Source organism: Streptomyces sp. NPDC029674, from assembly GCF_044903205.1.
GTDB lineage: Bacteria > Actinomycetota > Actinomycetes > Streptomycetales > Streptomycetaceae > Streptomyces.
On sequence record NZ_JBJDPY010000006.1, the window covers coordinates 80,614 to 137,058 of the forward strand.

Here is a 56,445-nt window from a genome sequence, read left to right on the forward strand (position 1 = left end):
GCGTGTGGGCGCTGTTTCTGCCGGGCGCCGGCTACTAAATCACCCCGTCCCGCGCCCCCCACTACGGTCGGCGGGGGGGGCGGGGGGGGGGGGGGGGGGGGGGGCCCCCCCCCCCCCCCACGCCGAGGGCACGGAGCCGAAGGTACGGGGGGAACCCCCGGCTCGTGCGTCGGCCGATGACCAGTCGGCTCACTTCTTACTGCGTCGCCCCCTCGAAAAACGTCACACCTCGCGCTGCGGCGCTCCGGTCGGGTTGCCCCGGAGCGGGTCCGCCACCTGCGGCAAGCCCTGTGGGGCGAGGGTTACGGGAGGGTGGGGAGGGCGCTGCGGGAGGGGTTCGGGGAGCCGTGGGGGGCTGAGGGGGTGGATATGGGCGGGACCGGGGCGGGACCGGTGTCACCGCCGGAGCCGCCGTCCTCGTCACCGCCCGAGCCGTTCTCCCCGTCGCCGTTCTCTCCGCCGCCCTGGCCGCCGCCGCCCTGGCCGCCGCCGGCGCCGCCGTCACCGTCTCCCTGGTGGCCGCCGCCCGAGCCGCCGAGGACCCGGCCGCAGAACGCCTCCACGCGCGCGGGACCCTTGGCCGCCGCCTCCAGACGGCGCCGCTTCTCACCCTGGAGCTCGCCGCTGCGGTAGGCGCGGCAGGCGGTCACCACCGTGCGGTACCACTTCTTCGCCTCGTCGCCGTCGCCGCGAGGCGTCCTGTCGGGACCGTCACCGCTCGGCTGCTGGGGCGTGCCGGTGTGCGCGCCGCCCGCCTCGGCCTCCGGCGGCGAACTGCTCACCGGCTCCCGCGACGTCGGCCCGTCGTCGGGTGCCTCGCTCTCGTCCGGCACCATGTCGTCGTCCTCGGACGGCTCGCCCGCGTCGTCCGACGGAGCGGCCGACGGCTCCTCCGGCGTGGCGGCGGGCGACGCGGACACGGCGGGGCCGGGGTCGCTGTGCGTACCGAACGGCGAGGGCAGTACGCCCGTCCCCGCGGCCACGGCGACACCGCCCGCCATGCAGGCCGCGAGGGCCGCGGCGATCCCGAAGCGGACGGGGCGGCCCCAGCGGCTGGGGCCCGGACGGTTCCCGGCGCGTCCCAGACGTACGCTCTCGCCCGCGGCGGCCTCGTGGGCGGCCGTCGCGTACGGGGCGGTCCTGGAACCGCCGCCCTGCGCGGTCGCGGCGCGGGCGGCGTGCGCGGCCCGGAAGGCGGCCAACGCGGCGGCTTCGCCCGGAAGTTGACCCGAGACTTCGCCCTGGAGGTCACTGCCGACGATGCCGACCCCGGCACCGCTGCCGCTGCCACTACCGGCCTCCGCCACCGGTCCCGCCTCACCGGCGCGGTCCTGCGCGGCGAGCGCGGCGAGCGCCTGGGCCAGCCGGTCGGCCTCGGCGCGGGTGTGAGGGTCGAGGCCTTCGACGGGCTCGCCGCGCAGCAAACGCTCCGCCGCGTCGCGGTCCAGCCACTGGTGCTGCTCGTCGGCCATCACATGTCCTTCTGCGTCCGCGTACGCGATTGCGTCACACCGGCGGACGTCACCGCGCAGCCGCGCGGCTCTCTCTGGGGCGGTACGGCGTCGAGGGCGTCCTTGGGGTCGGCGCCCTCCGAACCGAGCAGCTCGGCGAGCCGCTTCAGGCCGCGGTGGGCCGCCGTACGGACGGCTCCGGGGCGCTTACCGAGGGTCTGCGCCGCGCTCTTCGCGTCAAGCCCGACGACGACGCGGAGCACGACGGCCTCCGCCTGGTCCTGCGGGAGCCGGGCTATCAGGGCGAGCGCCTCACCGGTGGCGAGGGACTCCATCGCCTCGTCCGCGGTGTCCGCGTCGCCCGGCTTCCCGGTCAGCTCCGACTCGTCGCCGCCGACCGCGGGGCGGCGGCCCCGCATGCGTATGTGATCGAGGGCGCGGTTGCGCGCGATGCGCGCCGCCCAGCCCCGGAACCGGTCCGCGTCACCGCTGAACCGGTCGAGGTCGCGCGCTATCTGCAGCCAGGCCTCGGAGGCGACGTCCTCCGCGTCCGGGTCGGCGACCAGCGTGCGTACGTATCCCAGCAGCCGTGGGTGCACGGCGCGGTACACAGTCCGGAAAGCGGTCTCGTCCCCGTCCTGCGCCGCAAGCACCGCGGCGGTCAGCTCCGCGTCGTCCCCCAGCACTCTCTCAATCCTGCCACTCGGAGATCTGCGCCCGGCCCCGGCGCGAAGCAGCACGCTACGGGCTCGGACGGGCCTACGTCCATGTTTGTACAACGTGCAACTACCAGGTGACAGAACGCGGTGTGACACAAACCGCACGCCCGGCGCTGAAGGAAGTACGGACCGCACGCGGTTCGTACCGTGTGCCGGCCGGGGCCTCTCCTGTGGGGGGTGGCGGCCCCGGCCGGTTTCGCGGTTTGCCGCTCTTGCTGTCAGCTGCCGTAAAGGGTGGGCAGATCGACCAGGAGAAGGTCGTCCCGCCGGCCGGCCAGTTCGATCAGGTCCGGGTAGAAGCCGTGCAGGGAGTACAGAGCCAGAGTGGTGGCAGCGGTGTCGTACCCCTGATCCGCCAGCAGGGCACGGATACGTTCCAGGCGCTCCAGGTCACCGGTCCCCCGGCGAGCCGCGGTCGCCTTGGCCTCGCCCAGCAGCGCGATCCTCGCGCGGGGGGCCTGCGGGCGCTCACCGGCAGCCAGGGCGATGACATCGACCTCGTGCTTCGTGCGGGCGGCCTGGTCGGCGACCTCGGTGGTACCGACCGGGCCAGGCAGTCCACCGGGCAACAGAGTGTGGGCGTAACGACGGGTGAAGTCGCGGGCCAAGTCCTCGAAGTGCGGTCCGAGAATCTTGGAGTTGAAGGTGGGAGCGGCCTGCTGCCACACCTGCTCGGCGAAACCCTGCTCCACGGCGGCGGCCTGCGGGAGGGTGATGAGCTGGTTGAAGCGGATGACGGGGTCGGCGAGGGTGATGACCGGGTGCCGGGTGCGGAGCATGTCCTGTTCTCGCCGGATGTAACCGGTGGATTCCAGCACTCCGAGAGGGTGGGCGACGGCGTTGCGCGGGCGCTCCAGGGCGGCACCGATTTTGCTGGGGGTAGTGGCGCCCCGGGCGATCGCGGTGAGGATGTCGTAGTACAGCGTGTGCTGGGTGATGCGCGGGTCCTCGCGCAGCAGGTATTCGGTCTCGGTACGTGAGTACACCGCCCGGCCCGGGTCGAGCAGCGTCCGGGTGAGCCAGGTGTCGAAGCCGTCGTCCGGATGCGGCCGGGCGGCCACCGGCCGGTAACCGGGAGCTCCGCCCAGGACCGCGTGCACCTTCAGCGCGGTCAGCGGGTCCGCGATCTGCCAGAAGGCCCGGCTGTTCCGGTAGTCGAAGGCGCCCAGCCGCAGATCGACGACGGCACGTCCCCGCAGTGGCTTGGTCCCCGAGAGCAGCTCGTGCATGACGCTCATCGCGGAGCCGCACAGGATCAGACGCGGGCCCGGCCCGTCGCCGGGCCGGGAACCCCGCTGGCGTTCGTCGTAGAGCTGTTGCAGCAGCCCCGGGATTTCGGGCGAGTGTTGGAGCAAGTACGGCAACTCGTCGATCACCAGGAGGGGGTGCGACGAACGGGCAGTCACGTCAAGGGCATTGGACAGGACGTCACGCCAGTCGGTCAGACGCAGACTCCCTGGCCGTAGGCCGGCGTGGGACGCGACCGCGTCACTGAAGCGCTGGATCGCGGGCAGCCGCCCCTCTTCCCGGACCGCTGTGACATACAGGCCGCCGACCTGCTCGGACAGGGCCTGCAGAAGGTACGACTTCCCATGGCGCCTCCGCCCCGACACGATGCCGAGCCGCATCGCCGGGTCCGGGTCGGTGAGGAACTCCGCCAGCAGATCCCACTCCCGGTCCCGGTCGACCACGTCGTCCGGCTTGGTCGGCAGGCTGTTCTTCACTTGCCCTCCTGCGAGCGGCGGCGTACTGGACTTCGACGGATCTCGTCTAAGTGTACTTCGACGAGACCCGTCGCACTGGAGTCGCCGGTTCTGCTAGCCGCCCCGGCCCGCCCCAGGCCCTCTCTTGACCTTGGCCCTGGCCTCGGCTGCGGGCTTCTCGCCGCCAGGCTTGGGCGCACCCTTCTGCCCGCCTGTCTTCCCGCGTGCTGTGTTCTTGCCCCCGGGGTCGGGGTGGGCGGGCTTTCTGGGCTTGTTGGGCTTGGCAGGCTTCGCGGGCTTCTCAGCCTTCGCATGTCCCTTGCCCTTGGACTCGCCCTTGCCGTTGCCGTTGGGCTTGCCCTTGGCGTTTCCCTCGGCCCTCGGGACTTCCGCGGAGCGGCCCTCGGTCGGTCCCGTCACCTCACCGCCCGGGACCGGCCCCGGAGCCGGACCGCCCCGGGAACCGGGCGACGGCGGCGCCGACGACGGAGCCGGGCCGGGGCGTTCGCGGGGGGCCGGGGCGTCCTGCACCGTGCCCGCCCCTGCCAGTGCCACTCCGCCGAGGAGCCCGCCCGCAAGGACCACGCCGCCCGCCGCCCGGAGTGAGACGCGGCCGCGGCGGGTCTCGCGGGGGCGCCAGTCGTCGCGGCGGCGGGTCCGAGCCCGGTGGTGCGCGCCGCCGTCGCGGGCCGCGCGGAAGGCCGCGACCGCCGCCCGTTGCGCGTCCGCGTCGACGTCGGCGTACGCGTCGGACCGCACGGCCGCGGCGAGCCACTCGTAAAGGGGGGACGGGGAGGGGTCGGGCGTGTCGCCGGGGGCGGGGACGTCGTCTGCGTTCATCTCGACTCCCCCAGCGCGCCGGGACCGTCATCCGTCACACCGTCGTCGAGCCCGAGCCGCTCACCGAGCTTTCTGAGTCCCCGGTACGCGGCCGTCCGTACCGCTCCCGGGCGTTTGCCGAGGACGCGGGCCGCCGTCGGGCCGTCCAGGCCGACGACCACCCGCAGCAGCACCGCCTCCGCCTGGTCGCGCGGGAGCGTGGCGACCAGGGCGAGCACCCGCTCGGTCGAGATCGCCTCCAGGGCGGACGCCGGTGTGCTGTGCGGGCCGGGCAGTTCGAGCATGTCCTGTTCTAGCGCGGTCGGGCGCGGCCGGGCCCGCTGGCGGCGCAGGTGGTCGAAGGCCCGGTGCCGGGCGATCGTCGCGGTCCAGCCGCGGAAGCCCGCCCCGTCCCCGCGGAACCGCCCGAGGTCCCTGGCGATCTCCAGCCACGCCTCGGCCGCGACGTCCTCGGCCGTCTCGCCGTCCGTGCCGACGAGGCCGCGCAGATATCCGACGAGCCCCGGCTGGACGAGGCGGTACGCGACCGCGAACGCGGCCTCGTCGCCCTCCTGGGCCGCAGCGACGGCCCTCCCCAGCTCCTCGTCGTGCGCCTGTGCTCGACGGGGTCCCCCACCCTGGCCCAACCCGCTCCCATCCGGCCGACTCGGGCACAGTTCACCGTGGCTGTGCCCCCACGGTCACCAGCGTCGCCGGGCGCGGAAGTGTCACAGCGCGTCGGCGGCCGGTCACCTGCCGGGGGGCCTCACACGGCTTCACACGGCCTCACACGGCCTCACACCTCGAAAAGGCCTCCGCCTCCGGGGCGGATCTCCGAGATGTCGATCGTCTGTGCCGCCGCGGGGGCCACCGCCGTGACCGGCTCGTCGTACGCGGACAGCCGCATCGACAGCTTCTGGCCGCTCTTCTCCGTCTCCACGCCGAGGACGTACGGCCGGCCTTCCGCGGCCACGTACACGGACGTCTCACTGCCGTCCTTGTGCTCAATCAGCGGGGTGACCGCCCGGCCGTAACGCCGGGTCTCCGGAAGCGCCTTGACGACGGTGTCCACGCCTGTTGTGCCGGGCATCTCGCGGGTGATCTTGTCGAGGTCGCAGCTGTTCACCGGCGACGGGGAGCCGCCGGTGACGCCCGTCGGAATCTTCAGGTACTTGCCGCGCGCCAGCGCCGTCCGCTCCTGGGTCCGCGCCGCGACCTCCGGCCCTCGGCTCGCCGCGAGTTCGCGGATCGCCCGCAGCGACTCGTCACTGAACCGTACGTAGGTCGCGCCGCCCCCGATCATGATGAGGTCGCCGCGCTGCGTCGGGCCCGCGTCGAACGTGCCCGTGCAGTTGTTGTCGCGGTCCATGTGCAGCGACACCTTCTGACGGCCCTTCGGGGTGGGCATGTCGACGCCTATGCGTACCGAGTCCGCGCCGCGCAGCAGCCCCAGGGCCTCGACGGTGAGCTCCTTGCCGCGCGCCTCGTCGGCGGGCACGACCTTCTCCAACGTGCCGCCTGAGTACGCCACTTCGCGCTCCGTTCCGCAGGACGTGAGGCCGCCCGCGGCCGCGCTCACCGCGACGCAGAGAGCGGCTCCGCGCAGCCACCTGCCGCCCGCCCCCGCCCGGTCTCCCGCACGGTCCGCCGCCCGGCCTGCCGCCGGAACTCCCGCATGATCCGCCACACGTGCCCCCACCCGCTGCCCCACCCCTTGCCCCACCCGTATCTCCACTTCACAACTGTCACATCCCCCAGCGCAGCCGCCCGCCCCGGTGTCACACCCACCGCGTGCGGGATATGTCACGCGACAAATCGCCCACCCCGCTACAACCCTTTGCCCTCTCGGCCAGTCGTACGGACTCGCTTGGTTCACCTGAAATTCCTTGAGGAGTGGGGTAATTGATCCCGCGCAAACCGCGTGAAAAGGCGCGTACCACGCATGCGTACCGGCCCCTGAGCCACAAGCGCAGGGCGTGGCTGACGATCGGCGCCGTCGTGCTCGGTGGCGCCGGTGCGGTGACGTACGCGACGGCCGGCCCGAGCAACGGGGAGGGGCCCGGCGCCGACCCGCGCGCCGAACGGCCCGCGAGCGTGCACGATCTCCCGCTCGAGGCCGGCGGCGCTACGAAGCGTGGGCTGCCTCGCACGTCGACCGAGCAGTTCTCGCTCCTCGGCGTCTCCTGGAGCGGTGGCACCGAGGAGTTGGAGGGCACGGCGCAGGTACGTACGCGCGGCATCGGTTCCGGCGCGTGGAGCGGCTGGCGGTCCCTGCGTCTGGAGCCGCGCTCTTCCGAGAAGGAGTCCGAGAAGGAGTCGAAGGGTGCCTCCGACCCGCTCTGGGTCGGTCCGTCGGACGGCGTGGAGGTCCGTGTCGTAGCGGCGGACGGTACGGCCGGTGCCGGGCTGCCCAAGGGACTTGAAGTCAACCTCGTGGACCCGGGCGTGACGTCCGGTGAGGCGCGGAACCCGTCGCTCGACGGCGGCCCCGGCACGTCCAACGCGTCGTCCGGCGCCACGGCGCGAGGCACCGCGATGGCCCCCGCGGCCTTCGCGGCCGACGGCGACACGCCCGCCCCCACCGGCACTCGCACCAAGCCGGCACCCCCGCCCTCCACCGTCACCCAGCCACCCGTCATCGGCCGGGCCGCCTGGGGCGCCGACGAGTCCGCCGTCGAGGAGCCGCCGGAGTACATCCAGAAGGTCAAGGCGGTCTTCGTCCACGCCGCGGGCGGCACGAACGACTACAGCTGCGCCCGGTCCGCGTCGCTGATCCGCGGTCTGATGACGTACCAGGTGGAGACCGAGGGCCGGAACGACCTCGGCCACAACTTCCTCGTGGACAAGTGCGGCCAGATCTTCGAGGGCCGCCGCGGCGGCGTCGACGTGCCCGTCCTCGGTGCGCACACCCGCGGCTTCGACGGTGAGTCGGCGGGCATCGCCGTCCTCGGCGACTTCGCGGGCGACCCGGCGACGGGCAGGCCGGCGGGCAAGCCGACCCGCGCCGCCCTGCGGTCGGTGGCGCGCGTGGCGGCCTGGAAGCTCGGCCAGTACGGGGGCGACCCGGCCGGCAAGGTCACGCTGACCGCGTCCGACGACACCGGCGCGTGGAAGAAGGGCGACCGGGCGTCGCTCGACACGGTCTCCGGCCACCGCGACGACTGCGCGACCGCGACCGCCTGCCCCGGCGAGAACCTGGACGCCGCGCTCGTCGAGGTACGCCGGTACGCGGCCGGCGCGGGCCGCAGCGCCGCCGTCCCGACGGGCGACTACAACCGCGACGGCATCACGGACCTGATCGCCGGCACCCCCAAGGCGTCGTCGGGCCGCGGCCGCGTGACGGTCGTGCCCGGCGGCCTGGACGGCCCGGTGGGCGCCTCGAAGATCTCGCTGACGCAGACCAGTCCGGGCGTTCCCGGCAACTCCGAGACGGGCGACGACTGGGGCGCGGCCACGGCGTGGGGCGACCTGAACGGCGACGGTCACGCGGACCTCGTCATCGGCGCCCCCGGCGAGGACGACACGTCGGGCAACAAGGACCGCGGCGCGGTCACGATGCTGTACGGGCCGGAGTTCACGTCCGGCACGGACATGCAGCTGTCGGCCGACTTCCACTACCCGGGCGCCCGGTTCGGCGCGGCGGTCGCGTCCGGCGACTTCAACGCCGACGGCAAGGCGGACGTCTTCGCGGCGGCCACCGGCACCGGCGGCTCGTGGGCCGCGCGGCTCGACGCCGACCACGCCTCGGGCGGCAGCCTCACCCCGGGCGACACCGCCATCGCCTACCCCGACGCCGCGTCCGGTGACTTCAACCGGGACGGTTACGCGGACGTGGCGCTGACCTACCGGGACCAGGCGGGCAAGGGCAAGGTCGCCTGGTTCAGGGGCGGCCGTTCGGGACTGAGCCGGGTCGGCGTCATCTCCGTGCCGGGCGGCCGCTCGGTCGCGGTGGCCGACGTCAACGGCAACGGCTACGACGACCTGGTCATCGGCCAGCCGTACACCTCGGAGTCGGGCGCCCACGCGGGCGGCCAGGTCACGGTGGTCCCCGGCACGTCGACGGGGTTCACGACGACCGGCATGAAGACGGTCCACCAGGCGACGTCCGGCGTCGTCGGCGCGGCCGAGGCGGGCGACGCGATGGGCTGGTCGGTCGCGGCGGGCGACTACAACGCCGACGGTTACGCGGACGTCCTGACCGGTGCCCCGGGCGAGGACATCACCCGTTCCGGCACCAACCGCAAGGACGCGGGCACCTCGCTCCTCCTGAAGGGCTCCTCGTCCGGCCTCACCGGCACGGGCGCGAAGGCCTTCTCGCAGGACGAGCCCGGCGTGCCGGGGTCCACGGAGTCGGGCGACCGGCTCGGCACCTCGGTGACGCTGGCCGACCTGTCCGGCTCCGGCCGGGCCGACCTGGCCATCGGCGCCGAGGGCGAGGACGCCGGCGACGGCACGATCCTCCAGCTGGACAGCACCGGTTCGGACGTCCCCGGTTCGAGCGGCGTCTATTACGGACGTACGTTGCTGGGGACCCCGGCGGGCGCCAAGCTGGGCCAGGCGCTGACGCCGTAGCGGTCCCGCACACGGCACGTGGCGCCGCTCCCCCCCTTCCCTCCGGGGGACGGCCGGGGAGCGGCGCCTCACGTCTCGCTGGGCACCCTGCACCCCGCGGGCTGGGGCTTGTCCTCGGGCCAGCCGATGCCGACGAACTCCAGCCTCTCGGTACGGGGGTTCAGCTGCACCACGGCCACCGGCTTGTCGTAGGCGTTCCCCGCGTTGGTCAGACAGATCCAGCCGCTGGTCCCGCGGACGCGGTTGACCGCTTCGATGCGCTGCCACATGTCGGAGACCCGCTTCAGCGGCGGCACCGTGGACTCGGTCTGGGCGTTGGCCAGCAGCACGGCCTTGGCGATGACGCTGACGCCGTCGTGCACCAGCATGGTGCGGGAGTCCTCCAGGTGGACGTCGCCGATGTCTCCGGCGCGCCCGCTGCGGATCAGTGTGCGCAGCGCGTTCAACTCCGCCCGTGGTTCGGTGAAGTAGGGCTTCCGGTCGGCCCCGCTCTTGCCCTTCAGCTGTCCGTCCCAGGCCGCGGGGTGTCCCGGAGCCGCGTACTGCACCGTGATGACGGGGTCCTTCCCGCCGCCGCGCAGCCTCTCCCAGTCGTCGTCCTTCATGTAGCGGTTGAGCGTGGCCGCTCCCGATCCGCTGACGATCGTGTACTTCTTCCCTTCGCAGTGGGCGTCCGCCAGCTTCAGGGCGAAGAGGCGCAGATGGACGGGGCGGCCCGCGAAGTAGACATAGCGGGCGGTGGACTGGCAGATGTTCTGGGCGATGAGCGTGAAGTCGTTGCCCGTGTCCCCCGGGTCCGTGATGGAGGGGGACTCGAACGGCTGCTCCTTGGGTCCTGGCGGCCCGTCCTCGTCGCGGCTGAACGCCTTGGCGAGCGAGTCGTTGTAGATGTCGTGCGGCCGCTCGTCCCTGACCAGCACGGTCTCCGCGTCCTTGAGCCGCCCGTGGAAGCTGGCCAGCGCGTCCGCCTGCTGGCGGTTGGTCGGGATGATGCGGGCGAGGCCCGGATAGGGGTCCTTGCCGGTGCTGTTCTCCGGGTTGGCGAGTTCGTCGGCGCTGACGCGGCTGGCGAGGACCGGGATGTGCAGCTCCCTGGTCAGGCGCGCGATGGCTTTCTCCGTGGCGTCCAGGCTCAGGTTGAAGCCGGTGACGGCACGCAGGTTGTGGTGCTTGTCGGCGGACATCTCCGCCAGCTGGTCGACGACGCGTTCCTGTTGGGCGTAGGCGTCTCCGGGGTTGGCGAGGACGAGGCGCAGCAGCGGGGTGTTCTCGTCGCGGTTCGCCCGGTACTGGGCCAGGTACGCCCCCTGGATCTCGCTGCGCAGCTGCACCCGCTCCGCCGCCAGGTCCGGCTGGAGCGGCAGCATGAGCGCGACGGTGACGTGCGGCTTGTCGCCGACGAACTTCTCGTTCTCCTCGGCGATGGCCCGCGCGACCTCGTCGATCTCCGGCGTCCCGAAGGCGTACCCGGTGCCGTTGACGCCGATGCACTCGCCGCCGTGCTTCTCCACGCCGGGCGCGCAGCTGTCGGGTTCGCCGATCGGCGGCACCAGCCAGTACAGGAGCACCGCGACGGCCCCGGCGCCGGCCAGCGTGAGACTCCTGCGCGTCCAGTTGGCCAGGAACGTGTTGTACAGCCAGTTTCCGAACTGTCTCACCGCTGCCCTCCCTTTCCGTCAGCCCGTCAGCCCGTCAGCCGAACCCGATGTGCTCCGTGCACACGCACCGCTGCAGCGGCTGTTTGTCCTCGGCCCGGTCCCCCCAGTCGCGGGCCATGCGGATGAGGAACGCGGCGCCGTCCGCCGCCCTGGCCACGTCGGCGCCCTCCGGCCCCTGGACGCGTACCGCCTCGTCGGCGATCTGCGCCAGCTCCTCGCTGAGCTCGCGCAGCGGCCCGCGCAGGACGCCGGGCACGGTCTCCTCCAGCGGCCGGGTCCGGTCCTCGGTGAGCCACACCGCGTGCAGCAGCCGGTCGACCCGGCGCCGCAGGGAGTCGCCGCGCACCTGCCTCTCGCCGAGGGCGCGGGCGTACCGGTCGTCGTCGGCGCCGATCAGCGCGGCGTCCGCGATGGCGAGCAGCTCCTCGCACCACTCGTCGGCGGGGCGGGTGCGGAAGGTGTCGGCCAGGTAGCGGGTGACGAGGTCGGCGCCGTCGGAGGCGAGGAGGTGGTGCATCCGGTGTGCGGCGGCGGTGCCGAACAGCGCGTCCGGGTGGCGGTCGCCGAGGTCGCGGTAGTGGCCCTGGAGGAGCGCGTGGTCGGCGTGCCAGGCGGCGCCGTCGGCGCGCAGCCGGTGCAGCCTGCGCGTCAGCAGGCGGCGCAGACCGAGGTCGCCGATGAAGTGCCGGGGGCAGCGGGGCCAGCCGGTGTCCTCCAGGAGTTCGGCGATGCGGTAGGCGTTGAGCTGTTCGGTCCGCCCCTCCTGCACCGCCCGCATCAGGGTCTGGGCGCACTCCACGTCGTGGGCGACGGACAGGTGGGTGAGCAGGTCGAGCCAGTGGCCGCGGTGTTCCGGCGGCAGTTCCTCGGGGTGCTGGCGTACGACGAGTTCGTCGATGAGTACGTCGGCCACCGGCCGGTCGGCGACGGGGCGGCCCTGCTCGTCCTCCGCGGCGGGCACCCGGGCGTCCAGGAGCGCCCAGTCGGTGCACTCCTCGGGCGTCGGGAAGACCGCCGCCGCGGTCGCCTCGCCGAGCCGGGTCACGAACAGCGGGCGGCCCCCGCTCAGCCGGTGCACACCGCTGTGGATACGGAGCCGGACAGCGTTGTCGGGCCGCTCGTGACCGCCGCGCAACCGGCTGAGCTCGTCCTTCTGCCGGTCGCGGGTGAGCACGGGCATGCGTACGAGGAGGACGCCGCGCCACAGCGGCGCGTGGTCGGGGACTCCGCCGGGCGGGCGGCTCCACTCGGGCAGCACGCCCGTGAAGGGCTGCCAGTCCACCATGCCGTCACGGCTGCTGCCGGCCCGGTGGAGGAAGCGGCCGCCGTCCTCGCGGCGGGCCGTCGCGAAGATCACCAGGCGGTCGTGGTGCCCGCGCTCCCGGTCCTCCAGGGCCGGTTTCACCAGCCGTCTGCCCAGCGAGCCGTCCGCGTGGTCGAGGAGCAGGGCGGGCCGCCCCACCCGCGACATGCGTCCGCGCACCCCCTGGTAGGCGGCGTCGATGTCCTGCCGCAGTGCCCGGAACAGGAAGCCCTCGGCGATCCGGCGCGCCTCGCCGCCCTGCTGGAAGTCCTCGCCGAGCGCCCGGAGGCCGGCCTGCGGGTGGCCGCCTGCGCCGGGGTACTCGCCGTAGCAGGCCGCGAGGACGGCTCTGCCGCCGGTCGAGACGCGCGCGAACAGCCCGTCGAGGACCGCGTTGAGGAAGGGCTGGGTCAGCGGCCCAGTGACCAGCCCGCCCAGATACGTCAGGTAGTTGGCGGCCGCCCCGTGCAGGACGCCGCGCCAGAAGGACCCGGGCGGCAGGATCCCTTCCAGCCGGCCCACCTCGTCGACCAGGGGCGCCGTGTGGGCGAGCCGGTCGCTCGCCGCGACGGCGGCGAGCCCGGCGTAGAGCCGGGGCACGGCGATCCCGCCGCCGTCGCCGCTCCAGTCGCCGTACTGGAGGGCGATCTTGCGCAGCACCTCGGTCACTTCGGAGCGGCTGCCGGGCCGCGCCTCGGCCTGTTCCCGGCAGTCGGTCAGGGCGCAGTCGACGTACGCGACGGGGACGCGCGGCCCGAACTGTTCGCGTATGCACCGCAGCAGGCGGCCTTTGCCCATGCCGGGCCCGCCGACGAGAAGAACGACGGGCAGGTCGGGTCCGTAGAGCAGGTCCCGTTTGCGCCCGGCCGCGGTCCTGCCGAGCAGCCGGGCGATCAGGCCGCCGTCGTCCAGCAGCTCGTCGAATCCGAGTTCGTCAGGCACGGGCCTCTCCGTGGCCGTGACGGCCGGGTCGCCGGATGATGGCTCGTCAGGCTAACCAAGGGGCCAGGATTTCGGGACAGGTTCACAAATGCCTCTCACATCAGGCCGGTTCCCTTCCATCACGCGGACACGACGACGACGCACCCCGGTGCCGCTAGCCGGCACTCGGCCCGTGCGGGCGGCCGCCCGTACCGCGCCGGGCCGCTTGCCGAGCACCTGCGCGGCGGCGGGCCCGTCCAGGCCCACGACCACCCGGAGCAGCACCGCCTCGCCCTGGTCGGGCGGCAGGGCGGCGACCAGGGCGAGGACGCGCTCCGTCGAGAGGGTCTCCAGCGCTTGGCCCGCCGTGTCGTCCACGGCCGGGATGTCGAGGACGTCCTGCTCGGTCAGCGTGCCGCGCGGCCTGCTCCGCTGCCGCCGCAGATGGTCGATGGCACGGTGCCGCGCGACGGCCGCGGCCCAGCGGCGGAAGTCGGCACCGCCGCCCTGGAACCGCTCCAGGTCCCGCACGATCTGCAGCCAGGCCTCGGAGGCCACGTCAGCTCTTGATCACAATCCGTCGGACAGCGATGTACCCCACCCTGCGCCACGGTTCCCCATAACAAAAGAAGGCTTAAAAATTCACCGGCGTCGATATCACGCCGCGTGGCGCACCCGCCCCGGCAAGGTGAGGTAAAAGCTTTGCAGCGACGGTTCGGAACCGCCTGTTCCGCCTCGCTCCAGGCAATTGACGACCTTGCCGAGAGGATTCCACACCCGGCCGTCCGGCATCCGGACACCGACCCGTTGCCCGAAGAATTCCCGCTGCTCTCCGTCGAAGTCGATCCAGACGGCGCCCGCGCGGCGCACGAGGACTTCCCCGACGTACGCCCCGAGGCCGAAAAGCGCCCCTGCGATCTCGGCCCGCTCCCGGCCTCCCTTGCGCAGGCCTTCGATGAGGAAGTCGACGACGCGGAGGCTGCCGACGGAGAAGTCGAGCGGTATCCGGTTCCGCGCGGTCGCCTGCGCGACGAATTCCCGCGCCCGATCCCTCATCCCTCTCGCACCGATCGTCTGCCCATGTCTACCGTCACCGTCCATGGCTCCCACCCCTTCGTCCCGGCATCCGAGAGCGCGATACGCGCCCCCTCATATCAAGCGGAAGTCGCGTCTCTGCCGTCACGGCTTCCAGCCGTGCCCCTTCTCACACGGACATGCCCCATGTCTCGTACAACCATCACCCCACTCCGAGCGTCGCACTCTCCGGCGAAAGGTCCGGTTTATTCTTCCGCTGGTAAACAGCGCACGGAGTGTTGTATAACCGGCCGGATTCTGCGAGGGACCGGAATAGGGACGGAAACAATGCGGGACGAAAACGCGGGCGCCGTCAAAGAGACCGACGGCTTAGGGGAAGAGGTCATTCCGGAGGACCCGGACGACCCGACGGTGGTCGGTGAGGTCTCCGACCGGCGCGTGGTGGCCGTGGGCGCCGTGCTTCTCGGCATCTGCGCCGGCTTCGTCGTCTACGGCTTTCTGGGCGGCGACGACGAACCGGAGCGATCCGCCGCCCCCACCGCCCCGGTGACGTACCGCGTCACCGGCACGGGCACCGCCGACGTCTCGTACCTCTCGGGGAACACCGGAGGGAGCGCCACCGTCGAGACGGGCGTCGAGCTGCCCTGGCGGAAGACGGTGCGCGTTCCGCTCGGCAAGGACCCTGCCGTCAGCATTCGGCTCGGCGAGCGGGGCGGAGAGGCGAGCTGCACGCTCTCCGTACGCGGTGAACACCAGCGGCGCGCCACGGCATTCGGCGCCCACGGGCGCGCCACCTGCAGCGTCGAGCTGTCGGCGGAACGGGACTGATCACAGTTCTCGGTGGTGTCCCCGCGCCCGCCGGGACACCACCGCCCGCAGCACCCGCCGGCCCTCCGTGGAGACGTTCATCGCCTGCCGCAGACCGCCCGCGGGGCCCGCTCCCTTGTTGGAGAGGAGCTCCAGGATCGTCACCTGGCGGCGGAGTTCGGCGGCGACCAGCGGGGACATGCCGTCCGTGCGGCCCTCGCGGCGCGCCGCCACCGAGCGGGTGCCGACGGGCCCGGTGTCCAGCAGGCGGTGGACCTGGAGCGCGGCGACGGAGCAGCCGTCGGCCCACTCACGGACCTCGGCGCCCGAGCGCGCCACCGGGACCGCGTCGAACATGCGGCGGGCGAGCGCGGCGGCCTCACCGGCGGCGCCCGGCACCTGCCCGGCCAGGTCTCCCGCCGCGTCGAGCGCCGAGCGCGCCTCGGCCAGCGGCCCGTCCCAGTCGCCGCCGTCGGCGAGCCCGGCCCAGAGCGGCCGCAGCAGGTCGTCCTCGCCGCCGAGCACCGGCACGCACCGGTCGAGGCAGGCGAGCCCGCTCGCCGCCAGGCCCCTCTCGTCGGCCTGCGCGATCAGCTCCACCAGGCTCATGCCGTACGTCTCCCCCGTCACGGATCCCCCGTCACGGACCCTGTACTGCCCCTTACTGCGTGCACCGCCCCGGGAACGTCACTGGGGCACGACGCCAAGGCGGTCGAGGAGGCGGAAGAAGAGCTGTTCCGCGGAGGGTTCGGCCTTCGCGTTCAGTACGTCGAACAGTGGCCCCGCCGGCACGGTCCGGCCCGATTCCGCGGCCCAGGCGACCGCCCGCTGCGCGGCGTCGCGCGGTTCCAGGAAGTAGTCGTCGACGGTGAGGTCGGTGTCGCCGAGGTAGTCGGCCATCGCGCGCCGCGCCAGGCACGTGGTCCACGCGCCGCTCTCGGGCGCCGCCGCCTCGACGATCACGCAGGCGCTGTCGAGCACGTATCCGAAGAGGGCGGGCGCGCCCGTCTCCCGGGCGAACGTGTTCATGTTCCCGACGTCGCGCGTGCCGTCGCCGCCCGGCACCTCCCACACCTGCCAGCCGTCGGGCCGCCGGTCGAGCAGGGTCAGTTCGTCCCGCAGGCCCGCCCCCCTTGATAACACAGAGAGCTCCGCGAGCGGCCGCTCGCTCCTGCCGACGACGTAGTAACCCCAGTAGCCCATGCCACGTCCCCCACCCGCCGTGTTCCGCACACTCCTACCGCAATGATGCGGCTAGCCGACCGTATCGGCGAGCTTCACGAAGTCGCTCCAGGACAGTTGGGGCTTCCCCGGGTCCCAGAGCTTCTGGACGGTGGCCCGCAGCGGCATGCGGATGCCCTGCGCGACCTGCTCCTGGCTCTGCGCTCCCGCGAGGTCGCCCCACACCGCGAACGTGCCGCCGAGGATCTGGCCGTCGTACTTCTCGCTCACCGGCCGCGTGCCGCGCACCACCAGCGGGGTCCAGTCCTCGTAGATCCGCTGTCCGGTCGGGTAGCGGAAGTCGTTGGGCTGCCCGAGGACGTAGTAGAGGAACTCGTCGTTGTAGTTGGTGAGCTTGCGGCCCGCCGCCAGGTACTCGTCGGGCTCGCGCGCGCCGATCTCCTTGCCCGTCCAGTAGGCGACCTCCAGATCGCCGGCGGCCTCGGCGGTCCCGCCCCGGAAGAAGCCGTCGTTCCAGGCCTTCAACTTCTTGTCGAACTTGCGCACGGTGTCGGCCCGGTCGTTCAGCCAGCCCGTCGCCAGGTCCTGCACGCGCGCGCCCGGGCCGTACCGCTCGCGGGCGGCGGCGGCCAGCCGCGGGTAGGACGCCTCGGGGTTCTTGACCGTGAGGGCCTGGTATTCGTCGGCGCCGAGGTGCCAGTACGCGCCGGGGAACAGCTCGGCGTACTCCTCGAGCAGCTCGTCGACGATCTTCGCCGCCGCCGGGTCGGAGATGTCGACGGCGCCGCGCGTGGCGGCGCCACGGGCGTTCCGGAGCTGCAGGGAGGGGTGCTCGCGGATGACCGTGCCGAGGTGTCCCGGCGAGTCGATCTCGGGCACGACGGTGATGTGCCGGCTCTTCGCCAGCCGCACGATGCGGCGGACCTGGTCCTTGGTGAGGTGGTCGGAGGAGACGATCTCGGGGTGCGAATCCGACTCGATGCGGAACGCCTGGTCGTCGGAGAAGTGCAGGCCGAGCTGGTTGTACTTGAGATCGCCGAGCTCGCGTATGCGGTCCTCGATCCACTCCGCGTCGAAGTGCTTGCGGGCGATGTCGAGCATGAAGCCGCGCTGCGGCTTGGCAGGGCGGTCCCGCACCACGCCCTCGGGAGCGGTCCTGCCGCCGCTGACCTCCTGCTTCAGGGTGCGGGTCCCGTAGAAGACACCGGCCTCGGCCGGCGCGGCTATCCGCACCTGCTGCCCCTTCACGGTCAGCGTGTACGACTCGGCGCCGCCGCCCTCCTTCGCTTCCGGCTTCTTCTCATCCGGCTTCTTCTCGTCCGTGAGCGCCAGTTCCACGTCGCCGCTGCGAGGCTTCGCGTCTCCCCCGTACGTCAGCTTCAGCTCGCCGGCGAGCAGCCGCGCCTCGTCCTCGAGGCCGTCGTCACGGACGACGACGCGTCCCTTTCCCTCGGCGGGACGCCAGCCGGGGCCGCGGGCCGCGGTGTGTTCGCGTACGGCGGGGATGGTGGCCGGGGCCTTGGAGAGCTCATAGCTCTTGGAGGGACTGGGCGCGACCGAGGGGGCGGACTTCCCGCCCGGTGGCGGCCCGTCCGCGGTCCCTTCGCCGTCGCCGCCGGGCCAGACCGCCACGGTCAGCGCGACGGCCCCGGCGACCGCGGCACCGCCCGCCGCGGCTATCGGCCCGCGCCTCACCGGCCACCTCGCGGTGCCGTTCGCCCACCTCGCGGTGGCGTGCGCACATCCCGCGGTGCCGTTCGCTGTCGCGGTGCCGTTCCCGGTGCCGCACCTGAAATCAGAGTCAGAACCAGAGCCATAGATCCACGCTACGACGCGTTCTCACACCCGGCTCGTCCACACTGTGAAGCGAAACTCTCCTATTCGGGTGAAATTCGCTCATCCTTCGGACACCTCTCCGCACACCTCGATAGCGTTACGTCACCCCCACACCCGCACCGCCCTCCCTTGCCGCCCCCTGCCCAGGAGCGCACGCTGTCCCCGCACCAGCTGACCCTGCTGAACTCCGCCACGCCGGCCGCGGCCACCGCCGCGCTCCTCACCTGTTGCGGCAGCCGGCGCTGGGCCCGCCGGGTCGCCGCCCACCGTCCGTACCCCGACCTGGAGGCCCTGCTCGCCGCGTCCGACGAGGCGGCGTACGACATGTCGCCCGCCGACCTCACCGAGGCCCTCGCCCGCGAACCCCTCGATCCCGGGATCCCGCACCGGGCCGCGGGTCACGCCACCAGGACCGCCGCCCACACCGCCCTGCGCGCCGCCCACGCCGCGTACGAGAGCCGCTTCGGGCACACCTTCGTGATCTGCCTCGACGACGTCGCCCCTGACGAGGCCCTCGACCACCTGCTCTCCGGCATCCGGTCACGCCTCGGCAACGATCCGGAGGACGAGCGCGCCATCGCCGCCGAGGAGATGCGCCGGCTCGCCCGCGGCCGCCTGGCCCGCCTCACCCCGGAAACGGCCGTCCCACCGGCCTCTCGGGCGATTCGTGCGCAAACGCACCCCGATAGCCCGTACGTGCCTGTTTGATTGCCTGTTTGACCACACCCGCGGACCCGGGGCGGGGCTACCGACAACTCGTCGATACGATGACGAGTGGCCGGTGGACCGTACCCGGCCGGGCTCGTCCGACCAGAGAAGCCGGCCGGCCCCTACCCCCGCTCCCGGAGGAACTTCCGTGCCGGCTGGAACGCTGTACCGCGGCCGGGAAGGAATGTGGTCATGGGTGGCTCATCGAGTCACCGGCGTCCTCATCTTCTTCTTCCTGTTCGTGCATGTGCTCGACACCGCTCTCGTCCGCGTCTCCCCGGAGGCGTACGACGATGTCGTCAGCACCTACAAGACGCCGATCGTCGCACTCCTCGAGTACGGCCTGGTCGCCGCAATCCTCTTCCACGCGCTCAACGGCCTGCGCGTCATCGCCGTCGACTTCTGGTCGAAGGGTCCCCGCTACCAGAAGCAGATGCTCTGGACCGTCGTCGGCATCTGGGTCGTCCTGATGGTCGGGGCGCTGTACCCCGTCCTCGGCCACGCCGTCCGCGAAGTCTTCGGGAGCTGACGCCAGACATGTCTGCTGACACCACGCTCGACAAGTCCGCGACCTCCGGAGTGGGTCCCGTCGAGGGCGCCTCGCTCTACGACGTGGACAACCCGGCCCCGGTCATCGAGGCGCCGCGCAAGCGCACCGCCAAGACCCCCCGCTCGACCCGCGGCAACTTCGAGATGGCCGCATGGCTCTTCATGCGCCTGTCCGGCGTCGTCCTGGTCGTCCTCGTCATCGGCCACCTGCTGATCCAGCTGGTGCTCGACGGCGGTGTCTCGAAGATCGGCTTCGCGTTCGTCGCCGGCCGCTGGGCCTCGCCGTTCTGGCAGGTCTGGGACCTGCTGATGCTCTGGCTCGGCATGCTGCACGGCGCCAACGGCCTGCGCACGGTCATCAACGACTACGCGGAGCGCCCGAACACGCGTCTGTGGCTCAAGGGCCTGCTGTACACCGCCACGGTGTTCACCATCCTTCTGGGCACGCTGGTGATCTTCACCTTCGACCCGAACATCCGCTAAAGCCGAGGCGACTTCCGTGAAGATTCACAAGTACGACACCGTCATCGTCGGCGCGGGCGGCGCCGGCATGCGCGCCGCCATCGAGGCGACGAAGCGCAGCCGCACCGCCGTGCTCACGAAGCTGTACCCCACGCGTTCCCACACGGGCGCCGCGCAGGGCGGCATGGCCGCCGCGCTCGCCAACGTGGAGGAGGACAACTGGGAGTGGCACACCTTCGACACGATCAAGGGCGGCGACTACCTGGTCGACCAGGACGCCGCCGAGATCCTCGCGAAGGAGGCCATCGACGCGGTCCTCGACCTGGAGAAGATGGGCCTGCCGTTCAACCGCACCCCGGACGGCACCATCGACCAGCGCCGCTTCGGCGGTCACACCCGTAACCACGGCGAGGCCGCCGTGCGCCGCTCCTGCTACGCCGCGGACCGCACCGGCCACATGATCCTCCAGACGCTCTACCAGAACTGCGTCAAGGAGGGCGTGGAGTTCTTCAACGAGTTCTACGTCCTCGACCAGCTCATCGTCGAGGTCGACGGAGTCAAGAAGAGCGCGGGCGTCGTCGCGTACGAGCTGGCCACCGGCGAGATCCACGTCTTCCAGGCGAAGTCCGTGATCTACGCGTCCGGCGGCACCGGCAAGTTCTTCAAGGTGACGTCGAACGCGCACACGCTCACCGGTGACGGCCAGGCGGCCTGCTACCGGCGCGGTCTGCCGCTGGAGGACATGGAGTTCTTCCAGTTCCACCCGACCGGCATCTGGCGCATGGGCATCCTGCTGACGGAGGGCGCCCGCGGTGAGGGCGGCATCCTCCGCAACAAGGACGGCGAGCGCTTCATGGAGAAGTACGCGCCGGTCATGAAGGACCTCGCGTCCCGTGACGTCGTGTCCCGCTCCATCTACACGGAGATCCGTGAGGGCCGCGGCTGCGGTCCCGAGGGCGACCACGTCTACCTCGACCTCACGCACCTCCCGCCGGAGCAGCTGGACGCGAAGCTCCCGGACATCACGGAGTTCGCGCGCACCTACCTCGGCATCGAGCCCTACACGGACCCGATCCCGATCCAGCCGACCGCGCACTACGCCATGGGCGGCATCCCGACGAACGTCGAGGGTGAGGTCCTGGCGGACAACACGACGGTCGTCCCGGGCCTGTACGCCGCGGGCGAGGTCGCCTGCGTCTCCGTGCACGGCGCCAACCGCCTCGGCACCAACTCGCTCCTCGACATCAACGTCTTCGGCAAGCGCGCGGGCATCGCCGCCGCCGAGTACGCCGCGAAGAACGACTTCGTCGCCCTCCCGGAGAACCCGGAGGAGCTCGTCGTCTCCCAGGTCGAGCGGCTGCGCGACGCCACGGGCACCGAGCGGGTCTCCGAACTCCGCAAGGAGCTGCAGGAGACCATGGACGCCAACGTCATGGTGTTCCGCACCGAGCAGACGATCAAGACGGCGGTGGAGAAGATCGCGGAGCTCCGCGAGCGCTACCTCAACGTCTCGATCCAGGACAAGGGCAAGCGGTTCAACACCGACCTCCTGGAGGCCATCGAGCTGGGCAACCTGCTCGACCTCGCCGAGGTCATGGCGCAGTCCGCGCTCGCCCGCAAGGAGTCCCGCGGCGGTCACTACCGCGAGGACTTCCCGAACCGCGACGACGTCAACTTCATGCGCCACACCATGGCGTACCGCGAGGTCGGCGACGACGGCACGGAGACGATCCGTCTCGACTACAAGCCGGTCGTCCAGACCCGCTACCAGCCGATGGAGCGTAAGTACTGATGGCTACCCCGACCCTCGAGAAGGAAGACGCCAAGCCCGAGGCGGGCTTCGCCGACTCCCCGTACATCACGGTCACCTTCCGCATCCGCCGGTTCAACCCGGAGGTCTCCGCGGACGCCGTCTGGGAAGACTTCCAGATGGAGATCGACCCCAAGGAGCGCGTCCTCGACGGCCTCCACAAGATCAAGTGGGAGCAGGACGGCACGCTGACGTTCCGCCGCTCCTGCGCGCACGGCATCTGCGGCTCGGACGCCATGCGGATCAACGGCAAGAACCGTCTCGCCTGCAAGACCCTGATCAAGGACATCAACCCGGGCAAGCCGATCACGGTCGAGCCCATCAAGGGTCTGACGGTCCTGAAGGACCTGGTCGTCGACATGGACCCGTTCTTCCAGGCGTACCGCGACGTCATGCCGTTCCTGGTCACCACGGGCAACGAGCCGACGCGCGAGCGTCTGCAGTCGGCCGAGGACCGCGAGCGCTTCGACGACACGACGAAGTGCATCCTGTGCGCCGCCTGCACGTCGTCGTGCCCGGTGTTCTGGAACGACGGCCAGTACTTCGGTCCGGCCGCGATCGTGAACGCCCACCGCTTCATCTTCGACTCGCGTGACGAGGCGGGCGAGCAGCGGCTCGAGATCCTCAACGACAAGGACGGCGTGTGGCGCTGCCGCACGACGTTCAACTGCACGGACGCGTGCCCGCGTGGCATCGAGGTCACGAAGGCGATTCAGGAGGTCAAGCGCGCGCTGATCACGCGTCGCTACTGATCACGCGTCGCTACTGATCTCACGCCGTTACCGGCCTCACGCCGTTACTGGTCCAGGCGGGCCCCGCTCCTTTCTGGGAGCGGGGCCCGCCTGCGTCGAGGCTCGCGATGGTGAACGGAGCGAACGGGCCCCGGCGAAGTCGATGGCGTAGATCACATAGCGCACGGCGTGCCGCCCTCCTTTGTCCCCACAAATCCCGCAACTCCCTGCCCGGACAAGCCGAAACGGGCTTGGCACTCCCACCCGCCCCCCGGATACCGTGAGTTCGCACATTCGCGTAGCACAACGGGGGACACGACATGAGGGCCATCGGCCGACGCCCCGGCATGGGCCGGTTCGAGGTGGTCGCCGTGCAACCGCCGCCCGGGAGCGCCGCGAACGGCATCGGCGCCGTCGGCAGGATCTCCGTGGGGGAATTCTCCGAGCACTTCCCCATGGATCTCTCCTACTGGGACGTGGACGACTACCGGGCCAGTTGGGCGCGTGCGCTGCGCGTCGTGGACGGCCGGGACGAGGCCACCTCGTGTCTCGTCTCGTCCATCTCCGACCCGGCGACCGCCAACTTCGTGTTCTGCTGGCCGGTCTACCGGAGCGGGCCGGACGTCCGCATCCAGAATTCCGTCGTCTTCCTCGACGAGTTGACCGAGCCATTTCGGCCGGACGAGCCGTGGCGGTCCGTGGGGCCGCGCAGCACGGTCGACGAGGACGGCAACCAGGTCTCCGAATGGCAGACGGACATCAGTGCCGTCAGGAGATTCCTCACCGCGGTCACCTGACGGCGCTGTCACGCCGCGACACAGACACCCCCCACACGCCCCGAAACCGTCGCATCGCTTTTCCCCCCCCACCCATGAGGAGTCCGAGTGAACCGCCCCACCCGTCTCGTGACGGCCGCGCTGACCGCGTCCGCAGCCCTGCTGTTGACCGCGTGTGGTTCGGGGGGAGGTGACGGAGGTGGCGGCGGGTCCTCCGACAAGATCGAAGGGGCCGACGGCGGGCAGAAGCCCAAGGCGTCGGCGAGCGCACGGCCGGACGGCGCGAAGCGGCCCGAGGTGAAGCTGCCGGGCTCGTTCAAGGCCGACTTCGTGGGGTGGCACAACAGCGACCCGAAGAAGCAGGCGATCCTGGACGACGGCAGGGAACGCCTGAAGGCGGAGTACGCGGCCGTCATCGCCGCCGACCCGCAGGCGAAGCCCGTGAGCTTCTACACCTCGCAGCAGGCGCTGAAGTCCTCCCGTACGTACATCAAGGGATACGTGGACAACAACCACACCCTGGTCGGCGCCGCGAGGGTGTTCAACCCGCAGGTCAGCCTCTCGGACGCGGGTGGCGTGCTCTTCTACTGCGTCGACGAGAGCAAGGGCTACACCGAGGACCGCGAGACGAAGAAGCGGACGGGCACTCCCGACGACGTGAACCCCGTCCTCCAGTACCGCACCACGCTGAAGAAGACACCCGAAGGGGTCTGGAGCACCGTTTCCCTGGAGACGGAGCGTGGGGGGTGCGACAAGTGACGAGGCGTCCTAAGCGGTACGTGCCGCTGCTGGCCACGGTGGCCCTCACGCTCGGCGCCTGCCCGGCGACGGCGCACGCGTTCGGCGAGGACGCGGACCACCCGCCCGCCGGACGACCCACCGGCCCGTCCGGCGGCGCTTCCGGCAACTCGCTCACGGCGGGCGTCGGCACCAGCGTCACGGTGAAGCAGGTCAGCGGCGGCAAGGGCGGTTCGTCGGCCAAGCCCGTCGTGGCGGTGGACCCGAACTGGAAGCCGCCGTCCTGCTGGTACGAGCCGGTCGCGTCGCCCGAGGAGCTGAAGGACAGCGTCGAGAAGCTCAAGAAGGGCGGCGACCTGGTTCATGTGACGCCCTCGCTCAGCTGGGGCGAGGAACTCATGGTGAACCACTACGAGAAGGGCAAGGAGCAGTCCGACGGCGCCAAGGGCTACAAGGACTTCAACATCGGTAAGAAGGGCAAGTTCTGGCGCGGTGTCATGAACCCCGACGTCGAGGACACCTTCGAAGCCCGGCAGTGCGAGACGAACCTCTTCTGGCAGGACGCCGGCACGATCCCCGACATCAAGAACGCGCCCACCCCGGAGATCCTGGCCGGCTACGCCTACAACAAGATCAAGGTCCCCGACACCGAGGTCGAACTGAAGCCCGAGGGCAAGTTGACCGTGAACCTGCCGACCTGGGTGTGGCTGGACAAGGGAGAGTTCGAGCCGGTGAAGGTCCGCGCCGAGCTGCCGGGCACGGGCCTGTGGGCCGAGACCACCGCCAAGCCGGTCAGCCTGCACCTGGACCCCGGCACGTCGGACGCCGAGACCTTCCCCGCCGACGGTGAGTGCGCGGTCAACGACGACGGCAGCATCGGCACTCCCTACACGAAGGGTTCGTCGAAGGAGGACCCGCCGTGCGGCATCAGGTACCTGCGGCCCACCAACGGGGAGTCGTTCCGGATGAAGGCCTCCATCACCTGGGCGATCACCTGGGAGGGCAACGGCGGCGCGGGCGGCGATCTGCCCGACGGCACGTTCGACGGGGCGCAGGACGTCGAGGTCCAGGAGGTCCAGTCGATCAACCGCTGATGCCCTGGGCCGGGGCCCCCGGACGCCTTGGAGCTGAGGCCCTACGCCCGTACGGCCGAAGTATCGCGCGCTCCGCGGTGCGGTGCATGCGCGCCTGCGCCGGTGCGGCGGGCCCCGGCCTACCCTGACGGAATGTCAGACAACCAGTCGGTCGGCCTGTCCGCTGACCAGTCCGCAGAGCTTCTCGGCTTCGACAACGTCCTGCTTCCCGTCGGCGACCTGGGCGAGGCCGTCGGCTTCTACGAGCGGGCCGGGTTCCCCGTCGCCTTCCGGCTCGACGAGATCGGCCTCGCCATCCTGAAGGTGGGGAAGGAGACGCCGGGCGTGCTGCTGCGCGTGGAGGACGGCATCGTCCCGCGCACGCCGTCGTGGCCCTCCCCCCGCCTCTGGCTGGAGGTCGGGGACGCCCGCGCGAAGGGGCGGGCGCTGGCGGCCGCGGGGGTGCCGCTGCTCGCCGAGCCCTTCTCCGTGGCCACCGGCTGGACCGTGGAGATCGCCGACCCGTGGGGGAACGTCGTGGGGTTCGCGGACTACCTCAAGCGGCCGGAACTCGCCCGGAGCTTCTGAGCGGGCGGGAGGGATTGCCCTCTCTCTCCCCCCCCCGGGCGGGGCCGCCGCGGTCAGAGCTGGCTCAGGATCGTCGGGTCCGTGATCTTGTCGTCCCTGGCCAGCATCATCGCCTTGCTGAGGATGACCGCCAGCGTCCGGTCGCCCTCGAAGGGCAGGTATCCGGTGCCGCTCACGGATGCTCCCGCCCCCGACGCCGAGGGGACTATGCAGACGTATTGCTCCGAAGGCGTCCGCAGGACGTTCCCCGACCCCAGGTGGATCTTGTACGTGTGCCGCTCGCCCCGCACGTGCAGGAAGCGGCCCTCCACGGAGCACCGGTCGCCGATCGCGAGCCGCGGCACCAGGCGGGCGATCAGGTCCCGGCGGGTCTCCGCGCTCGGCCCGAGCTCCCCGAAGCCGTACGACGTCCAGTACTCGCGGAAGCGTCCCGCCGGGCCGCCGTCCTGCCACGTGGGGTCGTTGCCCACGCTGGCCACGCCGACGAACAGGTCGACATCGCGGAGCACTTCGCTCACGACGAGCTCCGGTATCTCCTCCAGGGGCAGCGGGTCGACCGGTTCCCGGCCGTCGGCGAGCCACATGCGGTACTCGCCGCCGCCCGCGTGCGCGGAGTTCTCCGGGGCGTCGATGGGGTAGAAGCGGATCTGGTCGGTGCGGACCCGCAGATAGCTGCCCGCGTCGGTGAGGTCCTCGGTCCAGGCGTCACCACCGATGCCCTCGATCCAGTACTCGGCGCGCAGCCCCCAGCGCGGCAACTCCCTCACGGCGGGCGGGTACTCGTCGTCGACACACAGGCGCAGCTTGTTCCGCCACCCCCGCACCGCCGCCAGCGAGTTGAACTGGTGCTGGCGCAGGACGTGCGCGGCGAAGCGGTTCGAGTACGTGCCCGTGGCCCGCTCGGCGTCGGTGAGGAGGTACACCTCGCGGTGGGCCTGCTTGAAGGGCTGCGTGATGCCGTGCCGCTCCAGCCAGCCGCGCCAGGCCACGATCTCGGCGGCCTCGTGGCCCACGGGATGCCAGAGCCCGACCGTCGTACCGTCCTTCACCGGCTCGTCGGTGAGAGTGCGCAGCTCCCCGTCGGCGTAACCGCAGGGTGTCCCGTCGACGGTCCACAGGAGGCGGCGGGCGAGCGTGCCGACCAGCGGGTGGTCGAGCAGCCGCTCGCGCCACGCGTCGTACGTCCACTCGCGGCGGGCCAGGAACTGCCGGTCGAGCCGCTCCGCCTGCGCCGAGAGCATCTTGTCGATGTCCTTGACGGCGGTCTTCAGCTCTTTCAGGTCGTCGGCGTGGTCGCGCTTCACGGGGGCGGGCGGCGACTTGACCTGCTTCCCCGCGCCGTTGCGCCACCGGAGCGCGGCCTTCGTCCCGGTGATCGTCAGCTCGGCCTCGCAGTCGCCGAGCCGCCGCACGCAGTGCCCGACCTCCGTCAGGCCGTACGCCGGAACGGCCAGCTCCTCGACCTCGTCGCGGCTCAGTCCGAGCGCCTCGGCGCGCGACTCCAGGCCGGCGTTGACGATTTTGAGCGTGGTCTTGTACGTCACCCGGGAGGCGAGGCGGGACAGTTCGGCGAGGGACGCCTCGCCCTCGGCGCGGGCGAGCGCGACGACGCCGGCGTTGGCGACCTTGGGGTTGCGCGGGCCCAGTCCCTGGATCTTGCGCAGGGACGTCTCGACGAGGGAGCCGAGGGTGCGGGCCGACTCCGGGTGGGGCGGGAGCAGCGCGAGGGTCCAGGCGAGGCCGCGGATCGCGTCGGCGTTGAACGGGTCGTACTCGTCGTTCGGCGCGATGCCGTAGCCGTAGGTCAGGAGCGGCTGTGCGCGGGGGCTGCCGACCAGGCCGAGCCATGCCACCAGGGTGTTCCGGACCTCATCGGCGTCCAGCGGTGCGAGGAGAGCGCGGGCCGTCTGCTCCCACTTGGGGGTGGGCTTGCCGGTTTTCGCCGTGAGCGCGTGCCGCACGAGCGCGTGCCAGGTACCGCCGGGGCCATCGGCCGCCCCGAGACCGGCGAGGTCCGCCAGGACCCGGTCGGACCAGACCTCGCCCGGGTTGAGCAGCGGCTCCGTCAGCGCGGTGACGACCTTCTTCAGCCGGGGGTCGTCCTGCCAGTACTGGACGAGGAGGGTGCGCCGCAGGGCGGCGACGGCGAGCGGGGGCGGGGTGCGACCGGCCGCCGCCTCCGCCTCGACGAGCGCGAGGGCCTCGCGCGTCGACCGCACGCAGTGCTCCGAACCGAGCTCCTCCAGGCGCCGGGCCCGCTCCTCCGCGAGCGGGTCGCCCGGCAGGTCCTTGCCGATGATCCCGAGCAGCGTGAGGGCGTTGATCCGCGTCGGTGACTCCAAGTGGTACGGATTGCTCAGCTCTATGAGGGAGTCCGCGATCCGGCGGCGCTCTTCCGGGGGCAGTGCGTGGACGACCCCGAGGACCTTCTCGCCGTCGTGGCTCCACTGGTTGCCGTTGGTGATCGCCGTCTTGAGGAGTTCCTCGGCGAGGCCCGGCATGTCGCCGTCGGCGGCGAGACGCTCCACGTTCCGCACCCGCTCCGGGTAGTGCCTGGTCATCAGCCACCCGCCAGCGGGACAAGCTTGAGGAAGGTGACCTCCGTGCCGGGCGCCAGGTCGACGTCCGCGTCCAGGTCCTCCACCTGCCGGTCACCGACCAGGACCAGGAAGCCGTTGCGCCCGAACGCCTCGACGGCCTGCCGGTACTGGCGCTCGGGATCTATGTGGCGCGGGGTGCGCAGCGCGTATCCGTTCGGCGTCCGCTCCGCGTCCGTGGGCCGCACGAGCCCGCGGAACACCCCGGACGTGCTCGCGTTGTACTCCGCGACCTCCTGGAACACCCGGCGCCTGATCACCTCGCGCAGCGCGAGCCGCTCCTCCGCCACGTCGAGTCCCCCGCCGGTACGGCGCTCCCCCGCTGTCGTCTCATCGACGAACGTCACCATTCCCATGCCCTCGACAGTAGGGCCGACCACTGACAACGGCCGTCCGCGCCAGGCTTCCGCCCCTCGCACCGGCGCGCTCAGCCCCGTACCAGCGCCCACACCGTCTTGCCGTACCTGCCGCGCCGCCACACGCCCCACGCCTCCGCGATCGCGTCGAGGAGCCGCATGCCGCGGCCGCTCTCGTCCTCCCAGGCGTCGGCGGTGCGCAGTTCGGGCTCCGACGGGCTCTCGTCGGACACCTCGATGAAGCAGGAGCCGTCGGCGAGCACCGTCACCGCGACCTCGAACTCCCGCTCTTCCACGGGCCCGTGGAGGATCGCGTTAGTCGCCAGCTCCGACACGAGCAGCACGGTGTCGTCGTGCGCCCCGTGATCCGCCGGCTGCCCCCAGGCCGACAGGTGGTCGTGCACGCGCGTACGGGCGAGCGGCACTGACGCGGGGTGCGGCGGCAGTCTGAAGGCGTCACGTCTCAACAAGTCCCCATTCCTCCCCCATTCCTCCCCCCGTTCACCCTCCGACGCCTCAATGCTGCGCAGAGGAGCCGCACGGTGTCACTGCGGCACCTCGGGGCTCACCCACATCTGGCGAGTTCTGCCGCATCTGGCCAGTTCTGCCCAAATGCCTTGCCGGAGCGGGGCTTTGGACGGCGCGCGCCGCTCAGGCCTGGCGCGACGCCAGCTCCACGACCGTGATGTCCGACGGCGCCCCGACCCGTACCGGCGGCCCCCAGGCGCCCGCGCCGCGCGTGACGTAGAGCTGCGTGTCGCCGTACCGCTCCAGGCCCGCGAGCGTCGGGTTGGCCAGGTCCGCGACGAAATTGCCCGGCCACAGCTGGCCGCCGTGCGTATGGCCGGAGAGCTGCAGGTCCACGCCGTGCTCGACGGCATCGTGGATGACGACCGGCTGGTGCGCGAGGAGCACGGAGGCCCGCGAGCGGTCCCGGTCGCCGAGCGCCTTGGCGAAGTCGGGGCCCTTGCCCTCGTCCTCGCCCGCCACGTCGTCGACACCCGCGAGATCGAAGCCGGGGAGTTCGGTACGGGCGTTCCGCAGCGGGCGCAGGCCCAGTTCGCGGACGTGGTCGACCCACTGCTCGGCGCCGGAGAAGTACTCGTGGTTGCCCGTGACGAAGTACGCACCGTGGCGCGCCCGCAGCCCCGCGAGCGGCGCGGCGGCCGGACCCAGGTCCTCGACGCTGCCGTCCACCAGGTCTCCCACCACGGCGATCAGATCCGGCTGGGTGGCGTTGACAGTGTCGACCACCCGCTGCGAGAAGCCGCGTCCAAGGATGGGCCCGAGGTGGATGTCGCTGACCACGGCGATCCGGAATCCGTGCGCCGCGCGCGGCAGTTTGGCCAGCGGCACGGTGACGCGCTTCACCTTGGGGCCGCGGAGCACGCCGTACGTTCCGTAGCCGACGGTTCCGGCCGCGACGGCCGCCGCGGTGCCGCCGACGACACGGGAGACGAAGAGGCGGCGGGAGGGGGCGGGGGCGGCGCGCACGGGTTCGGGCGCGTGTTCGGGTGCGCGTTCGGGCTCGGGCCCGGACGGCGCGTCGGGTCCGGTGTCCGCCGTGGCTGCGGACACGTGTTCCGGCTTCGGCTCCGGGACGCTTCCACGGTCCGCGTCACGCTCCGCGTCATGCTTCGTGTCGCGTTCCGCCCACCGCCGCAGCAGGGGGCGCACCAACTCCCCCACGAGCAGCGCGAGCAGCAGGTAGAGCGAGAGGGCCAGCCACATGAAGCCGGGCCAGGCGAGCACCCGCTGCAGCAGGAACGGCGCTCCGGAGCGCTCGGCCACGAGCGCGCCGAACATCAGCAGCGGCCCGGCGACGAAGACCACCGTGCCGGTCCGCCGGGCGAGCCCGGGACCGGCCGTGGTGTCCCGCACCAGACGGCGCCACGCGTACCAGTGGAGGGCGGCGAAGGCCGCGAGGACGGCGAGGCCCACAAGGACCGTGAGGACGACCACAGCTATGACGTTCTGCGCAGAGCACGGACTCCACGGAACCCGATGACCCCTACCGCCGTCCCCAAGACAAAGGAGACAACGGCAAGCGTCAGGTGCACCCAGAAGTACCCGGTCGGGTTGTCCGCGTCGTCGAAGGCGAGCCCGCTGCCGTCCTTCCACAGGTTCTTGACGAAAGTGATCCAGATGAACCAGCTCCACACCCCGAAGGCGAGCAGGAACCAGGAGACAGGGCGGCTGAGCTTCATGCGTTCAGTATCGCCAGGTCCCGTCCCGCGCCGCCGCCGGGGTGGGGACGACGGGATACAGCGCACCTCGGGAGCGACGCACACAGTCCCGCCCTGTACGTTCTCGTCCGTGCCTGCCGTAAAAAAGACCGCCATGTTGGTCGCTTCCGCCGCATTGCTGACCATGTCGACCGCAGCGCCCGCGCTCGCGGACGGGAAGCCGGGAGGCGACGAGGAGCACCCGAAGCCGCCCTCCAGGATGTCCACCGTGGGCGGTGCGCGGCTCGGTGAGCCGGGCACTCAGGTGAAGCTCAAGGCGGGCGCCCCGGTGCTGCCCAAGGACCTGACGGGGCGTTCCTGGATCGTCTCGGACGCCGAGTCCGGCGAGGTCCTGGCCTCGCACAACGCGCACTGGCGGCTGCCGCCGGCGAGCACCCTCAAGATGCTCTTCGCGGACACGGTCCTGCCGAAGTTCCCCAAGTCGCAGAAGCACAAGGTGGCGCTCTCCGACCTGGAGGGCGTCGGCGCGGGCAGCAGCATGGTGGGCATCAAGGAGAACGAGACGTACTCCGTCCACGACCTGTGGCTCGGTGTCTTCCTGAAGTCGGGCAACGACGCGGTGCACGTCCTGTCCGCGATGAACGACGGTGTCCCGCAGACCGTCAAGGACATGCAGAAGCACGCCGAGGAACTGCAGGCCCTCGACACGCACGTGGTCTCCCCGGACGGCTACGACGCCAAGGGGCAGGTCTCCTCCGCGTACGACCTGTCGCTGTTCGCCCGCTCCGGGCTGCAGAAGAAGGACTTCCGCGAGTACTGCGCGACGGCGACGGCCCAGTTCCCCGGTGAGACCAAGAAGGTCAAGAAGGGCAAGGACAAGGGCAAGACGAAGCGGGGGTCCTTCGAGATCCAGAACACCAACAAGCTGCTCACCGGCGCCCCCGGAGTCGAGCCCTACAAGGGCATCGCGGGCGTCAAGAACGGCTACACGTCGAACGCGGGCAACACCTTCACCGGTGTCGCCGAGCGCGACGGCAAGGTGCTCCTCGTCACCGTCATGAACCCCTCCTCCGGAGAGGCCCACGCGGTCTACAACGAGACGGCACGGCTCTTCGACTGGGGCTTCAAGGCCGCGGGCAAGGTCGACCCGGTGGGTGAGCTCGTCGCCCCGAAGGGCGCGGCCACGGGCGGCGCCGGCAAGGGTGCCCCGGGCAGCGGCGGCGAGGGCGCCGTCGAGAAGGCGGCGCACGCCTCCGACAACGGGACGAGCGGCATGGGCATCGCGCTCGGGATCGCGGGTGGCGTGCTCGCGCTGCTCGCCGCGGGTGCCTTCGTGCTCAGGCGCCGGATGCCGCTGCCGGGCCAGGCGGGCCGGCGGTCGCGTCAGGACTGACGGCGGGATCCGGCCGGGGAGGCAGCTTCTTCGGAGGCTGCCTTTTCGCCGCCCTCGCTGTCTTCGCCCGTTGTACGTGACGCTTTCCGCGTCGCCGTCCAGGCGGCGCAGAACAGCAGCAGCTTCGCCGTGAAGTTGATCCACAGGAGCAACGCGACGGGCACTCCGAAGGCGCCGTACATGTTCTTCGCGGCGACGCCCTTCATATAGCCGCCGAGCAACAGCTTGAGCAGTTCGAACCCGGCCGCGCCGATCAGCCCGGCGGTGATGAGCTGCCGCCGGTGCGGCTGCACGCCGGGCAGCAGTGTCAGGACGTAGAGCAGCAGCAGGAAGTCCGCGAGGACGGCGATGGCGAACGCGACGACCTGGAGCAGCACGGTGCCCCAGCCCTGCTCGTCGATGCCGAGGAGGTCGGCGGCCCAGCCGACGGCGGTCGAGGCGAGGCCGGACGCGGCGAACGACGCGAGACCCACGCCGCCGAGCCCGATGAGCACTCCGGCGTCCTTGGCCTTGCGCAGGACGGGGTTCTCCTCCTCGTCCTCGAGCTCCCAGACGGCCCGCAGGCACTCCCTTATCGAGCCGACCCAGCCGATGCCGGTGAAGAGCAGCAGGGCGCCCGCGACGAGGCCCACGGTGCCCGCGTTGGCGACCAGCGCGTCCAGGTTCAGCTGGTCGGAGATGCCGGGGACCTGTTCGGAGATCTTGTCTTCCAGGGTGTTCTGCTGCTTCTTCGACAGGGTGGCCGCGGCGATCGCGGCCGCGACGGTGAGCAGTGGGAAGAGCGCCAGGAAGCTGATGAACGTCATGGCGGCGGCGAGGCGTGTCCAGTGCACGTGGTCGAGCCGGTCGTAGGCCTGCCACGCGTGCGTGCGCATGCCTTTCTCCACGAGGGGCCCGATGCCGGGCAGTTTCTTCAGCCAGTCCATGTCGCCTCCGTGCCTGCGGTTCTGCCTGTTGTCCTGCCCGGTGAGCGGAAGACCAAAGTCCGGGTACCCCAGAACCGCAGGACAGTGGCGAGTGCCATACCGATTCCGGCGCCCGAGACGGTGTCCGCCCGCTGTGAGGTGAGGCCGAGACCGTAGTGGGACACGGCGATGCACAGCAGTTGGACGAGGGCGCCCGCGATGTTGACGGCGAAGAACACCACGTACTGGCGCAGCCGGGAGACCTCCGCGGTCCTGCTCCGGTAGGTGCCGAGCGCGTTGCCTGCGTACGCGACCGAGCAGCCCGCCACGAAGGAGAGCGCTTTGGCGGTCAGCGGGTCCAGGCCCACGGGTCCGCGCAGCCAGATGAAGAGGCCGAGGTCGGCGGCGTACGCGCAGATCCCGACGGCGGCGAAGCCGAGCAGCTCGGGCCCGAGCGACCGCAGCCGTCCGCGCAGGGAACGCACCTTAGCGCGTAGGGAATTCAAACTCACCAGTCCGCGACCGCGAGTCCGTACATCGCGAGCCACACCAGGCCGATCACGGCGAGCGCCCGGTCCCGCAGGACGACGTCCTCCGGCTCGCCCGCCGTGCCCCGGTCGGCGAAGACGGCGTAGCGCAGGATGGCGAGGATGAAGGCCGCCATGGAGAGCTGGCGCCAGGGCAGCAGGCTCACATCTGCGGCGCCGCCCTCCTCCATGGCCCACAGGCAGTACGCGAGAACGGCGACGCCCGCGGCCAGTTGCCACACGAAGCGCAGGTATCCGGTGGTGTATTCGGTGAGCAACGCGCGCGTGGCGCCCAGTTTCTCCGCGCTCCCGGACATCTGTACGGCTTCGGAGTAGCGCTTGGCGGAGACCATGAAGAGCGCGCCGAAGCCCGTGGTGATCAGGAACCAGCGCGAGAGCGGGATCTCGAGCGCGAGGCCGCCGATCATGGCGCGCATCAGGAAGCCGGTCGTGACGATCGTGAGGTCGACGACGAGGACGTGCTTGAGGCTGATGCAGTAGGCGAGTTGCATGCCGACGTACGCGGCCAGGAGCGCCGCTGTGAGCGGTGTGCACAGGACAGCGGCCGCCGTGGGCGCGAGGACGGCCAGGAGCCCTCCGACGGCGTAGGCGACGGGCACGGGGACCTGTCCGGCGGCGACCGGTCTGCGGCACTTGGTGGGGTGTGCGCGGTCGGCGTCCGCGTCGCGCGCGTCGTTGATCAGGTAGACGGCGGAGGCGGCCGCCGTGAACAGCGCGAAGACGATCGCGACTTGGGTGAGTGCGTGCCGCGAGAAGAGTTCGCCGGCGGCCGCGGGGGCCGCGACGACCAGGATGTTCTTCACCCACTGGCGGGGGCGCGCGGTCTTCAGCAGGCCGAGCGGCAGACCGGCGGCGCTCGGGCGCTGGGCCGGGCGGGGCCGCTCCAGGACGGTGGAGATACGTTCAGGCATGGCTGCCTCCGTTCATCCAGGCGGCGCCCACGCGCGCGGTGAGCGCGCCGAGCGCCGCGCCCGCGGCCACGTCGGAGGGGTAGTGGACGCCGACGACCATCCGGGAGACGCACATCGCGGCGGCCAGCGGCGGTACGAGGCGGGCGCCGGCGGGGCGCAGGGCGCCGTACGCGACGGTGGCCGCGGCGGCCGAGGTGGCGTGCGAGCTGGGGAAGGAGTGCCGGCCCACGGTGCGTACGAGGGGTTCGACTCCGTTGTGGCTGCCCGGGCGCGGGCGCCGGACGATCCGCTTGACGCCCATGCTGGCCAGGTGTGCGGCGGCGGTGAGGGCCGTGCCGCGCAGCCACGCCCCGCGGCGCTCGCGGTCGACTGCGGCGCCCGCGAGGCCGGCTGCGATCCAGAGCGCGCCGTGCTCGCCGGTCCGCGACAGGGCGCGCGCGGCGGCCGCCACGCGCGGGTTGGCGCCGCAGTCGCGCAGGGCCGCCAGCAACCGGTGGTCCATGTCGTGCATGTCGCCTCTATTTCGAAGACGTTCGAGAGCCGGGCATCTCAACTCTTCTAAACAACATGCTCATAATTCCGTCAATCCAGGATGACACTCCATCAATCACCCATTTCGGTGAGGACCGGGACTGTTGGAGCGAAGCATCCACATACGGGCGATACGGTCACGTCCATGCCTGCCGACTCACCCGCCGACTCCCCTGCCCGCGCCTCGGCTCCCACGGCGGCCGCCGTGTCCGTCTCCGGCTGGGGCCGCACCGCACCGACCACCGCCCGGCTGGTGAGACCCCGCACACAGGAGGAGGCCGCGGCCGCGGTGCGTGACTGCGGAGAGCGCGGCGGCATCGCCCGCGGCCTGGGCCGTGCCTACGGAGACGCCGCGCAGAACGCGGGCGGCGCCGTCTTCGACATGACGGGCCTCGACCGGGTGCGCGTCATCGACACCACAGGGACGACGAGCACGGGCGCTCCGGCGGCCACGGTGGTCTGCGACGCGGGCGTCTCACTGCACCACCTCATGGAAGTCCTGCTCCCCCTCGGCTGGTTCGTGCCGGTGACCCCGGGGACCCGTTACGTGACCGTGGGCGGGGCGATCGGCGCCGACATCCACGGCAAGAACCACCACGTCTCGGGCTCCTTCTCCCGCCACGTCCTGTCGATGGACCTGCTGACCGCCGACGGCACGGTCCGCACGGTCGAACCCGGCAGCGCCCTGTTCGACGCGACGGCCGGCGGCATGGGCCTCACCGGAGTGATCCTCTCGGCGACCGTGCAACTCCTGCCGGTCGAGACCTCCTTGATGACGGTCGACACGGAACGCGCCACGGACCTCGACGACTTGATGGCCCGCCTCACCGCCACCGACCACCGCTACCGGTACTCGGTCGCCTGGATCGACCTCCTCGCGCGCGGCGCCGCCATGGGCCGCTCGGTCCTCACCCGCGGCGACCACGCCCCCCTGGACGCGCTTCCGGAGCGGGCACGCGCGCGTAGGGCCCCTCTCGCGTTCCGCCCGGGCCGGCTGCCCGCCGCCCCCTCCTTCCTGCCGGAGGGGCTGCTCGGCAAGGCCTCGGTGGGCCTCTTCAACGAGCTCTGGTACCGCAAGGCGCCCCGCTCCCGCACCGACGAGCTCCAGAAGATCTCCACCTTCTTCCACCCCCTGGACGGCGTCCCGCACTGGAACCGCATCTACGGCCGCAGCGGCTTCGTGCAGTACCAATTCGTCGTCGGATACGGCAAGGAGGAGGCCCTGCGCCGCATCGTGCGGCGCATCTCGGAGCGCGGCTGCCCGTCCTTCCTCGCCGTACTGAAGCGCTTCGGAGAGGGCGATCCGGGCTGGCTCTCCTTCCCGATGCCCGGCTGGACCCTCGCCCTGGACATCCCGGCGAACCTCCCCGGACTCGGTGCCTTCCTCGACGAGCTCGACGAGGAGGTGGCCGCCGCCGACGGACGCGTCTACCTCGCCAAGGACTCACGCCTGCGGCCCGAGATGCTCGCCGCGATGTACCCCAGGCTCGACGACTTCCGCGCCCTGCGGGCCGATCTCGACCCGCGTGGAGTGTTCCGCTCGGACCTCTCCCGCCGCCTCGCCCTCTAGGAGACCGGTACTCATGAAAGACGCCTTCGGCACCCCTCAGTCCCTGCTCGTCCTCGGCGGCACCTCCGAGATCGGCCTCGCCACCGCACGGCGCCTCGTCGCCCGCCGCACCCGCACGGTCTGGCTGGCCGGGCGCCCGTCACCGGACCTGGAGCGGGCCGCGGCCGGCCTGCGCGACATGGGCGCGGAGGTGAAGACCGTCGCCTTCGACGCCCTCGACCCGGAGTCCCACGAAGCGGCCCTCGGCAAGATCTTCACCGAGGGCGACATCGACATGGTGCTGCTCGCCTTCGGCATCCTCGGCGACCAGGCGCGCGACGAGGACGAGCCCGTCGCGGCGGTCCGCGTCGCCCAGACCAACTACACGGGCGCCGTCTCCGCCGGCCTGGTCTGCGCACGGGCGCTGCAGACGCAGGGACACGGCTCCCTGGTGGTGCTCTCCTCGGTGGCGGGCGAGCGCGCCCGCCGCTCGAACTTCATCTACGGCTCCAGCAAGGCCGGACTCGACGCCTTCGCCCAGGGCCTGGGCGACGCGCTGCACGGCACCGGAGTGCACGTGATGGTCGTCCGCCCGGGCTTCGTCCGCTCGAAGATGACCGCCGGTCTGGAGGAGGCCCCCATGGCGACCACTCCGGACGCGGTGGCGGAAGCGATCGAGCACGGCCTGCGGCGGCGCTCCGAGACGGTGTGGGTACCGGGAGCGCTGCGCCTGGTCATGTCGGCCCTGCGGCACGTGCCGCGGCCCGTGTTCCGGCGACTGCCCCTCTAGGAGGTCTTCGGCGGTTCGTACGTGGCGACGGTGGGCAAGGTCTGCGGGTTGCCCCACTGGGTCACGTAGATCTTGCCCACGCCGACGAACTTCCTCGTGCCCGGCACCGGCACGATCGGGTCGAGCCAGAGCTGCTGTCTCGCGCCGGACTTGATCTCGCCCTTGGCGGGCAGGTGCGGCCAGGACAGCTTGGTGCAGCGCCCCTCCGGAGTGCGGTACCGGCGTACTCCGAAGAGGAGCCCTCCGTCCTCGTCGTGCGCGACGACACTCCTGGAGAGGCACGGGTCCTGGTCGGCGCCCTTCTGCTCGTGCCAGCGGGAGCCGTCCCAGCGCAGCGTGATGTGCTCGATGGAAGGTTCCCCCTCGGCCTCTCCGTGGTTGAAGTCGTGCGAGCCGTAGGCCCACGCTTCTTTTGGAGAGGCCGCCACCACGCCGTCGAGGGAGGCGCCCGGCTCGGGCGGAACGGGCTCGGGGAAGCGGTACTCCGGCGTCCGCGTGCTCGTCCAGGATTCGCCGTTCCAGTGCATCGCCGCGGGCTGGCTGAGTTCGCCGCCCTCGCCGCCCACTCCGGGACCGCTCGTGCGGAAGCCGACCGCCCACAGGTCGTCCCCCGACGTGCCGTCGAGCGCGTTCGCGACGGCGGGCAGCGCGTGACTGGTCCATCGGCTGCCGTCCCAGTGCTGCGCCTGTTTCTCGCCGAGCAGCACCCACACGTCGTCGGGAGCGAACACCTTGGTCTCGCTGAGCATTCCGCTCCCCGGCGGCCGTGGCACGCGCTGCCAGCGGGTGCCGTTCCAACGGGCCACGCCCACCGTGAAGTCGTCGCCCGAGCCGAAGAGCCACACGTTGTCCGGGCCCGAGGAGTCGAGCCGCGGGTGGAGGATGTTCCCGTCGAGCTCGGCCGGTGGCTTCTGCCGCCGCCATTCGCTGCCTTCGTAGTGCAGCAGGTACTGGCCGTCGGGGTCGCTCATGTTGCCGTTGAGCGACTCCCAGCCCGCGGCCCAGATGTCGTCCTCGGAGGCCGCGGTGACGGTGGTCAGTTCGCCCCTGGTGGTCTTGTCGACGTGGGCGAGCTTCCAGGCGTCGCTCTTGGCGCCGCCGGCCCGGGCGGGTCCCCTGTCGTCGCCGGCGCAACCCGCTGCGGCGAGAGCCAGCACGGCCAGGATCGCGGCGGTCCTCTTCATGGCTTCTCCTGCCGCTTCAGGGCGACGACGACGGCTTTGGACGGGGCGAAGCCGCTCTGCAGGACGTCGACCGTGCCGAAGCCCAGCACCTTGTCCGAGCCCGGCACCGTGATGATCCGCTTCAGCCAGAGCTGCTGCTGCGACTCGGGGCGCACGCCGCCGCCTTCGGGCAGCCTCGGTTTCTTGATCTTGGTGCAGGTGCCGTCGGTGGTCAGGTGCCAGTTGCCGTTCATGAAGAAGCCGCGGTCACCGTCCCGGGCCACCGGACTCCGGTACGCGCACGCTCCGGGGAAGGGCTTCGCATCCGTCCAGCGGGAGCCGTCCCAGCTCAGCCCGACGTGCTCCGACTCGGGATCGCGGGCCACTTCGCTGTCGTAGCCCTTGTAGGAGTGCCCTCCATAGGCGCGGGCGTACGTACGGGAGGCGACGTCGATCCCGGTGAGCTCGGCGTACGGCTCGGGCGGCACCGGGTCGGGGAAGCGGTACGTGGGCGTCTTGGTGAGCGACCACTCCTTACCGTCGAAGCGCATCGCGGCGGGCTGCCTGACCTCACCGCCCGGCCCACCGACACCGGGCCCCGTCGTCCGCGCGCCGACCGCCCACACGTCGTCCTTCGCCGAACCCGCGAGGGCGGCGACCTTCTCGGCGGGCATCGGCGTCACCGTCCAGCGACCGCCGTCCCAGTGCGTGACCTTGCCGTCGCCCCGGAGCACCCACACGTCGTCCGCGCTGATGACCTCGACGTCCTTGAGCGGCCCGGCGGGTGCGTCCTTCACCGGGCCCCAGCGGGTGCCGTCCCAGAGCGCGTACCGCGGGGTCCTCGTGTCCGACGCGGTGCCCTCCACGGTGTGCAGCCGGATGCCCGCCGACCCCAGGTACTCGAGCCGGGAGAGGTGGGGGTCGCCGTCGGCCGGCATCGGCTCCCGCGTCCACTTCTCGCCGTCGAAGTGCAGCAGATGGCCCTTCGTGAACCGCCCGTCGGTGTGCGCGCCGTCGCTCCCGAGCGCCCATATGTCGTCCGGAGCCATGGCCGCCCCGTCGATCAGCTCGCCGTCCTCGTCGTCGATGCGCTCGTACGCCCAGGAGAGCCCGGCGGCACGGGACTTGGACGGTGACGCGTCGGCGGTCCCGTCGGCCTTCTGTGCCCCGCAGCCGGCCGCCAGCAAGGCGAGGACGGCGACGGCTGCCGCTGCGTTGCGCATGATCCCCCAGCACGGTCGGCCGGGGCACCCCCGGTCAGCGAGCGGGCAGCGTACCCCGGGCCGCCGGGGCCTGCGCCTGAGGGGGCACTACAGGGCCGCCGAAAACGAAGTCGCGCAGCTTGCGCCAGACACCGTCGGAGCCCTGCTCGTACAGGGCGAAGCCGGTGCACGGCCACTCGGCCTCGTACTCCGAGAGCTCCTCGTACGCGCGGTCCATGGCCTCTTCGGAGATGCCGTGCGCCACCGTGACATGCGGGTGGTACGGGAACTGCAGTTCGCGCGCCATCGGCCCCGAGGCGTCCCGGACCCGCTCCTGCAGCCAGGAGCACGCCGAGGCGCCCGCCACCACCTGTACGTAGACCACCGGCGACAGTGGACGGAAGGTGCCCGTTCCCGAAAGGCGCATCGGGAACGGGCGGCCCGCCGCCGCGACCGAGAGCAGATGCGCCTCAACCGCGGGCAGCGCCGACGCGTCCACCTCGGTGGGCGGCAACAGGGTCACGTGCGTGGGGATGCCGTGCGCCGCGGGGTCCCCGAAGCCCGCACGCCGCTCCTGGAGCAGGCTGCCGTGTGGCTCCGGGACCGCGATCGAGACGCCGATCGTTACGGTCCCCACGTCGTACTCCTGTCGTCGTGTCCATGGGCAGGGGAACGCCGCCCGGAGGGCAGCGCCGTGCAAGCTGTTGTGCTCGGTCCGGTGACTCAGTGCTTGGCGGGCAGGAAGCCCACCTTGTCGTACGCCTGCGCGAGGGTCTCGGCGGCGACGGCTCGAGCCTTCTCGGCACCCTTGGCCAGGATCGAGTCGAGCGTCTCCGGGTCGTCCAGGTACTGCTGGGTGCGGTCCCGGAAGGGGGTCACGAACTCGACCATGACCTCGGCGAGGTCGGTCTTCAGCGCACCGTAGCCCTTGCCGGCGTACTTCTGCTCCAGTTCGGCGATACCGGTGCCGGTGAGCGTGGAGTAGATGCTGAGGAGGTTGCTGACGCCCGGCTTCTCCGCCACGTCGTAGCGGATCACCGTGTCGGTGTCGGTGACGGCGCTCTTGACCTTCTTGGCGGTGGCCTTGGGCTCGTCCAGGAGGTTGATCAGGCCCTTCGGCGTGGACGCCGACTTGCTCATCTTGATCGACGGGTCCTGGAGGTCGTAGATCTTCGCCGTCTCCTTGAGGATGTACGCCGACGGCACGGTGAACGTCTCCCCGAAGCGGCCGTTGAAACGCTCGGCCAGGTCACGGGTGAGCTCGATGTGCTGACGCTGGTCCTCGCCGACCGGCACCTCGTTGGCCTGGTACAGCAGGATGTCGGCGACCTGCAGGACCGGGTACGTGAAGAGGCCGACGGACGCGCGGTCGGCGCCCTGCTTGGCGGACTTGTCCTTGAACTGCGTCATGCGCGAGGCCTCGCCGAAGCCGGTGAGGCAGTTCATCACCCAGGCGAGCTGGGCGTGCTCGGGGACGTGGCTCTGGACGAAGAGCGTGCAGCGCTCCGGGTCGAGGCCCGCGGCGAGGAGCTGGGCGGCGGCGAGCCGGGTGTTGGCGCGCAGCTCGGCGGGGTCCTGCGGGATCGTGATCGCGTGCAGGTCCACCACCATGTAGAAGGCGTCGTGGGACTCCTGCAGCGCCACCCACTGGCGGACCGCGCCGAGGTAATTGCCGAGGTGGAACGAGCCGGCGGTGGGCTGGATTCCGGAGAGCACACGAGGTCGTTCAGAGGCCATGGTGCCCATTCTCTCAGGTGACTCTCATAGCTCGGAAACAGGTCTGTGACGGGTGGGAACCGATCGGCCACGGCCGGTGTATCAAAGGTGTGAGGGCACAGGGGGAGGTCCTGGAGGGGGGCCGCGTCGTCGACGAGGGTGCGGTGATCGCGCGTGTGCGCGCCGGAGAAGCGGAGGCGTACGCGGAATTGGTGCGCGCTTTCACCGGCATCGCGCTCAGGGCGGCGGCGGCACTCGGCGCGGGACCGGACGCGGAAGACGTGGTGCAGCAGGCCTTCTTCAAGGCCTACTGCTCACTCGGGCGGTTCCGGGACGGCTCGGCGTTCAAGCCGTGGCTGCTCGCGATCGTCGCCAATGAGACGAGGAACACAGTGCGTTCGGCGGTCCGGCAGCGGTCGGTCGTCGGCCGGGAAGCCGCGCTCGTCGAAGCGGAGCCGCTGATACCGGAATCGGCGGACCCGGCGGTGGCGGCCCTGGAGGACGAGCGAAGGGCGGCCCTGCTCGCCGCCCTCGACCAGCTCGGTGAAGATCACCGCCTGGTCGTCACGTACCGCTATCTGCTGGAGATGGACGAGGCGGAGACGGCCCAGGCGCTCGGCTGGCCACGGGGCACGGTGAAGTCCCGGCTGAACCGCGCACTGCGCAAGCTGGGACGGCTCCTTCCCGGGGAAGGAGGTGAGGAAGGTGAGTGAGCGGCATCGCGAGGGCGAGGACGAGGCCGGGGACAAGGCGCGGAAGGCGGCGCGGCTCCGCGAGGAGCTGCGGGCACTCGGCCGGTCGATGGACGCGGGTGACGGGGGTGCCGTCGGCGGGGAGTCGATGGCCGAGCGCGTCATCGCGCAGATACTGGCGGAGAAGGCCGCGGTGCCGGTGGCCGAGCCGCCCGGTCCCGCCGAGCGGCTGCGCGGGCTGCGGCGTGGTCTGCGGGTGCGGTGGCGGACGGTGACGGCCGCGCTGTGCGGACTGCTCACGGTCCTCGTGCTCACGCCTCCGGTGCGGGCGGCGGTCTTCGAGTGGTTCGACTTCGGCGGAGTCGAGGTGCGGTACGACCCGTCGGCGACGCCCTCCGCCGGACCGGGCGTGCCCGGGTGCGGTGATCCGGTGACGGCGGCGGAGGCCCGGCGCCTGGCCGGGTTCTCCCCCGCGGTGCCGAAGTCGCTCGGCGCCCCGGACGCGGTGTCGGTGACGCGTGAGCCGGACGCCCGGGTCCTGGTCAGCCTCTGCTGGCGCAGGGACGGCCGGACGATCCGCCTCGACGAGTTCGCGGCCCGGCTCGACCCAGGCTTCGCCAAGACGGTGCCTGCGCCGCCGGACTGGGTCGAGGTCGGCGGGGAGACGGGCCTGTGGTTCGCCCGGCCGCACCGGCTCACGTTCTGGCTGGTGGAGGGCGACGGCGACCGCTGGCGGCGGTCGGAGCGGACGGCGGGGCCGACGCTGCTGTGGACGCGGGGGCAGGAGCTGACGCTGCGGCTGGAAGGCGTGGCGTCGAAGGAGCGGGCGCTGGAGATCGCCGAATCCGTTCCGACCGACCGCCCCGGATCGGGAACGTGAACGGCTCGGGCGGTGTACCAGAAGTGAACCGACGCGGAGCGACCGCGCCGGCGAGCGGCTGGGGGACAGGACATGCGGAGGACAGAGGGACTGTGCGGGGCAGCGGCCGGACTGGGTGTAGCGGCGGCGCTGGTGGTGCTGGGTGCGCCTCCGGCGGTGGCGGGCGGGCCGACGAGCGTGCTGCTGGTGTCACCGGAGAGCACGGAGAGCGCGGCGCTGTACCACAGCGACGGGGAGTACGCCGATTTGGAGCGCTGGCTGGCGCCCCGGTCCTCACGGGAGAAGCCGGACGAGGAGCCTCCAGGGCCCGGGGTGGGTATCGGGAGCCGTCAGATCAATGTCACGTGGATGGCCCATGACGTGTCGCCGTGGCGGGTCGACCAGGTCTATGCGCCGCTGCCCGGCGAGAAGGAAGGCGCCAAGAAAGACCCGGTCGTCTGGGTGCACAGGTCGACGGGGGCCGAGTCGCTGAACGGCGACTGGCACCGGGCGAAGGAGCCCGAGCGCCTGGTGTCCCTGTTCAAGGAGCTCGGCCTGCTGGGCAAGGCGTCCGACCGGGGCAGCCCAGGGATCGCACCGGGCCGGGAGACGTTCCCGGAGCCATCGGCCTCGGGGAAGAGCGGCGACGAGCAGCAGGCCGCCGCGGGCGGCGGTCCGGGCAGCGGAAGCAGCGGCACGGACTGGTGGTGGTCGATACCGGGCGCCGGGGCCGGCGCGGTCGCCGCGCTGTTGCTCCGGCGTCCGGTGACCGAGCGCTGGGCGGCAGTGGCGGCGTGGCGCAGGCGACCGCACGAGCCGGGGCCCCGACAGGAGCTGCAGGACCTGTGAACTCGATGGGATCCGAGGCGTCCGCCGGGCCGCCGGGCCGCCGCCCCACCGTGCGGGTGGCGGGGGCGGCGGCCGGCGGCCGGGGCGGGAGCAGCCAAGGGCAGGAGGCAGCTCAGGCGGTCAGCAGGTCAGGCGGTCGGCAGGCCGGGAGCCGGGTGGGCGGCCATCAGGTCGGCGACCTCGGACCTGATCTTCGTCAGGGCGTCCTCGTCCCCGGTGCGCGCGGCGGCGACACCGCGGTCGATCCATTCGGCGACGGTCGCCATGTGTTCCGTGCCGAGTCCGCGGGAGGTGAGGGAGGGGGTGCCGATGCGGACGCCCGAGGGGTCGAACGGCTTCCGGGGGTCGTACGGCACGGTGTTGTAGTTCACGACGATCCCGGCGCGGTCGAGGGCCTTCGCGGCGATCTTGCCCGGGACGTCCTTGGGGGTGAGGTCCATCAGGATCAGGTGGTTGTCCGTGCCGCCCGAGACCAGGTCGAAGCCGCGGGCGAGGAGGGCGTCGGCGAGCGCCTTGGCGTTGTCGACGACCGCGTGGGCGTAGTCGCGGAAGGAGGGCCGGGACGCCTCGTGGAGGGCGACCGCGATCGCCGCGGTGGTCTGGTTGTGCGGGCCACCCTGGAGGCCGGGGAAGACCGCCTTGTCGATGGCCTTGGCGTGCTCCTCGCGGGACATCAGCATCGCGCCGCGCGGGCCGCGCAGGGTCTTGTGGGTGGTCGTGGAGATCACGTCGGCGTGCGGCACCGGTGAAGGGTGGGCGCCGCCCGCGATCAGACCGGCGATGTGTGCGATGTCGGCCACCAGGACGGCGCCGGCCTCGCGGGCGATCACGGCGAAGGCGGCGAAGTCGATGGTGCGAGGGAGGGCGGTGCCACCGCAGAAGATCAGCTTGGGGCGCTCCTTGAGCGCGAGGTCGCGGACCTCGTCGAGGTCGATGCGGCCGTTCGTCTCGGGGTCGGTGGTCCGGCGCACGCCGTACTGCACACCGCGGAACCACTTGCCGGTGGCGGAGACACCCCAGCCGTGGGTGAGGTGGCCGCCCATCGGCAGGGCCATGCCCATCACGGTGTCGCCGGGCTCGGCGAAGGCGAGGTAGACGGCGAGGTTGGCGGGAGAGCCGGAGTAGGGCTGGACGTTGGCGTGCTCGGCGCCGAAGACGGCCTTGGCGCGGTCGATGGCCAGGCGTTCGACGGGGTCGATGTTCTGCTGGCCCTCGTAGTAGCGGCGGCCGGGGTAGCCCTCGCTGTACTTGTTCTGCAGGACGGTGCCGGAGGCTTCGAGGACCGCGGCGGAGACGTAGTTCTCGCTGGGGATCAGCCGCAGGGTGTCGGCCTGGAGCTGCTCTTCGGCGCCGATGAGGGCGGCGAGTTCGGGGTCCTCGGCGGCGAGGGCGGGGTGGTGCTGAGAGGAAGAGGCGGGGCGAGCGGAATGGGAAGGGGAAGTCATGGCGTCCTCCGGGGCGAGCGGTCAGTGTCCGGTCGTGGTCCCGGGGTGCCCAGGCGGGCGGCACCTCGAAGGTTCTGCCTGGCACGGCTTCATCGGGGTCGGTTCCCCGTGCGCCAGTCACCGTGCTGTCAGGGCCAGCGTAGCTGGCACGCCGATCCGGCAGGTTTCCTCGTCCGCGATGCGAGCGACGATAGAAACTGGGCACCACACCCGTCCCACGCCGCAAGACGAACGGAGACCCCGTGTCGAGTACGCCATCTCCCCTTACGTCGTCGTCTGCATCGCCCTCATCTTCTCCCTCATCGTCACCCGCACCGTCGTCAGCGTCTTCCACCTCGCCGTCGGCCGCCGGTGCCGGCACCGGATCGGTCGGCGAGCGGTACATCGCCTCGGCCGAGGCGCACAGCGCGCACAACTACCATCCGCTGCCCATCGTGGTCGCCTCCGCCGAGGGTGCGTGGATGACCGATGTCGAGGGGCGCCGCTATCTCGACATGCTCGCCGGGTACTCCGCGCTCAACTTCGGGCACGGCAACCGCCGCCTGATCGACGCCGCGAAGGCCCAGCTGGACCGGGTGACACTGACGTCGCGGGCGTTCCACCACGACCGGTTCGCCGAGTTCTGTACGCGCCTGGCCGAGCTCTGCGGCAAGGACATGGTGCTGCCCATGAACACGGGCGCGGAGGCCGTGGAGACGGCCGTGAAGACCGCGCGGAAGTGGGGGTACCAGGTCAAGGGGGTGCCGGATGGGCGGGCGAAGATCGTTGTCGCGGCCGGCAACTTCCACGGCCGGACGACGACCGTCATCAGCTTCTCCACGGACGACGAGGCACGGGCGGACTTCGGGCCGTACACGCCGGGTTTCGACATCGTGCCGTACGGCGATCTGGAGGCGCTGCGGGCCGCCGTCACCGACGACACGGTGGCCGTGCTGATCGAGCCGATCCAGGGCGAGGCCGGGGTGCTCGTGCCGCCGGCCGGATATCTGCCCGGGGTGCGGGAGCTGACCCGGGAGCGTGGGGTCCTCTTCATCGCGGACGAGATCCAGTCGGGGCTCGGCAGGACGGGACGTACGTTCGCGTGTGAGCACGAGGACGTGGTGCCGGACGTGTATCTGCTGGGGAAGGCGCTCGGGGGTGGTGTCGTGCCGGTGTCGGCCGTGGTGGCGGACGCGGAGGTGCTCGGGGTGTTCAAGCCGGGTGAGCACGGTTCGACGTTCGGCGGCAATCCGCTCGCCTGCGCGGTGGGGCTCGAGGTGGTCGACATGCTGTCGACGGGCGAGTTCCAGCAGCGGGCCACGGAGCTGGGCGAGCATCTGCACGCGGAGCTGGGGCTGTTGACCGGCGCGGGAAAGGTGACGGAGGTGCGGGGACGCGGTTTGTGGGCGGGCGTCGACATCGCTCCGTCGTACGGCACGGGACGGGAGATCTCCGAGAAGTTGATGGAGAGGGGGGTGCTGGTCAAGGACACGCACGGGTCGACGATCCGCATCGCTCCGCCGCTCGTGATCAGCAAGGAGGATCTGGACTGGGGGTTGGATCAGTTGCGGGCCGTGTTGAGCTAGCGGCGAGGGCGGGCGTCTGCGGCGTCTGCGTCTGACCGCCTCCGGCTCCGTTCGCTGCTTTGGTCTACTCCCGCCTGGTCTGGTCCCGCCGGGTCTGCCCTGTCCTGACTGCTCCTGGTCTCGCGCTTCCGCTGGTCGGTCATCGGGTGCGGGGGGGGCGGACGGGGGTTAGCCCTACCTGGAGTGGGCGGTTGGCAGGATCGTCGCGGGTGAGCGCATCCGGAAGTGTTGAGTCCGGCGGGTGCCGCGGGTGTCGCGGGTGCCGCCGGTTCCCCGACGTTTCCGTAGGAGTTGGCTCGTGCGTGAGCAGGCATGGCAGAGGTTCCGTTCTTCCGGTCGGCAGCAAGGTGGGCGGCGCGGGGGTGGGTCGGCCGTGGCCGCGGCCGTGGTCGCCGTGGCGGTGGGGGCGGTGACGGTGGGCGCCGTGACCGTGGGCGCCCTGGCCCCGGCTGAGGCGTCCGCAGCGTCCGCAGCGTCGGTGGGGCCGGCGAGGTCGGCGGTGTCCGGCGCGTCCAAGTCGGACGCCGTCCAGCGGGGCTTGGACGCGTTGGTGCGTGACGATGGCGTGCCCGGGGCGTTGGCGAGTGTCAAGGGGCGGGAGGGGGGCGCCCGTACCTACACGGCGGGGGTCGGGGATCTGGAGACCGGGGCGAAGGTGCCGCGGGACGGTCAGGTGCGGGTGGGCAGCAATACCAAGACGTTCACGGCGGTGGTCGTGCTGCAGCTGGTCGCTGAGGGGAAGATCCGCCTCGACGACTCGGTCGACACGTATCTGCCGGGTGTGGTGCGCGGGGAGGGGATCGACGGCAGCCGGATCACCGTCCGGCATCTGCTGCAGCAGACGAGCGGGTTGCCCAACTACACGAAGCACGATCTTCAGCCCCGTTACTACGAGCCTCGTGAGCTGCTCGACATCGCGCTCCAGTACAAGGGCGAGTTCGAGCCCGGGAAGGGATGGGCGTACAGCAACACGAACTACGTGCTGGCCGGGCTGATCGTCGAGAAGGTCACCGGGCACGCCATGGCGCGGGAGATCGACCAGCGCGTCATCAAGCGGATCGGGCTGCGGCACACCTACTTCCCCGCCCCGCACGACGCGACCATCCGCGAACCCCACCCCAAGGGATATCTGCAGGAGTCGGCGGGGGCGCCGCTGCGGGACATCACGGAGCTGGATCCCTCCTGGACCTGGGCGGCAGGGCAGATGATCTCCACCAACTCCGACCTCAACCGGTTCTTCACCGAGCTTCTGCGCGGGCGTCTGCTCCCGAAGGCACAGCTCGACCAGATGCGTACCACTGTTCGTGCCGACTACTTCGGGCCCGGTGCCCGTTACGGCCTGGGGCTCGTGAGCAAGCCGCTGTCGTGCGGCGGCGTCTACTGGGGCCACGGCGGCAGCTACCCGGGTTACGAGACCCGGGGCGGGGTCACCGAGAAGGGCCGCGCCGCGAACGTCGCGGTGACCGTGCAGCCGAACGACAAGACGGTCATGACGCGGGTGGACGGTGTCGTGGACGAGGCGTTGTGCCGTTGAGCCGTTGAGCCGTTGCGGTAGCGGTAGCGGTAGCGGCAGCCGTAGGCCGGGCGTCAGGTTGAGGCTCCCTGGTCGTAGGCCGTTCTGAACGCGGGGGCGCCGAGGGCCGTGCGGCTGCGGTGGGTGGCGCGGGTGACGTCCGTGCGTTCCGCGGGAGGCAGGGGCGCTCCTTCTGCCTCGCGGATGCGGGCGGCCGTGCCGAGGAGGCCTGCGGCGTGGGTGTGATCGCCGGCCAGGGAGCGGGCGCCCGCGAGGCCTTCCAGGGCCAGGGCCACCGCGCGCTCGTCGCCCGTCGCGCGGGCCACGGCCAGGCCTTCGCGGTGGAGGGTCTCCGCGCGCGCCGCGTTGCCGCGTTGTTCGGCGACGTAACCGAGTTGGGCCAGGATCAGGGCCGTGCCGGAGTCGACGCCGAAGCGGCGGTTGAAGTCCAGCCACGGCAGGAGGAGTTTCTCGGCCGCGTCCAGGTCGCCGCGATGGCGGGCGCCGAGGGCGAGGCCGGTCTCGGCGAACTGCTGGGCGGGGCGGTGGGACTGCTGGGCGGCGAGGGCGGCGGCACGTTCGTGGAAGGCGGTGGCGGCGGGGTCGTCGCCGGTCAGGAGGGCGATGCGGCCGAGCCGGGAGAGGCGGAAGGAGAGGTCGGTCCAGAGTTCGAGTTCCTCGGCGCCGCGCATTCCGTCGCGCTGGAAGCGGGCCGCTTCCTCGTAGTCGGCGGCGATCTCGGCGAGCACACCGAGCTGTTCGGACGCCTGCAACCGGCCCCACCGGTCGCCCAGTTCGCGGAACAGTTCGGCGCTGCGCGTGGCGTCGCGGCGCAGGGCCGGGAGGTCGCCGCGGTAGAGGGCGCGGGTGGCCCGGGTGGACAGTGCGGCGGCCTCGCCCCACCGGTCGCCCTCGGCCCGGAACTCCGTGAGCAGCGCGTCGACCCGCGCGGTCTCGCGCGGCGTGTGGTCGAACCCGCAGCGCGCGAAGGCGAGCAGCCAGCGGGAACGGGCGTCGGCGGCGGTGGTGTCCGCGCGCTCACAGGCGTTGTGGTGCGCGCAGCCTGGTTCGCCCGTCAGCAGGGCGAAGGCGGCGTGGGCGGAGGCGGCGGCGGTTCGGGCCGAGAGCAGGGGGTCGGCGCCGTCGAGTCGAGGTTCGGCGGGGAGGTGGAGGTGCAGGGCCCGGTCCAGGGAGCGCATGGCTTCGCGGAGGCGGCCTCGGAGGAACCAGTACCAGGTCAGGCCGTTGACGAGGCGTAGCGCCGTCGGGGCGTCGGCGTCCGTGGCCGTCCAGTCCAGCGCGGCACGGAGGTTCGCGGTCTCGTGGTCGAGCCGGCGCAGCCAGCCGCGCTGTTCGGGGCCGTGCAGGGCGGCGGCCGCACGTTCGGCGAAGGCGGCGAAGTGCCGGGCGTGCCGGCGGCGGACCGCGGTGGTCTCGGCGGCGGCGTCGAGGCGTTCGAGGCTGTATGCGGTGACGGATTCGAGCATGCGGTAGCGCATCTCGGGGGCGTCGGTCGTCGACGGGACGAGGAGGGAGCGGTCCACGAGGCGGGTCACCAGGTCGAGGACATCGTCGTCGTCATCGTCGTCGTGCTGGGATGTGGCCTGGAGGGCGGAGTTTGGGGCGGGGTGTGGGGCGGTCTGTGGGGTGGTCTGTGACAGTACGGATTCTGCGCTTGGCAGGGTGAAGCCGTTGCTGAATACGGCAAGTTGGCGGAGCGTGCGCTGCTCCGGTGCCGTCAGGAGGTCCCAGCTCCAGTCGATCATCGCCCGCAGGGTGCGCTGGCGGGCCGGGGCGTCGCGGCGTACCTGGTTCAGGAGGCGGAAGCGGTCGTGCAGGCGGTCGGCGAGGGCGTGCACGCCCAGGGTCCGTACGCGGGTGGCGGCGAGTTCGACGGCCAGCGGGATGCCGTCCAGGCGGCGGCAGATGAGGGCGACGGCCTCGCGGTTCCCGTCGTCCAGGGCGAAGCCGGGGGCGGTGGCCGCGGCGCGGGTGGCGAACAGCCGCAGCGCGTCCTCCTCGCCGAGCGGGGCGACGGCCTCCACGGTCTCGCCGGTCAGGGCCAGGGGTTCCTGGCTGGTGGTGAGGATGTGCAGGTGGGGAGCGTGGCGGAGGAGGTGGGCGGTCAGGTCGGCGACGGGGCCGAGGATGTGTTCGCAGTTGTCGAGGACGAGGAGGAGGCGCCGGCCGGCGAGGGCTCGGGCGAGGCGTGCGACTGCGGCACGGGCGTCCACACTTGTGCTCGCGTCCGCACCCGCTCCCGTGGGCGCGCTCGTGTCCGTGGCCCGCGCCTCGTCCGGCTCTCCCGGTGCGTCGTCGCGGATGCCCAGGGCCGCTGCGACCGTGGGCGCCACCTCGCCTCGTACGCCCGCGAGTTCGGCCAGCCAGATGCCGTCGGGGAAGTCGGCCGTCAGGCCTGACGCCGATTCGAGGGCGAGGCGGGTCTTTCCCACTCCGCCGGGGCCCGTGAGGGTCACCAGGCGTTCGGCGGTGATCAGGCCGCGTATGCGCGCGATCGAGCTGTCGCGGCCTATGAGACCGGTGATCTGCGCGGGGAGATTGGTGAGCCGCTTCTCCTGACCTGCACTCGGCGGTTCTTCCCGGTACGCCTCCTGTCGCAGCATCGCCTCGTGCAGCTCCGTCAGTTCGGGGCCCGGGTCGATGCCCAACTCCTCGGCGAGGTGCAGGCGCAGGTCGCGGTAGGAGTCCAGGGCCTCGGCGACGCGGCCGGCGCGGTACAGGGCCCGGAGGTGGCTGGCCCGCAGGCGTTCGCGCAGGGGCTCGCGTGCGACCAGGGGGGCCAGGTCGTCCGCAAGTACGGCGTGCTCGCCGTGCGCGAGTCGCAGTTCGGCCAGCGTCTCCTGCGCGGTCAGACGCTGCTCCTCCAGGCGGGCGACGGCCGCGCGCGCGAAGTCGGCGTCGCGGAAATCGGCGTAGGCGGGGCCGCGCCACAGCGCCAGCGCGTCGGTCAGGAGCGACGCCTTCGTCCGGGAGTCCGGGCCCACCGCTTCGCCGGTTGCGTCAGCCGTCTCGTACGCGCGTGAGATCAGCGTCTCGAACCGCGTGGCGTCCACGTGCTCGGGCGGTACGCGCAGCTCGTATCCGGCGGGTCCGTACGCCACGAGGCCCCGGCTCCCGGGCTCGGCCGCCTCCAGTGCGCGGCGCAGTTGGGAGACCTTCGTCTGGAGCGAGTTGGCCGGTGAGGACGGAGGGCGGTCGCCCCACAGGTCGTCTATCAACGTGTCCACCGGCACCGGGTGTCCGACCCGTACGAGGAGGGCGGCGAGCAGCGCGCGCACCTTCGGCTCCGGGGCGGGCGCGGCCACCCCGTCCTGCGTGCGCACCGTCAGCGGACCAAGCACCTCGAATCGCATGCGGCCACGTTAATCGGCGCGCGTCGCCGCGCCCGCCGAGCCGCTGACGGAACACCGTGCGTGGACCGTCAGCGTTCCGTGCGCGCCTCCGGGCACGGTGGTTCCCGTGATCGCGACACCGCGATCACCAGTCACCGGCAACCAAACCCGCACGCTCACCTCACCCTCACCACAGGAGTCACCATGACCCTCTCCCGCGAAATTCGTCTCGTCGCCCGACCCGTCGGCGAACCGGCACCGGAACACTTCGAGCTGGCCGCCGTCGAGGTGCCCGAAAGCCCCGGCGAGGGGCAGATCGTCGTCCGTAACACCTGGATGTCGGTCGACCCGTACATGCGGGGCCGCATGGACGACGTGCCGTCGTACATCCCGCCGTTCGGGCTGGGCGCCCCGCTGGAGGGTTCGGCGGTCGGCGAGGTCGTCGCGTCGAACGCCCCGGAGGTGCCGGTCGGCGCGACGGTCACGCACTTCCTGGGGTGGCGGGAGTACTCCGTACTCGACGCCGCCGCCGCGACCGTCGTCGACACCGCGCTCGCCCCTGCCGCCGCCTACCTCGGCCCGCTCGGCGCCACGGGACTCACCGCGTACGCCGCACTGACCCGCACCGCCCCGGTGCGCGAGGGCGACGTCGTCTTCGTGTCCGCCGCGGCCGGGGCGGTCGGCAGTGTCGCGGGGCAGATCGCCCGTGAGCTCGGCGCGTCCCGGGTGATCGGCTCGGCGGGCGGCCCGGCGAAGACGAAGAAGCTCCTCGACACCTTCGGGTACGACGCCGCCGTGGACTACCGGCAGGGCGGCCTGCCCGGGCAGCTCACCCAGGCCGCGCCCGACGGCATCGACGTCTACCTCGACTCGGTCGGCGGCGACCATCTGCAGGCCGCCATCGGGGCGATCCGGCCGGGCGGCCGCATAGCGCTGGTCGGCGCCATCAGCACGTACAACGCGACCGACCCGGCGCCCGGCCCGAACAACCTCTTCGAGGCCGCCAAGAAGGAGGCGACCCTGCGGGGCATGCTCGTCACCAGCCACCTCGACCTGTTCCCGGAGTGGATCGGGCGGGCGGCGCCGCTGCTCGCCGACGGCAGCCTGCGCACCGAGCAGACCGTCGTCGACGGCATCGAGCGGGCGCCGGAGGCGTTCCTCGGGGTGCTGCGCGGGGCGAACACCGGCAAGATGCTGGTCCGGCTCGGCGGCGGCGCCGATTCCTGACCGGGGCCGGACCACACGCGGGACCACACCGCCCTCACAGGATCACGTGCGGAATGAACCTCGCGTACTCGTCCGTGATCAGTCCCGCGGACTCCCTGATGCCGAGGCCCGCCGCCTCGTCCTCGACGACCCACGCGCCGAGGACGACGCGGTTGCCGTCGAAGTCCGGCAGCGGTGCCAACTCCTGGTAGCAGCACGGCTCGTCGCGCACGGCGGCCGTGCCCGGCTCGTGGACCGTGACGCCGGCGCCCTCGCGGCCCAGCAGCGGTTTGGCGACATAGCCACGCGACCGGGCCAGTTCGCGCGGGCCGTCCAGATACGCGGGCAGCAGGTTCGGGTGGTCCGGATACAGCTCCCACAACACCGCGAGCAGCGCCTTGTTGGAGAGCAGCATCTTCCAGGCGGGCTCGATCCACAGGGTCGAGCCCGTGCCGCCACCGTTGTCGAGGGTCTCCAGGACGTGCGGGGCGAAGCGGTCCGTGGTCAGCCACTCCCACGGGTAGAGCTTGAAGCAGCTGCGCATGAACCGGAGCTTCTTGTCGACGAAGCGGCGCGAGAGACGGTCCCAGCCGATGTCCTCCATGGAGATGGACTCGGCGGTGAGCCCGGCCTGTTCGGCGGTCTCGCGCAGGTACGCGACCGTCATCAGGTCCTCGCCGAGCTCGTCGGCGGCGGAGTGCGCGAAGTACAGCGGGCTGCCGGGCGGCAGGAGCGCGGCCTGCTTCTTCCAGGCGTCGACGAGGCGTTCGTGGAGGGAGTTCCACTGGTCGGCGCCGGGGAAGCGCTCCTCCATCCAGAACCACTGCGGGCTCGCGGCCTCGACCAGGGAAGTGGGGGTGTCGGCGTTGTACTCCAGCAGCTTGGCCGGGCCGGTGCCGTCGTAACGGAGGTCGAAACGGCCGTAGAGGGACGGGAGTTCGGCGCGGCGGTGCCAGGCCTCCGTCACGGCGGCCGCCACCCGCGGGTCCGTGATGCCCAGGTCGGCGAGCCGGTCGTGCTCGACGATGTGCGCGGCGGCCGCCAGGCACATCGCGTGCAGTTCCTCGACGACCTCCTCCAGGGCCTCCACCTCGGGGAGCGAGAAGACGTAGTACGCGCTCTCGTCCCAGTAGGGGCGCAGGGTGTCGTCGGGGTAGCGCGTGAGGGGGTAGATGAGCCCCTGGTCCTCGACGGTCTGCTGCCAGCCGGGGCGGGGCTCGATGGTGCGGCGCTCCATGGGGTTCAGCCGCCGCCGCTGCCGCTGCCCGAGCAGCCGAAGCCGTCGCGGTCGACGGCCTCGCTGCGGCTGAAGGTGCCGTAGTCGGCGTAGCGTCCGTCGACGTCGGCGTCGTAGTACCAGGCGGGGTCGGTACGGCCGGAGGAGCTGCCGGTGCCGGTGCCTGTGCCGGTGCCCGTGCCGTAGGAACCCTTGCGGGACTTGCCAGAGGAACCGGCCGAACCGGACGAACCGGAGCTGCCCGACTTGCAGTTGCTGTCGCTCACGATGCGGTAGCCGTTGACGTAGTCGTAGCTGTCGCGGTCCACGCAGCGGCGGTCCGGGTCCGATCCGCAGGAGGTGAGGGCCGCGGCGAGAACGCCCATGCCGCCGAGCGCGACCGTGCTGGAGCGCAGCCGTCGCGATTGCTTCTGTGCCATGTGGTGCCGTCCCCCGTTGTCCTGCTTCTTGCCCTGTTCTTGCCCTGCTTCGTACGTGCTTCGTACGTATCAGCGATCAGCGTAGGGATGCCCCGGCACTCCGTGCCAGCCGGCTCCACCGAATGTCCCTTGGGTCTCCTTTGACTCACCTTCCTCTACAGTCACTTCGTGTCTCTTGGGATGTTTTGCGCACTCGGCTCAGCGGTCTGCTTCGGCACGGCCTCGGTTCTCCAGGCGGTCGCCACCCGCGCCACCGCGCCGGGCACCGGCTCCGGTGTCGACCCGGCGCTGCTGCTGCGCGCGCTGCGCCAGTGGCGCTACGTCGCGGGGCTCGCCCTCGACGGACTCGGCTTCCTGTTGCAGGTCGTGGCGTTGCGCTCGGTTCCGATCTACGCCGTGGGAGCGGCGCTCGCCGCCAGTCTCGCCGTCACGGCGGTGGTCGCGTCCCGGCTGCTGCGGGTGCGGCTCAGCGGCGTCGAGTGGGGCGCCGTGGGCGTCGTCTGCGCGGGGCTCGCGATGCTGGGCCTCGCGTCCGGCGCCGAGGGCGACCGCACCGGCTCGACGACCCTGCGGTACGTGATGCTCGGCATCGCCGTCGCCGTGCTGGTCCTCGGCGCGGTCGCCGGCCGGCTGCCCGGCCGGGCCCGGGCGCTGGCGCTCGGGCTGGGGGCGGGGTGCGGTTTCGGGGTGGTCGAGGTGACCGTACGCCTCATCGACGGCGTGGCGCCGGAGGCGTTGCTGGCCAATCCCGCGACGTACGCCCTGCTGGTAGGGGGTGGTGCGGCGTTCCTGCTGCTCACCTCGGCGCTGCAGCGCGGCTCGGTGACGACGGCCACGGCGGGCATGGTGATCGGCGAGACGATCGGTCCCGCCCTGGTGGGCGTGGTCTGGCTCGGCGACCGCACCCGGGACGGCCTGGGCTGGCTGGCCGTCCTCGGCTTCGCGGTGGCGGTCGCGGGGGCGCTGGCACTGGCCCGGTTCGGCGAGGCCCCGGCCGAGGCGGTGGCGCCGCCCCGGGCCCCGCTCCTCGAAGACCACCGGGACTGAACCGGTTCGCCTCCCTCAGGGCAGCGCGAAGGAGATCCGCCCGCCTTTACCGCCACCCTCAGGGCAACACCCTGCACAACGCCTCCACCGCCCCCGCCCACGCATGATCCGCAGGCGTCCCGTACCCCACCACCAGCGCGTCCCGCCCCCGATCTCCCATCAGGGGGTGCCGGAAGCGCGCCAGGCCGTGTACCGCCAGGCGCTCCCAGTTCGCCGCCTGGACGATGGAGCGCTCGGTGCCGGGCGGGAGTTCGAGTACCGCGTGCAGGCCCGCCGCGATGCCGGTCGCGCGGACGGTGGGCGCGTGGGTGGTGAGCGCCGCCACGAGCTGGTCGCGGCGGCGCCGGTAGCGGAGCCGGGCGGCGCGCACATGGCGGTCGTACGCCCCCGACGTGATGAACTCCGCGAGCGTCAGCTGGTCCAGGGCGCCGCAGGACGCGCCCACCGCGTCCTTCTCGCCGAGGACCTCCTCGTACAGGCCGGACGGCAGCACCATCCAGCCGAGCCGCAGGCCGGGAGCGAGGGACTTGCTGGCCGTGCCGAGGTACACGACGTGTTCGGGGTCGAGGCCCTGGAGCGCGCCGACGGGCTGCCGGTCGTAGCGGAACTCTCCGTCGTAGTCGTCCTCCAGGATCACGCCGCCCGCGCGCCGCGCCCAGCCGACGGCCGCCGCGCGCCGGTCGGGATGGAGCGGCACGCCCATCGGGAACTGGTGCGCGGGGGTGAGCAGCACCGCCTTCGGCGAGGCGGGGCCCAGCGCCGAGACATCCGTGCCGAGTTCGTCGAAGGCGAGCGGCACCGTGCGCAGGCCCGCGCGGTGCAGCAGGTTCCAGTGGATGTCCAGGCCGTACGACTCCACGGTCACCTCCCGCAGCCCGCGCGCCCGCAGCACCCGGCCGAGGACCGCGAGCGCGTGCACGAACCCCGCGGTGACGACGACGCGGTCGGGGTCCGCGTGCACGCCGCGGGCCC

The 56,445-nt window shown here is 71.8% G+C and carries 51 protein-coding genes, 1 pseudogene and 1 riboswitch (1 of these 53 only partly in view); of the genes and pseudogenes, 21 read left to right on the plus strand and 31 right to left on the minus strand.

Translation table 11 applies throughout. The features are described from left to right. Window positions 1-302 precede the first annotated feature (302 nt). The 6 genes from ACI2L3_RS15985 to ACI2L3_RS16010 all read right to left on the minus strand — a co-directional run bounded on the left by ACI2L3_RS15985 (window position 303) and on the right by ACI2L3_RS16010 (window position 6,379). Window positions 303-1,472: a hypothetical protein gene (locus ACI2L3_RS15985; RefSeq protein WP_404752983.1), complete on the minus strand. Its 1,170-nt coding sequence runs from the start codon at window positions 1,470-1,472 to the stop codon at window positions 303-305. Next, window positions 1,472-2,137, minus strand: coding sequence for an RNA polymerase sigma factor (locus ACI2L3_RS15990; RefSeq protein ID WP_404752984.1), 666 nt, complete (start codon window positions 2,135-2,137; stop codon window positions 1,472-1,474). Before ACI2L3_RS15990 ends, ACI2L3_RS15985 begins: the two co-directional genes overlap by 1 nt. Before the next feature lie 251 nt (window positions 2,138-2,388). Continuing rightward, window positions 2,389-3,894, minus strand: coding sequence for an ATP-binding protein (locus ACI2L3_RS15995; RefSeq protein ID WP_404752985.1), 1,506 nt, complete (start codon window positions 3,892-3,894; stop codon window positions 2,389-2,391). A gap of 93 nt (window positions 3,895-3,987) precedes the next feature. Continuing rightward, the gene (locus ACI2L3_RS16000; protein WP_404752986.1) at window positions 3,988-4,713 is read right to left on the minus strand and encodes a hypothetical protein; all 726 of its coding nucleotides are present in this window, start codon (window positions 4,711-4,713) and stop codon (window positions 3,988-3,990) included. Beyond that, the gene (locus ACI2L3_RS16005) at window positions 4,710-5,339 is read right to left on the minus strand and encodes an RNA polymerase sigma factor (protein ID WP_404752987.1); all 630 of its coding nucleotides are present in this window, start codon (window positions 5,337-5,339) and stop codon (window positions 4,710-4,712) included. Before ACI2L3_RS16005 ends, ACI2L3_RS16000 begins: the two co-directional genes overlap by 4 nt. Before the next feature lie 149 nt (window positions 5,340-5,488). Further along, window positions 5,489-6,379 carry a hypothetical protein gene (locus tag ACI2L3_RS16010; RefSeq protein ID WP_404752988.1) on the minus strand — a complete coding sequence of 297 codons (891 nt, stop codon included), beginning with the start codon at window positions 6,377-6,379 and terminating at the stop codon, window positions 5,489-5,491. Between the two features lie 215 nt (window positions 6,380-6,594). Here ACI2L3_RS16010 and ACI2L3_RS16015 point away from each other — a divergent pair, with 215 nt between their 5' ends. Next, the gene (locus ACI2L3_RS16015; RefSeq protein ID WP_404752989.1) at window positions 6,595-9,264 is read left to right on the plus strand and encodes an FG-GAP-like repeat-containing protein; all 2,670 of its coding nucleotides are present in this window, start codon (window positions 6,595-6,597) and stop codon (window positions 9,262-9,264) included. 68 nt (window positions 9,265-9,332) lie between these two features. On the opposite strand, the gene ACI2L3_RS16020 is transcribed toward ACI2L3_RS16015, so the two are convergent. From ACI2L3_RS16020 to ACI2L3_RS16035, 4 genes and pseudogenes are all read right to left on the minus strand, one after another. After that, complete coding sequence (locus tag ACI2L3_RS16020; protein ID WP_404752990.1) at window positions 9,333-10,922, minus strand: amino acid ABC transporter substrate-binding protein; 1,590 nt, start codon at window positions 10,920-10,922, stop codon at window positions 9,333-9,335. Window positions 10,923-10,956: 34 nt separating this feature from the next. Continuing rightward, on the minus strand, window positions 10,957-13,167 hold the full coding sequence (locus tag ACI2L3_RS16025; RefSeq protein WP_404752991.1) for a hypothetical protein: 2,211 nt from the start codon (window positions 13,165-13,167) through the stop codon (window positions 10,957-10,959). Window positions 13,168-13,218: 51 nt separating this feature from the next. Beyond that, window positions 13,219-13,707 (minus strand): annotated as a pseudogene (locus ACI2L3_RS16030) (RNA polymerase sigma factor); the annotation flags it as partial. A gap of 96 nt (window positions 13,708-13,803) precedes the next feature. Beyond that, a complete protein-coding gene (locus ACI2L3_RS16035; protein ID WP_404752992.1) occupies window positions 13,804-14,247 on the minus strand; it encodes a hypothetical protein in 444 nt (147 codons plus the stop codon). Window positions 14,248-14,508: 261 nt separating this feature from the next. Between ACI2L3_RS16035 and ACI2L3_RS16040 the strand changes: the two genes are divergently transcribed. Continuing rightward, window positions 14,509-15,009, plus strand: coding sequence for a hypothetical protein (locus tag ACI2L3_RS16040; protein ID WP_404752993.1), 501 nt, complete (start codon window positions 14,509-14,511; stop codon window positions 15,007-15,009). On the opposite strand, the gene ACI2L3_RS16045 is transcribed toward ACI2L3_RS16040, so the two are convergent. From ACI2L3_RS16045 to ACI2L3_RS16055, 3 genes are all read right to left on the minus strand, one after another. Beyond that, window positions 15,010-15,597: a hypothetical protein gene (locus ACI2L3_RS16045; RefSeq protein ID WP_404753303.1), complete on the minus strand. Its 588-nt coding sequence runs from the start codon at window positions 15,595-15,597 to the stop codon at window positions 15,010-15,012. A gap of 78 nt (window positions 15,598-15,675) precedes the next feature. Then, on the minus strand, window positions 15,676-16,191 hold the full coding sequence (locus tag ACI2L3_RS16050) for a hypothetical protein (protein ID WP_404752994.1): 516 nt from the start codon (window positions 16,189-16,191) through the stop codon (window positions 15,676-15,678). Window positions 16,192-16,242: 51 nt separating this feature from the next. Then, complete coding sequence (locus ACI2L3_RS16055) at window positions 16,243-17,865, minus strand: glycoside hydrolase family 20 protein (RefSeq protein WP_404752995.1); 1,623 nt, start codon at window positions 17,863-17,865, stop codon at window positions 16,243-16,245. Window positions 17,866-18,135: 270 nt separating this feature from the next. Between ACI2L3_RS16055 and ACI2L3_RS16060 the strand changes: the two genes are divergently transcribed. The 9 genes from ACI2L3_RS16060 to ACI2L3_RS16100 all read left to right on the plus strand — a co-directional run bounded on the left by ACI2L3_RS16060 (window position 18,136) and on the right by ACI2L3_RS16100 (window position 25,441). Then, window positions 18,136-18,714 carry a 2-oxo-4-hydroxy-4-carboxy-5-ureidoimidazoline decarboxylase gene (locus tag ACI2L3_RS16060; RefSeq protein WP_404752996.1) on the plus strand — a complete coding sequence of 193 codons (579 nt, stop codon included), beginning with the start codon at window positions 18,136-18,138 and terminating at the stop codon, window positions 18,712-18,714. A 148-nt stretch (window positions 18,715-18,862) separates the two neighbouring features. Beyond that, window positions 18,863-19,243 (plus strand): succinate dehydrogenase, cytochrome b556 subunit, encoded by a 381-nt coding sequence (gene sdhC, locus ACI2L3_RS16065; RefSeq protein ID WP_150185849.1) that lies wholly within the window; start codon window positions 18,863-18,865, stop codon window positions 19,241-19,243. 8 nt (window positions 19,244-19,251) lie between these two features. Then, window positions 19,252-19,746 (plus strand): succinate dehydrogenase hydrophobic membrane anchor subunit, encoded by a 495-nt coding sequence (locus tag ACI2L3_RS16070; protein ID WP_404752997.1) that lies wholly within the window; start codon window positions 19,252-19,254, stop codon window positions 19,744-19,746. A 16-nt stretch (window positions 19,747-19,762) separates the two neighbouring features. Next, window positions 19,763-21,517: a succinate dehydrogenase flavoprotein subunit gene (gene sdhA / locus ACI2L3_RS16075; RefSeq protein ID WP_404752998.1), complete on the plus strand. Its 1,755-nt coding sequence runs from the start codon at window positions 19,763-19,765 to the stop codon at window positions 21,515-21,517. Then, on the plus strand, window positions 21,517-22,287 hold the full coding sequence (locus tag ACI2L3_RS16080) for a succinate dehydrogenase iron-sulfur subunit (protein WP_404752999.1): 771 nt from the start codon (window positions 21,517-21,519) through the stop codon (window positions 22,285-22,287). Before sdhA ends, ACI2L3_RS16080 begins: the two co-directional genes overlap by 1 nt. Window positions 22,288-22,586: 299 nt before the next feature. Further along, a complete protein-coding gene (locus ACI2L3_RS16085) occupies window positions 22,587-23,063 on the plus strand; it encodes a hypothetical protein (protein WP_404753000.1) in 477 nt (158 codons plus the stop codon). A gap of 87 nt (window positions 23,064-23,150) precedes the next feature. Beyond that, window positions 23,151-23,801 (plus strand): hypothetical protein, encoded by a 651-nt coding sequence (locus tag ACI2L3_RS16090; protein ID WP_404753001.1) that lies wholly within the window; start codon window positions 23,151-23,153, stop codon window positions 23,799-23,801. Then, window positions 23,798-24,874 carry a hypothetical protein gene (locus ACI2L3_RS16095; protein ID WP_404753002.1) on the plus strand — a complete coding sequence of 359 codons (1,077 nt, stop codon included), beginning with the start codon at window positions 23,798-23,800 and terminating at the stop codon, window positions 24,872-24,874. Before ACI2L3_RS16090 ends, ACI2L3_RS16095 begins: the two co-directional genes overlap by 4 nt. 156 nt (window positions 24,875-25,030) lie before the next feature. Continuing rightward, window positions 25,031-25,441 carry a VOC family protein gene (locus ACI2L3_RS16100; protein ID WP_404753304.1) on the plus strand — a complete coding sequence of 137 codons (411 nt, stop codon included), beginning with the start codon at window positions 25,031-25,033 and terminating at the stop codon, window positions 25,439-25,441. 53 nt (window positions 25,442-25,494) lie between these two features. Here the strand turns inward: ACI2L3_RS16100 and ACI2L3_RS16105 are convergent, their stop codons facing one another. The 5 genes from ACI2L3_RS16105 to ACI2L3_RS16125 form a co-directional block, all read right to left on the minus strand. Further along, the gene (locus ACI2L3_RS16105; protein ID WP_404753003.1) at window positions 25,495-28,002 is read right to left on the minus strand and encodes a DUF4132 domain-containing protein; all 2,508 of its coding nucleotides are present in this window, start codon (window positions 28,000-28,002) and stop codon (window positions 25,495-25,497) included. Further along, the gene (locus tag ACI2L3_RS16110) at window positions 28,002-28,394 is read right to left on the minus strand and encodes a hypothetical protein (protein ID WP_404753004.1); all 393 of its coding nucleotides are present in this window, start codon (window positions 28,392-28,394) and stop codon (window positions 28,002-28,004) included. Before ACI2L3_RS16110 ends, ACI2L3_RS16105 begins: the two co-directional genes overlap by 1 nt. A 71-nt stretch (window positions 28,395-28,465) precedes the next feature. Beyond that, a complete protein-coding gene (locus ACI2L3_RS16115) occupies window positions 28,466-28,864 on the minus strand; it encodes an ATP-binding protein (RefSeq protein WP_404753005.1) in 399 nt (132 codons plus the stop codon). 181 nt (window positions 28,865-29,045) lie between these two features. After that, on the minus strand, window positions 29,046-30,356 hold the full coding sequence (locus ACI2L3_RS16120) for a metallophosphoesterase (RefSeq protein ID WP_404753006.1): 1,311 nt from the start codon (window positions 30,354-30,356) through the stop codon (window positions 29,046-29,048). 2 nt (window positions 30,357-30,358) lie between these two features. After that, the gene (locus ACI2L3_RS16125; RefSeq protein WP_098244352.1) at window positions 30,359-30,601 is read right to left on the minus strand and encodes an SCO4848 family membrane protein; all 243 of its coding nucleotides are present in this window, start codon (window positions 30,599-30,601) and stop codon (window positions 30,359-30,361) included. Window positions 30,602-30,710: 109 nt separating this feature from the next. Between ACI2L3_RS16125 and ACI2L3_RS16130 the strand changes: the two genes are divergently transcribed. Beyond that, entirely contained in the window at window positions 30,711-31,973 is a 1,263-nt protein-coding gene (locus ACI2L3_RS16130) for a D-alanyl-D-alanine carboxypeptidase family protein (RefSeq protein WP_404753007.1), read from the plus strand. Here ACI2L3_RS16130 and ACI2L3_RS16135 read toward each other — a convergent pair. Genes ACI2L3_RS16135 through ACI2L3_RS16150 form a run of 4 tightly spaced genes read right to left on the minus strand, consistent with a single transcriptional unit; the run spans window position 31,964 to window position 34,848 of the window. Continuing rightward, window positions 31,964-32,899, minus strand: coding sequence for a YihY/virulence factor BrkB family protein (locus ACI2L3_RS16135; RefSeq protein WP_404753008.1), 936 nt, complete (start codon window positions 32,897-32,899; stop codon window positions 31,964-31,966). The two genes, ACI2L3_RS16130 and ACI2L3_RS16135, sit on opposite strands and share 10 nt — an antisense overlap. Then, window positions 32,887-33,354 (minus strand): GtrA family protein, encoded by a 468-nt coding sequence (locus ACI2L3_RS16140; protein ID WP_404753305.1) that lies wholly within the window; start codon window positions 33,352-33,354, stop codon window positions 32,887-32,889. Before ACI2L3_RS16140 ends, ACI2L3_RS16135 begins: the two co-directional genes overlap by 13 nt. A 32-nt stretch (window positions 33,355-33,386) precedes the next feature. Then, entirely contained in the window at window positions 33,387-34,337 is a 951-nt protein-coding gene (locus ACI2L3_RS16145; RefSeq protein ID WP_404753009.1) for a decaprenyl-phosphate phosphoribosyltransferase, read from the minus strand. Continuing rightward, complete coding sequence (locus tag ACI2L3_RS16150; RefSeq protein WP_404753010.1) at window positions 34,330-34,848, minus strand: phosphatase PAP2 family protein; 519 nt, start codon at window positions 34,846-34,848, stop codon at window positions 34,330-34,332. Before ACI2L3_RS16150 ends, ACI2L3_RS16145 begins: the two co-directional genes overlap by 8 nt. A 165-nt stretch (window positions 34,849-35,013) precedes the next feature. Between ACI2L3_RS16150 and ACI2L3_RS16155 the strand changes: the two genes are divergently transcribed. After that, on the plus strand, window positions 35,014-36,438 hold the full coding sequence (locus ACI2L3_RS16155; protein WP_404753011.1) for an FAD-binding protein: 1,425 nt from the start codon (window positions 35,014-35,016) through the stop codon (window positions 36,436-36,438). Window positions 36,439-36,451: 13 nt separating this feature from the next. Then, on the plus strand, window positions 36,452-37,207 hold the full coding sequence (locus tag ACI2L3_RS16160) for a decaprenylphospho-beta-D-erythro-pentofuranosid-2-ulose 2-reductase (protein ID WP_404753012.1): 756 nt from the start codon (window positions 36,452-36,454) through the stop codon (window positions 37,205-37,207). Here ACI2L3_RS16160 and ACI2L3_RS16165 read toward each other — a convergent pair. The 4 genes from ACI2L3_RS16165 to trpS all read right to left on the minus strand — a co-directional run bounded on the left by ACI2L3_RS16165 (window position 37,204) and on the right by trpS (window position 41,309). Then, window positions 37,204-38,391: a hypothetical protein gene (locus ACI2L3_RS16165; RefSeq protein ID WP_404753013.1), complete on the minus strand. Its 1,188-nt coding sequence runs from the start codon at window positions 38,389-38,391 to the stop codon at window positions 37,204-37,206. The two genes, ACI2L3_RS16160 and ACI2L3_RS16165, sit on opposite strands and share 4 nt — an antisense overlap. Beyond that, window positions 38,388-39,593 carry a hypothetical protein gene (locus ACI2L3_RS16170; RefSeq protein WP_404753014.1) on the minus strand — a complete coding sequence of 402 codons (1,206 nt, stop codon included), beginning with the start codon at window positions 39,591-39,593 and terminating at the stop codon, window positions 38,388-38,390. Before ACI2L3_RS16170 ends, ACI2L3_RS16165 begins: the two co-directional genes overlap by 4 nt. Window positions 39,594-39,627: 34 nt before the next feature. Continuing rightward, complete coding sequence (locus ACI2L3_RS16175) at window positions 39,628-40,209, minus strand: 2'-5' RNA ligase family protein (RefSeq protein WP_404753015.1); 582 nt, start codon at window positions 40,207-40,209, stop codon at window positions 39,628-39,630. An 86-nt stretch (window positions 40,210-40,295) separates the two neighbouring features. Further along, window positions 40,296-41,309 (minus strand): tryptophan--tRNA ligase, encoded by a 1,014-nt coding sequence (trpS, locus tag ACI2L3_RS16180; RefSeq protein WP_150171284.1) that lies wholly within the window; start codon window positions 41,307-41,309, stop codon window positions 40,296-40,298. A 143-nt stretch (window positions 41,310-41,452) separates the two neighbouring features. Between trpS and ACI2L3_RS16185 the strand changes: the two genes are divergently transcribed. From ACI2L3_RS16185 to ACI2L3_RS16195, 3 genes are all read left to right on the plus strand, one after another. Further along, on the plus strand, window positions 41,453-42,001 hold the full coding sequence (locus ACI2L3_RS16185; RefSeq protein ID WP_404753306.1) for an RNA polymerase sigma factor: 549 nt from the start codon (window positions 41,453-41,455) through the stop codon (window positions 41,999-42,001). After that, window positions 41,994-42,860 (plus strand): hypothetical protein, encoded by an 867-nt coding sequence (locus ACI2L3_RS16190; protein ID WP_404753016.1) that lies wholly within the window; start codon window positions 41,994-41,996, stop codon window positions 42,858-42,860. Before ACI2L3_RS16185 ends, ACI2L3_RS16190 begins: the two co-directional genes overlap by 8 nt. 72 nt (window positions 42,861-42,932) lie before the next feature. Next, window positions 42,933-43,688 carry a hypothetical protein gene (locus ACI2L3_RS16195; protein WP_404753017.1) on the plus strand — a complete coding sequence of 252 codons (756 nt, stop codon included), beginning with the start codon at window positions 42,933-42,935 and terminating at the stop codon, window positions 43,686-43,688. Between the two features lie 128 nt (window positions 43,689-43,816). On the opposite strand, the gene glyA is transcribed toward ACI2L3_RS16195, so the two are convergent. Further along, the gene (gene glyA, locus ACI2L3_RS16200; RefSeq protein WP_404753018.1) at window positions 43,817-45,133 is read right to left on the minus strand and encodes a serine hydroxymethyltransferase; all 1,317 of its coding nucleotides are present in this window, start codon (window positions 45,131-45,133) and stop codon (window positions 43,817-43,819) included. Between the two features lie 40 nt (window positions 45,134-45,173). After that, window positions 45,174-45,264, minus strand: a riboswitch (ZMP/ZTP riboswitch). Between the two features lie 252 nt (window positions 45,265-45,516). Here glyA and rocD point away from each other — a divergent pair. Together rocD and ACI2L3_RS16210 are read left to right on the plus strand one after the other, a co-directional pair. Beyond that, the gene (gene rocD, locus ACI2L3_RS16205) at window positions 45,517-46,698 is read left to right on the plus strand and encodes an ornithine--oxo-acid transaminase (RefSeq protein WP_404753307.1); all 1,182 of its coding nucleotides are present in this window, start codon (window positions 45,517-45,519) and stop codon (window positions 46,696-46,698) included. 373 nt (window positions 46,699-47,071) lie between these two features. After that, window positions 47,072-48,232, plus strand: a complete 1,161-nt coding sequence (locus ACI2L3_RS16210) for a serine hydrolase domain-containing protein (RefSeq protein WP_404753019.1) — start codon at window positions 47,072-47,074, stop codon at window positions 48,230-48,232. A 53-nt stretch (window positions 48,233-48,285) separates the two neighbouring features. On the opposite strand, the gene ACI2L3_RS16215 is transcribed toward ACI2L3_RS16210, so the two are convergent. After that, entirely contained in the window at window positions 48,286-51,585 is a 3,300-nt protein-coding gene (locus ACI2L3_RS16215) for an AfsR/SARP family transcriptional regulator (protein WP_404753020.1), read from the minus strand. Window positions 51,586-51,768: 183 nt separating this feature from the next. Here ACI2L3_RS16215 and ACI2L3_RS16220 point away from each other — a divergent pair, with 183 nt between their 5' ends. Continuing rightward, the gene (locus ACI2L3_RS16220; RefSeq protein ID WP_404753021.1) at window positions 51,769-52,791 is read left to right on the plus strand and encodes an NADP-dependent oxidoreductase; all 1,023 of its coding nucleotides are present in this window, start codon (window positions 51,769-51,771) and stop codon (window positions 52,789-52,791) included. A gap of 34 nt (window positions 52,792-52,825) precedes the next feature. On the opposite strand, the gene ACI2L3_RS16225 is transcribed toward ACI2L3_RS16220, so the two are convergent. Then, window positions 52,826-54,007, minus strand: a complete 1,182-nt coding sequence (locus ACI2L3_RS16225; RefSeq protein ID WP_404753022.1) for a glutathionylspermidine synthase family protein — start codon at window positions 54,005-54,007, stop codon at window positions 52,826-52,828. 5 nt (window positions 54,008-54,012) lie between these two features. Further along, entirely contained in the window at window positions 54,013-54,426 is a 414-nt protein-coding gene (locus ACI2L3_RS16230) for a hypothetical protein (protein WP_404753023.1), read from the minus strand. Window positions 54,427-54,606: 180 nt separating this feature from the next. Here ACI2L3_RS16230 and ACI2L3_RS16235 point away from each other — a divergent pair, with 180 nt between their 5' ends. Continuing rightward, window positions 54,607-55,473 (plus strand): hypothetical protein, encoded by an 867-nt coding sequence (locus ACI2L3_RS16235; RefSeq protein ID WP_404753308.1) that lies wholly within the window; start codon window positions 54,607-54,609, stop codon window positions 55,471-55,473. 58 nt (window positions 55,474-55,531) lie between these two features. Here the strand turns inward: ACI2L3_RS16235 and ACI2L3_RS16240 are convergent, their stop codons facing one another. Then, window positions 55,532-56,445, minus strand: the 3' portion of a protein-coding gene (locus tag ACI2L3_RS16240; RefSeq protein ID WP_404753024.1) for a PLP-dependent aminotransferase family protein. Its footprint extends 493 nt past the window's final position; 914 of the gene's 1,407 nt are visible here — the last part of the coding sequence; the start codon falls outside the window, past its right edge; its stop codon occupies window positions 55,532-55,534.

Bases quoted from the DNA above. Each gene is read 5' to 3' on its own strand.
- ACI2L3_RS15985 (WP_404752983.1), bottom strand. From the start codon at position 1,472: ATGGCCGACGAGCAGCACCAGTGGCTGGACCGCGACGCGGCGGAGCGT.
- ACI2L3_RS16000 (WP_404752986.1), bottom strand. From the start codon at position 4,713: ATGAACGCAGACGACGTCCCCGCCCCCGGCGACACGCCCGACCCCTCC.
- ACI2L3_RS16035 (WP_404752992.1), bottom strand. From the start codon at position 14,247: ATGGACGGTGACGGTAGACATGGGCAGACGATCGGTGCGAGAGGGATG.
- ACI2L3_RS16040 (WP_404752993.1), top strand. From the start codon at position 14,509: ATGCGGGACGAAAACGCGGGCGCCGTCAAAGAGACCGACGGCTTAGGG.
- ACI2L3_RS16045 (WP_404753303.1), bottom strand. From the start codon at position 15,597: ATGAGCCTGGTGGAGCTGATCGCGCAGGCCGACGAGAGGGGCCTGGCG.
- ACI2L3_RS16050 (WP_404752994.1), bottom strand. From the start codon at position 16,191: ATGGGCTACTGGGGTTACTACGTCGTCGGCAGGAGCGAGCGGCCGCTC.
- ACI2L3_RS16070 (WP_404752997.1), top strand. From the start codon at position 19,252: ATGTCTGCTGACACCACGCTCGACAAGTCCGCGACCTCCGGAGTGGGT.
- ACI2L3_RS16080 (WP_404752999.1), top strand. From the start codon at position 21,517: ATGGCTACCCCGACCCTCGAGAAGGAAGACGCCAAGCCCGAGGCGGGC.
- ACI2L3_RS16085 (WP_404753000.1), top strand. From the start codon at position 22,587: ATGAGGGCCATCGGCCGACGCCCCGGCATGGGCCGGTTCGAGGTGGTC.
- ACI2L3_RS16105 (WP_404753003.1), bottom strand. From the start codon at position 28,002: ATGACCAGGCACTACCCGGAGCGGGTGCGGAACGTGGAGCGTCTCGCC.
- ACI2L3_RS16110 (WP_404753004.1), bottom strand. From the start codon at position 28,394: ATGGGAATGGTGACGTTCGTCGATGAGACGACAGCGGGGGAGCGCCGT.
- ACI2L3_RS16125 (WP_098244352.1), bottom strand. From the start codon at position 30,601: ATGAAGCTCAGCCGCCCTGTCTCCTGGTTCCTGCTCGCCTTCGGGGTG.
- ACI2L3_RS16135 (WP_404753008.1), bottom strand. From the start codon at position 32,899: ATGGACTGGCTGAAGAAACTGCCCGGCATCGGGCCCCTCGTGGAGAAA.
- ACI2L3_RS16145 (WP_404753009.1), bottom strand. From the start codon at position 34,337: ATGCCTGAACGTATCTCCACCGTCCTGGAGCGGCCCCGCCCGGCCCAG.
- ACI2L3_RS16150 (WP_404753010.1), bottom strand. From the start codon at position 34,848: ATGCACGACATGGACCACCGGTTGCTGGCGGCCCTGCGCGACTGCGGC.
- ACI2L3_RS16155 (WP_404753011.1), top strand. From the start codon at position 35,014: ATGCCTGCCGACTCACCCGCCGACTCCCCTGCCCGCGCCTCGGCTCCC.
- ACI2L3_RS16160 (WP_404753012.1), top strand. From the start codon at position 36,452: ATGAAAGACGCCTTCGGCACCCCTCAGTCCCTGCTCGTCCTCGGCGGC.
- ACI2L3_RS16165 (WP_404753013.1), bottom strand. From the start codon at position 38,391: ATGAAGAGGACCGCCGCGATCCTGGCCGTGCTGGCTCTCGCCGCAGCG.
- ACI2L3_RS16170 (WP_404753014.1), bottom strand. From the start codon at position 39,593: ATGCGCAACGCAGCGGCAGCCGTCGCCGTCCTCGCCTTGCTGGCGGCC.
- trpS (WP_150171284.1), bottom strand. From the start codon at position 41,309: ATGGCCTCTGAACGACCTCGTGTGCTCTCCGGAATCCAGCCCACCGCC.
- ACI2L3_RS16195 (WP_404753017.1), top strand. From the start codon at position 42,933: ATGCGGAGGACAGAGGGACTGTGCGGGGCAGCGGCCGGACTGGGTGTA.
- glyA (WP_404753018.1), bottom strand. From the start codon at position 45,133: ATGACTTCCCCTTCCCATTCCGCTCGCCCCGCCTCTTCCTCTCAGCAC.
- ACI2L3_RS16215 (WP_404753020.1), bottom strand. From the start codon at position 51,585: ATGCGATTCGAGGTGCTTGGTCCGCTGACGGTGCGCACGCAGGACGGG.
- ACI2L3_RS16220 (WP_404753021.1), top strand. From the start codon at position 51,769: ATGACCCTCTCCCGCGAAATTCGTCTCGTCGCCCGACCCGTCGGCGAA.
- ACI2L3_RS16225 (WP_404753022.1), bottom strand. From the start codon at position 54,007: ATGGAGCGCCGCACCATCGAGCCCCGCCCCGGCTGGCAGCAGACCGTC.
- ACI2L3_RS16230 (WP_404753023.1), bottom strand. From the start codon at position 54,426: ATGGCACAGAAGCAATCGCGACGGCTGCGCTCCAGCACGGTCGCGCTC.
- ACI2L3_RS16235 (WP_404753308.1), top strand. From the start codon at position 54,607: ATGTTTTGCGCACTCGGCTCAGCGGTCTGCTTCGGCACGGCCTCGGTT.